The organism is Aquisphaera insulae, assembly GCF_011064615.1.
GTDB lineage: Bacteria > Planctomycetota > Planctomycetia > Isosphaerales > Isosphaeraceae > Aquisphaera > Aquisphaera insulae.
Map to the genome: position 1 here is coordinate 1 of NZ_JAALJH010000041.1, position 57,671 is coordinate 57,671.

Consider the following 57,671-nt stretch of genomic DNA (forward strand, 5'->3'; position numbering starts at 1 on the left):
GGGTGCGGTCGGAGTCGCACTTGGTCCTTGCTCGGAATGGAATTGCTCCTTAGTATGTGCTAAGAAACGTTGAGGAAACGGCCCAGGAAATGATGAAAGGAAGCCCAGGATTCCCAGGGCGCGGGCAACCCGCGTCGAGGCAGCCGGCCTGACGGCCGGCGCCGTGGGCGATGGAAGGTGGCGACCGCGCGGGGCGCGGCGCCGGGCATGCCGACACAGGACGGGACGGGCGAGACCCGGTTGCGGATGATCTCGCGCCAAGTCGCCCCGCACGATCGACCTTTCGGCGCGCCCTCGCGCCGGGCCTTTTAGTAAACAGAGGTTGAAGTGATCGGTCAGACCACGCGTGAGAACCCGCTCAAACTCGGCAAGTTCGACCTGGCGACCTCGGCCCGATGGCTGGAGGCGCGGATGCGGCACCCCGTCCGCCGCGGAGCCCTCAGCCCTCGCGAGAATGCCCTGGCGGAGCGGATCAAGATGCTCAAGCGGGAGGCCGGATCGCACTCGCCGAGCGCCCCCACGATCATCAAGCTGATCCCCGAGCTGCGGCTCCGCGTGGATGCCTGCTTCCTATCCAACCCCTATGCCACGGGCCTCTTCCTGGAGTACCTCCAGCGCGAGGTGATCCGGACCGGGAAGCTCCGCAAGCTGCTGGAGTTCTACCCGTCCCAGAATCGGGTCATCGCCGGCAAGCTCAGCCGGGCCATCGGCGTGCCGACGGACCATCTCTTCATCGGCAACGGTGCCGTCGAGATTATCCAGGCGATCATGCACCGATTCGCGGGCAGCAAGATCCTGGTGAATCTGCCGACCTTCTCCCCCTACCACGAGTTCGCCCGGCCGGACACGCAGGTCGTCTTCAACGTGCTCGACAAGGAGAATGACTTCCGGTTCGACCCGGCCGCCTACATCGAGAGGGTGAAGCGGGAGAAGCCGGACACGATCGTCCTGATCAACCCCAACAATCCCGACGGCGGCTACATCCCCTACGCCACCCTCGTCCGGATGCTGGAGGAGCTGCGGGACGTCCCCAACATCATCCTCGACGAGAGCTTCATCCACTTCGCCTGCGAGGGGGACGACTACGCCTTCCGGAGCCTCGGCGGCGAGGTCGATCGGTTCCCAAACCTGATGGTCGTGAAGAGCATGTCCAAGGACTTCGGCGTCGCCGGCATCCGCGCCGGGTACGCCGTGATGGCCCCCGGCCGCGTCCGCGAGCTGCTCGACAACGGCTTCCTGTGGAACTCGTCCGGGCTGGCCGAGTATTTCTTCGACCTCTATTCCCGCCCCGACTTCCTGGTGGAGTACGAGCGCAAGCGGGTGCACTACATCCGCCACTCGCGGCGGTTCTTCAAGGCCCTCTCCATGCTCCCGGGCCTGTACGCCTACCCGACCAGCGCCAACTTCATCCTGGTCGAGCTCCGCAACGGGATGACCGCCGAGGATCTGGTCTGCCGCCTGCTGGTCCGCCGCGGCATCTACACGCGGACCTGCGACGACAAGAAGGGCCTGGAGCCCGGCAAGTTCCTCCGGGTCGCCTCCCGCACCCGATCCGAGAACCGGTTCGTCCTCCGGGCCTTCAAGGACCTGCTCCGCTGAGCGACTTCGGCCGGGGGCGATCGGATCGAGATCGGGATCGAGGCCGTCGCATCGCCGCCCGCGGGCGGCCCGAGGGGCGCGGACGCCCGCGGAGTGCCGGCCGCGGATTCGGCTCCTTGCGAGGAAGCAGGCGATGGACTCATCAGTCGATCTCTCGCTTTCAACGTCCGCATCGATGGCGACCGTCGCCGCCGGGGTGGCCTGAGTCAACGACCGATTAGTATCGCGACCGACATCGGTCGGCAAGGGTTCCTCTCCTCGCCGTCGCGACGGGGCACGAGGCCGGCGCCTCCCGCTCCGGCCGCAGAACGACGCGATCCGCCCGGTCGAGAGGACCGGGCGGATCGGGAAGGATCTCGATGTCGGGCGGGCCATTCGTCCGTCAGCGGGTCGTCTTCGTCAGCTTGCCGTTGGTCCAGGTGTAGACGGTCGTCACGCCGGTCAGCGTGTCGACCCACGTGTGGGTCTGGTCCTGGATGGCGTCGGTGACGCCGGTCGCCCTGTTGGTGATCGTCAGCGTCGGGGCCGACAGCGAGGTCGCGTCGTAGTTCTGCCAGAGCGAGATGCTGCCGCTGGCCCCGTTCTGCGTGTCGGTCAGGAAGAGGGTCGTCGCGAACTGGTTCGGATAGACGATCGGCCCGTCCGAGTTGTCGCCGTCGAGCGAGCCGAGGCTGACCGGCTGGGTCGCCCTCCCGGTGAGGGTCATCGTGGCCGAGTTGGTGCGGACCGTGTAGCTGTACGAGGCCGTCACGCCGTCGAGGCTCACCTGCTGCGTCATCACCGGGCTGATCCGCGTGGAACCGGTCCCGACGTAGTTCACCGGCTTGGCGCTGTTGTACTTCGGATGGGCAAGGTTGTCGTTCCTGGCGAACGCGTTGTTGTCGGCGATCCCGGTCATCCCGCTGCCGGTGCCGATGACGTTGTTGGAGCTGGCCGGGCCCACCTTGCCCATGATGTCGGGGGCCGTGGTCGCGGTGTTGGCGTAGATGTCGTTGCCCGTCAGGGTCGCGGCGAACGTGCTGTCCAGGGCGTAGCCGCCGCCGTACTGGGCCGTGTTGGCGGTGATGGTCGAGCTGCTGATGGCGGAGGCCACCGTGCTGTTGTCCCAGATCGCCCCGCCGCCGATCGCGGTGTTGTTCCGGAAGGTGCTGCCGGAGATGGTCATCCTCGCATTGTTGTAGACCGCCCCGCCGTACTTCGTCGAGTTGCCCGAGAACGTGCTGTTGACGATGTTCAGCGTGCCGCTGTAGTTGTTCACGCCGCCGCCATAGTTGTAGGCCGCGTTGTTCTTGATGGTGGAGCCGGTGACGGTCATCGTGCCGTAGTTCACCGCGGCGCCATTCGTGCTGCCGGAGACGGTCACGCCGGACAGGGTGAGCGTCCCGTTGTTCTCGAAGGCGCGGCCGGGGGAGTTCTTGAACTCCAGGTTCCGGATGGTCACCGTCGAGAGCGAGTCCACCCGGATGCTGTTGCCGCTGGAGAGCTTCGCCTTCGCCAGGTCGATCGTCACGCCCGACTGGCCGTTGAAGGTGATGCCGTGGACGTTCGAGAGCTCCGGCAGGGCGCTCTGGAGGACGACATTCTTGTTCGAGCCGGTGATGGCGAAGTTGATCGTGGCGGCGTCCGAGGCCGAATCGGCGGCGATGATCGCCGCGCGGAGCGACCCGGCCCCGGCGTCGGCGATGCTGGAGACCGTGAAGCTCGAGAGCACCTGGCGGCCTTCGAGCGACTCCATGCCCAGATGACGGCGGGCGACGTTGCGGCGGGCGGAATCGCGGCGGGCGGTCATCAGCTTGAGCAGGCTCATCGTCATCCCCTTTGTTCCTGGCGTTTCCCTGGTCATCTCGTCTCGTCTCTTCGGGCGGCCCCGGCCGCACCGGACGAGAGGTAGTCAGGCCGTTTCCCGGGAACCTGACAGCACGCCGGGAAATTTCTCCGGGCCGGATCGACGGGCGCCCGACCCGCCGGCCATCCGGGCCGTTGAATACCGCCCCGCCCTCCGATAACCTGGCCCTCTGAACACGAGAGTCATTGCCGCTCGGCAGGGGGCGGAACGAGGTAACCATGACGCGCGACGACATCGATCATCGACCGACCCGGCGGACCTTGCTCCGGAGTGCGACGGCCCTGGCCGGGCTCGCGGCATTGCCGCGCGGCGTGCTCGGGGCGACCCCTCCCAGCCCCAACTCCGTCTTCGGAGGGGTGCACGTCGGCACCAACACCTACAGCTACCGCGGCGAGCGGGAGACGGCCGAGGACACCCTGAAGGCCCTCCTCGAGGACGGCCTGAGCGAGGTCGAGCTCAAGGCCGCCACCATCCGGTCCTATCTCGGCATGCCTCCGGCCGCGAGGTCCGGCGCGAAGCCGAGCCGCCCCTCGGACGCCCGGCGCCAGGCGTATCTCGCCCGCGCCGCCGAGCTCCGCGCGATGTACAACGGCAACGGCGTCAACATCCACATCCACAAGCTCGAGTTCGGGCCGACCGACGAGGACATCGACTTCAACTTCGAGGTCGCGAAGGTCCTCGGCTGCAAGGCCATCACCACCGAGCGGAACGACGCGCTGGCGAAGCGCCTGGCCCCGTTCGCCGAGAAGCACCGGATCTGGGTCGCCTTCCACAACCACACCGAGAACACGCCGGCGATCGACGCGGTCGATCCGCTGACCCGCGCCGGCGACTTCATCGGCTTCAACTTCGACATCGGCCACTACGTCGCCGGCACGAAGGGCAAATCGCCGATCCCGGTCCTCGAGAAATACCACGCGAAGATCGTCAGCCTCCACCTCAAGGACCGCACCGCCGCGGGCGGCAACCTCCCCTGGGGCCGGGGCGAGACCCCGATCAAGGAGGTCCTTCGGCTCCTCAAGCGGGAGAAGTGGCCGATCTACGCCGACATCGAGCTCGAATACCCGATCCCGAAGGGCTCCACCGCCGTGAAGGAAGTCGCGAAGTGCGTCGCCTACTGCAAGGAGGCCCTGGCCTGAAGGAAGGCCGGCGGCTCAATCCGCCAGCAAGACCTCGTAATAGAACGCCCTGTCCTTGCCCGTATCGATCGTGAAGCCATTGCGCGTGGCCGGTGCCCGCCGGCCGGTCGGCTGGCCGTCGTGGTCCAGGACGTTCACCCGCTCGACCCGACGGCGAGCGAACGTGACCTCGGCCCGGACCGGCTCCAGCAGGATTGGCGCCTTGCCGTTGTCCACGATCGTCTTCTGGTCGAGCGTCAGGATCCGGAAGCCCGTGTTGGCGTTGCGGGCCAGCGCCGAGACCAGCACCCGACGGCCGCGGGCGATCGTGCCCGTGGGCTCGGCGGCCGTGAGGAGGATCGACGCATACGGCGTCCTCGGCGCGATGGTCACGTCGCCGAGCTCGAGCGGCTTCCCCCCCGCGAAGCCCACGTAACCCTGCGTCCCCGGCGTCCGGATCGCGATCAGGCCGCCGCCGCCGGTGTCCCACGAGAGCTGGCCGGTCGCGGAGACCAGCGCCGTCCCCCTGCGATACCGCGACAGGTCCGGGATCGTGCTCGATTTCGACTCGGTCGTGAACTCCACCTCCGCCCGCCCCACGGCCAGCGACTCCGCGGGGACCGATCCGGTGAACGTCTTCACGTCGGCCTGCTGGGCGATCGTGTCCGAGAACGAGAACTCGCCCCGGGCCAGGTCCTGCCCGCTCACCCGCCGCACCGAGAGCACCGGGCCGGCCTTCACGTCGCCGCGGTGGACCATCCGGGCCAGGATCGGGTACTGGCCGATCTGCGTCGGGACGTCGGCGTTCCAAACCCCGAAGGGCTGGTTGCCGGCCAGCATGCTCGCCGGGTCGATCCGGTTCGACGTGGACTGGAACTCGTACGACGCGTCCCAGCCCTGCAGCCCCATGCCGTACGCCGCCATGATCACCGGACCCTCGGCGCTATACAGCGAAGGATAGACATGAATCCACTCCGACACGCCGAACGGCTTCCCGGCCACCTGCTGGAGGCCGCTCGAGAAATAGCCGCCCCCGGGCGTGGCGAGCATCGTGTCCCGGAATCCCTCGCCGAAGTAGTTGTGACGATCGATGTACCCGACCAAGTCGTCGGATCGGAGGTTGTAGTAATGGGGCAGCATGCTGGGCGCCTGCCACGGCGAGCCGATCAGCGGCCCGCGGTACCCGGCCTTGCGAATCGCCGCGGCGAACTTGCCGTAGAAGCGGTCCTGCGTCTCGTGGAGTAACGCGGCCGTGTCCAGCAGCCGGGTGCGATCGCCCCCCTTCGCCCGCGGCAGGTGGCCGTCGCCGTAGAACCACGGATTCATCTGGAGGCCGACGCTCGCGTCCTCGAGCCGCTCGTCCGACTTCAGGACGCCGGCCCACGCCTCCGCCAGCTTCTCCTGCTCGCCGTACTTCGCCTTGAGCCACTCGGCGAACCGCCGCTGGAGCTGCTTGCGGTACGTCGGGAAGTCGTTGTAGGCCGATTCGGACGTGTAGAAGAAGATGTCGTCCTCGTTCTGGAGCTCGATGAAGCTGAGCGCGGGGTCCTCCGCGTAGGTCTTCCCCGTGTACGGGTTCCGGTGGCCCAGGAGCCTCACGACCATCTCGATCATCAGGTCCTGCACGTCCTCCGCCCAGTTGATCACGCCGTAGGTGTCGCCCCCCTTCTTCATCAGCTCGTCGAACCCGGAGATCCGCGCCCGATCGCCGGGCCGGACCGTGAAGTGGTACGTATGCGACCAGCCGTAATAGATGCCGCTCCCGGCGAGCCGGCTGGCGAAGTAGTCGAGCCGGTCCAGGCCCTCGGGCTTCATCTCCACCGCGGTGTCCGTGCCGCCGATTCCCGCCCAGTCCGCCCCCGTGAACTTGTGCAGGCGCACCGCGTTGACGCCCAGCCCGACGAACCGCGCGGCCGTGGCATCGGCGTCCTCCTTGCTGGGGGCGCAAAGGGCATACGAGAGGTTCGTCCCCCAGAACCGGATCGGGGTGCCGTCCTCGAGCACGAACGAATCCCCCTTGATCCGGACGCCCCCGCGCCGGCCGGCCGGCTTCTCCAGCCAGTCCGCCAGCCCGATCGCGGAGCGGTCGAACGCGCCGGCCGTCCGGAAGGGGAACCAGTCGGGGCCGGGGACGACGGGCGATAGCTTCTCCAGGTCGCGGGCATTCGTCAGCAGCAGGGCGTCGGCCGGGAAGGTCCACGTCAGGCGGGCCCGCGTCGTGCCGGCCTTGAGCGTCTCCGCGGCCAGCTTGATCCGCAGGTCGCCGTCGCTGCCCACGACCAGCGGCGGATCGGCCGCGACCTTGACCGGGCCCTTCCAGCCCGGGCTCGTGACCTCGATCTCCCGCGCCGTCCCGAGCTCGGCGATCCCCGCCGGCAGCTCCTTCCGGGCCGAGCCGCCGTCGGCCCGGCCCAGGGCGACCGTCGCATGACGGCCCGCGGGCACGCCCAGCGTGGCCACGATCTGGGTGATCGGCACCGATCGGTCCGAGGTCAGCGCGTACTCGAAGACCACCGTCCGGGGTCCGCCCGAGTGGACGTCCAGCCCCACGGTGACCTTCGCCCCGGCGATCTCCAGCGGGACCGACATCCGGAGCCGGTCGCCCCCGGCCCGGGCGTTCGCCGAGATCGGCAGCCAGCCCCAGTTCGGGCCCCATCCGACCACGCCCGTGGTGAGAACGACCTCGTCCCCCGAGACCACCCGGAACCCGAACGAGTTGTCGGGATTGACGACGACCTTCCAGGCCTCGCCTCGAGTGGCCGAGGCCGGGGCCGTCAGGCCCGTCAGGAGGAGAAGTGCCACGACTCGAAGCCGGCGACTCGGTCTCATGCGCTGCGCCCTCGCGGTAGGGCCGGACGCCTCATCGACATCGAGGCCCGGTCCGGATCGTGTTGTCCCCGAACGGCCGCCCCTCCCCCTGGTGGTTTACCGGATCCGCCGGGCCGAGACAACGCGCCGGCGGCGGGATCGTCGCGGATGCCGACAGGATCAGGCAAGACTTCTGGAGGATCGTTGCTTCTCGACACCCGGGGGCGGCCCGATAATGCACATCCGGAGCCGGCCGGCGTGGCGACGGATGACATGGCCTCGCATCGCGATCGAGGTCTCCGCGTCGGCTCGCGAGCGTAGCGGTTGGATCACGGGTCCGCGAGAACCACGACATGTACCGAGCCAGAGCGTATTCCGCCTCCAGTTCGACGTCGCCGCTGGCGTCGGACACCATCGCCCGGCGCGAGCCGACCGGGCGCGACGTCCAGATCGAGATCCTCTATTGCGGGGTCTGCCATTCCGACCTCCACTACGTCCGCGACGAATGGCACGACGCCATGCCCGCGGTCTACCCGTGCGTGCCGGGCCATGAGATCATCGGCCGCGTGACGAGGACGGGCCCGGACGTGGGTGCCCTCCGGGCGGGCGACCTGGTCGGCGTCGGCTGCCTGGTCGACTCCGATCACGACTGCCCGAACTGCCGCGAGGGCCTCGAGCAGTTCTGCCCGAACATGGTCCTGACGTACGGATCGCCGGACTCGCACGGGACGGCGCCCGTCACCTACGGCGGCTACTCCGACAGCGTCGTCGTGGATGAGCGATTCGTCGTGCGGATCCCCTCCAACCTTGACCCGGCCGCCGCCGCGCCGCTGCTCTGCGCCGGGATCACGACCTATTCCCCCATGCGGCACTGGCGGGTGGGCCCGGGGAAGAAGGTGGGCGTCGTCGGGCTCGGCGGCCTCGGCCACATGGGGGTGAAGTTCGCGCATGCCCTCGGCGCCCACACGGTGGTCTTCACCACGTCCGAAAGCAAGCGGGACGATGCGATCCGGCTGGGCGCCGACGAGGTGGTCCTCTCGAAGGATGCCAACCGGATGAAGGCCCACGCCGGGAGCTTCGACTTCATCCTCGACTGCGTCTCCGCCAACCATGACGTGAACTCCTACATCAACCTGCTGACCCGCGACGGCAATCTCACGCTGGTGGGCGCCCCGGAGAAGCCGCTCCCGGTGGCGGCCTTCGCGCTCATCTTCGGCCGCCGGAGCCTCTCCGGCTCCCCCATCGGCGGGATCGCCGAGACGCAGGAGATGTTCGACTTCTGCGGCCAGCACCGCATCACCTCCGACGTCGAGGTCATCCCGATCCAGAAGATCAACGAGGCCTACGACCGGCTGCTCCGGTCCGACGTGAAGTACCGCTTCTGCATCGACATGGCGTCGCTCCGGTCGGAGTGATCCTGGCCCGCCACCCAGGCCGGCGAACATCGGGGCGAAGCCCAGGGGACGGGCCGGCCAAACTTGGTCGAGCCCGGCCCCTTCCCTTTCAACGGCCGGTCGCATTCGGCCGCACGATCTCCGCGTAGACATCCGGGCGCCGCTGCGGCCGATTCCGGCTATTCTGCCGGGCCTTCCGGATCCGTTGCAGGTCGATCGTGGCGGTGATGTAGCTCTCCTTCGGTTCCGTGCAGGCGGCCAGGATCTGGGCGGGCCACTGGCCGATCATGGTGCCCGACCCATACGCCTGGTTGGTGGCGATCATCGCCACCTCGTCCTGGAACATCGCCGACCTGACGAGGAAGTCCTCGACCGGCCCCTTTCGGCCGTTGATCCAGACCAGAACCTCGGCGCCCCGGAGCGAGAGGATGCGGGCCGACTCCGGGAACCAGCCGTCGTAGCAGGTCAGGATGCCGATCCGGCCGAAATCCAGGTCGAAGACCGGGAAGTCGTCGCCCCGCTTCATCATCCATTCGGGGTCGTTCCGCAGGAACCAGTCGAGGTCCTTGCCCTGCGGGGGTTTCGACCAGGGGGGCTGGCCCTCGTGGTGGTCCACGGCGGCGTGCACCTTGCGGTACTTCCCGGCGATCTTCCCCGACCGGTCGAACAGGAGCGCCGTGTTGGCGAACGATCCGTCCTCGAAGACCTCCCAGCAGCCGACGATCACGTGGATCTTGCCCGCCGCCGCCGCCCGCGCGATCCGCCCCGTCTCCGCGCCCGGGACGGCGATCCGGCCCAGGAGGTATTCCGGGAAGACCACGAGCTGCGCCCCGTCCCCGGCCGCCCTGGCGATGAAGCGTGCCACGACCTCGCTCGGGTCGAAGCCGGCGCGTGGCAGGTCGGTCTTGTCGTAGCCGAGCACCTGGACCGCCGCCACCTTCACCTCGGCCGGCCTGGCGGGCTCATCGGCCCGAACCACCGGGGTGGGGAGCAGCAAGGACCAATACAAAGACAGCACCATCATTGAATTCGACTGAATTCTCACCGGCGATTCTCCCTCGTCTCCGTGATGAGTCACCGCGGGCGCACTCCGATCCTCCGAAAGTCCACGACCGCGCGGTCGTTCCCATCTCGTCTCCGCGCCGCGTCTGGGGAATTGTCTCAAATCGCGACGGCGGGTGTTGAGTTTCGGCGAGATTCGCCGGGGATTCCGTGCCGTCGCAGGCTGCCGAACCGCCCGCTTGATCGAGCGGATGCAATGTCCGATCATGTGTTTGTAATTGCCTTTCACCTCTCACCTCGACTCCCGGAGAACGGCCCATGGGAGACATCTTCCGGATTTACTTCAAGGACCTGGTGCGGATCGACCCCGGCGACCCGAACGACCCGCTGACCGCGATCACCTTCAACACCTCGTCGTTCTGGGGTGAGGGGACGGCTTACATCCTCGGGTGCGGGGTGAAGCGATGGTACGACGCCATCTGCGACCCGGAGCGCGAGCCGGAGGCCGTCCGCCCCGAGGGCGATTCGATGAAGACCCTCGCACCCAAGGCGAAGAAGGACGACCCCGACGAGCTGATCTACCCGCCCTCCGCCTTCTCCTCGACGAAGATCATGAAGCCGAAGGCCCCCTACCCCAAGACCCGGTACACGTCGTCCGACTTCTGGTGGAATCCGGACCGGAGCGCGGTCACGGGCGATTCCGTGCTCATCTACTGCCTGCGGCTCCAGTCGGACAGCCTCATCGCCAAGGACGACAAGTCGTTGAGGAGCAAGCTCGGCGGCGGCGGGACGACTCACGCCGGCGCCAACGGCACCATCTCCGAGATCTACGTCCAGGACGTGCTGACCTCCAACGGGATCGGCAACATGCAGGCCCTGATCAACGTGGCGTTCCACGAGACGATGCACAACAAGCTCAAGATCGGCCAGGGCCTGCACGCCGACAAGGGCCTCGCGGCCGACCGCAACATGCCCGACGACACCCTCAACGACACCAATATCCGGAAGATGCGCGGGGCGCTCGAGCAGATGGTCGTCCAGGACACGCGGTTCCTCTGAGCCGGTGGACCGGGCCACCCGGGTATTCCGCCGGCAGTCAACGCGCGGACTCTCCGGGCGGCCGGGCGGCAGGCCGCGGGATTGAGCGCTTATTACCCCGGCAAGGAAGTTGATCAAGCTCACGGATATCGAACGGCCTCCTGAATCCCCCCACGCTCGGGGACGCGAAATCCGGCTCTCCCCCTTACGAAGGGGGAGTTGGAGGGGGTGCTTGGTGCCGGCCAGGGCGATCGAATTCACCCCCCTGAATCCCCCCTTCGTAAGGGGGGAAGTGAATGCGGGCCGGCTTCCCTGTCAGCGGTAAGAGCCCTATCACGGTGATCTTCTTCCTTGCCGAGGTAATATCCATCCTCGCCGACCGACGGCCAGTGATCGGGGAGCTTGGACGGGTGGGTACTGAGGCGCGTTCTGGCCTCGCGGATCGGCACGGGAATCGCCAGCGCGTCGCGTTCGTGGACCAGGAAGTTCCGGTATTCGCGAACCTCGTGGATCAGTTGCATATCGCCAGTAGGACTTCCAGGCCGTCTCGAACACGGCCCAGAGTCGGATCAGGTAGGTGCCTTCGAGCTCATCGACGGCCGCGGTAAGGTGATGGGGCTGCGTCCCCTCCGGAAGGCGGGCGTGCGCCGTCAGGACGTCGACCTGATAACGCGCGAGGGCCGCGGCGACGACGCGATGCTCGAAGACTGTGTCATGCATCTCGTGGAAGACGTCATAGAGTTCAGGCATGAGGAGATCTTGCGAGGTCGTCCAGGAGATCGCGGAGGGCCTCTTCATCCAGCGAGAGTCGTCCCGCCATCGCATCCGCGCCCGCGGTGGACGGGGGCGGGGGCGGCGACGGCACGCGGCGGACGAACCATCGCCCTCCTTCCCGATGGAGGCTGGCCACACTTTCGTAGGCCGGCATCCGGAAGAACTGCACCAACCCCTCGGCGCCTGGTGCTTGGCGGGCGACGGGGACCACGGAGATCTCGGCATCGCCGCGATCGAGGATCAGGACAGGGACCTCGTAGCGGCCGACGGCCTTCTCCACCAGGTGCTTGCGAGCCAACCGGGATCGCCAACCCAGGGAGCCGGCCCAGTCCCGGATGCTCCCGAAGAGCTCGTTCAGGCCATCCCGCCAGCGCGCGACGTCCGCCGCCACGTCGATCGTCGTGGATTCCGAGGTCGCCATCGCGAGGTCACCTCCGGGCTGATTGGTGATCGCCATTCGGGGCGGGTGTCGGCCGGCACCCCCACGTCACGCCGATAGCGGCACCGGAAGGAAGAGCGTTAGGGGCTCGTCCACGACCGGCTCGAATCCGTGCTTACGATAGAAATCGGCGGCGGCATCATCCTTGGCGTGGACAAGAAGCAGCTTCAGGCCGGCGATCTCGGCCGCCTGCATGGTCCGCAGGACGGCGTCCTTGAGCAGGGCCTTACCCAGGCCGCGTCCCTGTTGGCGCCGATCGACCGCCAGTCTCGCCAGCAGCATGAGCGGGATGTCATACCGGCCTGCGCCCTTCACCAACTTCGGTGGCAACAGCTTCGGAGCGATCGAGCCGTAGACCAGGGAGTAATACGCGACGATGACCTTGCTGTCGGCGAGGGTGACGACGTAGTTCCGGACGATCCCCCGCTTCTGATTCTGAAGCGCGTAGTTCCGCAGGTACGAGTCGAGCGCGGGCGTACCGCAATCAAAGGCCGAGCGGTCGTGGCCTCCGTCAAGTGGAGTGACCGGAGCGAATGCGAATTCAGCCATCCAGGATCGACCGCTCGGTGAGCAGCTTGCGGACGGCTGCCACGCTCGCTGACGGCGGCTTGTCGAGCGTGGCGAAGATGTGGGCAACCTGCTTTCGATTGAGCGACACCGGCTCCTCGTCAACGAGCAAGGTAGCCGCCACCTGATAGGCGTTCTCCAGGATGAACTCGCTCAGCGTCTCGCCCTGCCGCTCCGCGGCCCTGGCCAGGATCGCCTTCCGCCGGGCATCGACACGGATACTCAGCCGGCTTTCCCGCCGGCTCGTTTCGATCGGCTTCTCCGCCATCTCCGCCCTCCCTTCTTGTACATCCAGCGTACACCCTCGCATCAACAGGGGCAATGCCTTCGCCTCGTGCGAGGCGAGGCCGATGGCAGGGAGTCGCTCCGCTCACGCCAGCAGCGGCTTGACCACGTGCGCCGGCTCCACGCCCGTGAGGCGCTGGTCCAGGCCTTGATAGCGGAAGGTGAAGCGCTGGTGGTCGAAGCCCAGGAGGTGCAGGATCGTGGCGTGGAAGTCGCGGACGTGGACGGGGTCCTTGACGATGTTGTAGGAGAAGTCGTCGGTCTCGCCGTAAATCGTCCCGCCCTTGATCCCGCCGCCGGCCATCCACATGGTGAAGCAACGCGGGTGATGGTCGCGGCCGTAATTGTCGTGCGAGAGGCCCCCCTGGGAGTAGATCGTCCGGCCGAACTCGCCCCCCCAGATGACCAGGGTCTCGTCCAGCAGGCCGCGGGCCTTCAGGTCCTGGATCAGGCCCCAGCATGCCTGGTCCACGTCCTTGCACTGGAAGGGCATCCGGCCCCCCACGTTGGCGTGATGGTCCCAGTTGTTGTGATAGACCTGCACGAACCGCACCCCGCGCTCGACCATCCGACGCGCCAGCAGCGCGGTATGGGCGAACGAGCCGGGCTTGCGGGCCTGCTCGCCGTAGAGGGCGTAGGTTGAGACCGGCTCGCTGGACATGTCGGTCAGCTCGGGGACCGAGGACTGCATCCGGAAGGCGAGCTCGTACTGCTCGATCCGGGTGTGCGTCTCGGGGTCGCCAACGACCTTGGCGTTCATCTCGTTGAGGGCGCGGAGGCCGTCCAGCGTGCTCCGGCGGACCTCGCCCGGGACGCCCGGGGGGTTGTTGATGAACAGGATCGGATCGCCGCCGCTCCGGAACGAGACCCCGGCGTGCTCGCCCGAGAGGTAGCCCGAGGACCAGAGGCGGCCGGAGATGGCCTGGAGCTGCTCGGTGTTCGTCGGCTTGGCGACCAGGACGACGAACGTCGGCAGGCTGTCGTTCAGCGAGCCGAGCCCGTAGCTGGCCCATGAGCCCAGGCACGGCCGGCCGGTCACCTGGTTGCCCGTCTGCACGAACGTGATCGCCGGCTCGTGATTGATGGCCTCCGTGTGCATGCTCCGAATGAAGCACATATCATCGACCATCCGCGCCGTGTACGGCAGGAGCTCGGTCACCCACATGCCGCACTCGCCGTGGCGGGCGAACTTGTACTTCGACGGGGCGATCGGGAACCGCTTCTGGCCGGAGGTCATCGTCGTCAGCCGCTGCCCCTGGCGGACCGACTCGGGCAGGTCCTTGTCATACCAGCGGTCCATCTGCGGCTTGTAGTCGAACATGTCCATCTGCGACGGGCCGCCGACCATGTGCAGGTAGATGACGTGCTTGGCCTTCGCCGGGAAATGCGTCCGGCCCGCGGCGGCGCGGTCGGGGACCGTCGATGATCCGGGGGCCGGCGCCCCCATCGCGGCCAGGCCCTCGCGGCCGAGCAGCGCGGCCAGTGCCCCCCAGCCGACGGCGTTGACGCCCCGGCCCAGGAGCTGGCGGCGGGTCTCCATCCTCAGGTAGTCGTGGAGCGGGTTCATGGGAGGGCCTCGGGGGATCTCATCGAGGATGGTTCGAATGGCTCACTTGTTGAGCACTTCATCCAGGTTCATCATCTCGTTCGCCAGCATGGTCCAGGCGGCGAGCGTCGGCGGATCCACGCCGGCGGGCGGCTTGAGCTCGCCGACGGCGACGAGCCTCGCGGCGTCGTCGGGGTGGGACCGGTAGAAGGCGGCGAGGCGATCGATCGAGGCCCGGACGACGGCGGCCTCCTCCGGCCGCAGGGGACGCGACAGGAGCCGCTCGGCCAGGACGGCGATCCGAGTCTCGGGGTCGGCCGAGGGCACGGCCAGGGCGAGCTGCGCCAGGCCCCGGGCGGCCTCCACGAACTGGGGGTCGTTGAGGGTGACCAGGGCCTGCAAGGGGGTGTCGGTCCGCTCGCGGCGGACGGTGCAGACCTCGCGGCTGGGGGCGTTGAAGACCTCCATCGAGGCCGGCGGGGCGCTCCGCTTCCAGAACGTGTAGAGGCTGCGGCGGTGGAGGCCCTCGCCGGAGTCCGCCCGGTAGGACCTCGTGTTGCTCTCCGGCATGGCCACGGCCTCCCAGACGCCGTCGGGCTGATAGGGCCGGACGCTCGGGCCGCCGACCCGCGGCGAGAGGATGCCGCCGGCCGCGAGGGCATAGTCGCGGACGACCTCGCCGTCCATCCGGAACCGCGGCCCGCGCGAGACCAGTCGGTTCGACGGGTCCTTCTCGATCTTCTCCGGGGTGGCCACGCTCGCCTGCCGGTAGGCGGCCGAGGTGACCAGCAGCCGGAAGAACCGCTTCACGTCCCAGCCCGATTCGCGGAAGTCCACCGCCAGCCAGTCGAGCAACTCCGGATGCGACGGCAGCTCTCCGCTGACGCCGAGGTCCCCGGCCGTCCGCACCAGCCCCGTCCCGAAGACCTCCTGCCAGAACCGATTCACGGTCACCCGCGCGGTCAGCGGGTGCTCCGGCCGTAGCAGCCATCGCGCCAGGCCCAGCCGGTTCCGCGGCAGGTCCGGGGCCATCGCCGGCAGGACGTCCGGCGTGTCCGCCTTGACGGCGTCCCGCCGCTTGTCGTACTCGCCCCGGAAGAGGACGTGGGCCGTCGCCGGGCCGGGCTTCTCCTCCATCACGTGGGCGACCGTCCCCCGCGCGGCGATCGCCGAGAGCTCGGCATCGACCGCGGCGAGCTCGGCCCGAATCGCCTTCGATCGATCGTCCCTCGCCTCGGTCCACCAGGCGAGCAGGCCGTCGCGGAGGGCCTTCGACCGCGGCCCCGACGGGTCGTCGGCCAGGTCGAACGCCCGGCCGGCGGCCGCGACGTCGGCCACCTCCGCGGCCGTGAGCGCCCGGTCGTGGATCCGGACGTCGCTGATGGCCACGGCCTCGAGGGCCTGGCCGCTGTGGCGGCGGCCGACCTTGAGGGGGACCTCGGTCCGGATCGAGCTCTTCAGCGTGTCCGACGCGACCTCCGCGGCCGCGGGGCGGCCGTCGACGTAGAGCGTCAGGCCGGACGCCTTCGAGGATCCGTCATAGGTGACGAAGACGTGAACCCACGTCTTCATCGGCAGATTTCTGCGGCTGACGACCTTGGCCGCGTCGTCGGGCCACGAGTGGACGAGGTGGGCCGCGACCTTGCCGTCCTCGACCCAGAGATCCCAGCCGCGGTAGCCGCCGCGGTCGTCCATCCGGGCGAGGGCCGAGCCGTACTGCCCGCCGCGGTCGATCCGGATCCAGGCGCCGTAGGCGAACGGCCGGTCGCGCTCGAAGTCGCCGCTGTCGGCCGATTCGAACGCCGGGCGGGCGGCCTTCATCCCCTTCGGATCGCCGCCGCTCCCCTGCCCCGTCCGCGATTCCAGACCGGCCGCCAGCCGGCGGCCCTTCTCGGGCGCGAGGGCCGCCAGGGCGTCGCGATCCTGGGCCTTGAGCCACGCATCCAGCTCCGGCAGGACCTCGGCCGATCGCTTCGCGAGGCGGTCCTTCAGGCCCGCGGCCCGGGGCCTGAGGGCGTCGTACCGGGCGCGGTCGGCGGCGGCGGGGACGGTGACGATCGGGGGCGTGTCCTTGATGTTCTGGTCGTAGGCGTCCTGGGTGGAGTTGTTGAAGAACGCGGAGAGCTCGTAGAACTCGCGCTGGGAGAGGGCGTCGAACTTGTGGTCGTGGCAGACCGCGCAGTTGGCGGTCAGTCCCAGCCAGACCTGGGAGACGGTCTCGGTGCGATCCCTCGTGTAGTTGACGAGGTTCTCCTCCGCGATGGTGCCCCCCTCGTTGGTCGTGGCGTTGCAGCGGTTGAAGCCGGAGGCGATCTGCTGGTCGAGCGTCCGATTCGGCAGCAGGTCGCCGGCGAGCTGCTCGACGGTGAAGCGGTCGAACGGCATGTTGCGGTTGAAGGCGTCGATCACCCAGTCGCGGTAGGAGTACATCTCGCGGTAGTTGTCGAAGTGGTAGCCGTGCGTGTCCGCGTAGCGGGCGGCGTCCAGCCAGTACCGGGCCCGATGCTCGCCCCAGTGGGGGGAGTCGAGGACGTGATCGACGAGCTTCGCGTAGGCGTCCGGCGAGGCGTCGCGGACGAACCGCTCGACCTCGGCCGGGTCGGGCGGCAGCCCGGTGAGGTCCAGGCTGAGCCGGCGGGCGAGCGTGCGGCGATCGGCCTCGGGTGCGGGGCGGAGGCCGGCCTCCTCGAGCTTCGCCAGGATGAATCGGTCGATCGGGTTGCGGACCCAGGACTCGTCCTTGACCTTCGGCGGGGCGGGTCGCGCCGGGGCGATCAGGGACCAGTGGGGCTGATATTCCGCCCCCGCCTTGATCCATCGCGCCAGGAGGTCCTTCTGGGCGGACGTCAGCGTCTTGTGCGACGCCGGCGGCGGCATGGCCATCTTGCGGTCGTCCGTGTGGATCCGATCGATCACGGAGCTGGCGTCGGGGTCGCCGGGCGTGAGGGCGCCGGCCTCGATGGCGGCCTCGCGGCGGTCCAGCCGCAGGTCCCCCTTCCGCGCCGCGCTGTCCGGGCCATGGCAGGCGAAGCAGTTCTCGGCCAGGATCGGCCGGATGTCGCGGTTATACTGAATCGCCGGGGCATCTCCCGCCCGGACGGCGGGCGCGAATCCGGCGAGCAGGAAGGACGCGAGCAAGGCGGGCGGGATCGCGGTGCGGCTCATGGAGTCGTCCCCTCGCCCCGGTTGCGGGCGGGTTCCAGTCCGGTCGGATGAGACAGATCGGGGCGGGCAGGCGCGGCGGGCGGCCTCGCGCACGACGAGGCATGGGATACGTTGCGGATACCCAGGGATCCTAATCCCGGAGATGAGCGGGCCGCAAGAAGAATCGGCCGGAAACGAATACCCTGCCCGACCGGCCGGGCCGAAGATGCGGGCGTGGCGACGCGATGACTCCCGTGGCAAGATCGTCGCGAGCTGGAGTCGAGGACGTACCGCGAGCCTCGGCCAGGCCGATCCGGAGACCCCCGACGATGCGCGTTCCGTTCGCCTGTCCGTCCTGCCATGCCAGCGGCTCCGCGGAGTCCGCGTACATCGGCCGCGAGGTGCGCTGCAAGCACTGCAACACGCGGTTCACGATCCCCGATCCGGAGTCCCCCGCGTCCGACACCTACGACCTGGAGGAACGGGCCGAGCCGGTCCGCCGGGGTGCGGCGGTCGGCGCCGGGGCGGAGGCCGTGTTCGTCCCCTCGCGGAAGGATGATCGCCCGGGCAAGCCCCGCAAGGCGAAGGGTGCCGCGGCCACATCGAAGCGCCGGCCGGGCCGCGATCTGTCGGATTTCCCGTGGACGAGATGGCTGATCCGGCTGGCCGTCGCGTTCGTGGTCGCGGTCGCGGGCATCGCCCTGATCGCCCCGAATGGGCTCTGGCTGGCCGGGTGCATCCTGATGGCCACCGGGGTGATGCTCCTCGTGCTCGGCCACGTCGGCGGCACCTACGTCGCCTTCACGGAGGACTTCGTCCACGGGTTCTTCTACCTGGGGTTCCCGATCTACACCGCCTACTACATCGTCACCAACTGGGACGACATGTGGGTCTTCTTCGCGTGCTCCACCGTGGGCGCGGGGCTCGCCTCGGCGGGGCTGACGCTGGTGGAATGGGCGGGGGCGGCGGCGTGAGGATCCCCTCGAACCCGCCCGGCTCCAGGGCCGGGCGGGCCGATGAACGGGGACCGCGATCGCTCGGCCCTCAGACGGCGAGGACGCCCGTGCGGATCAGGTAGGCGAGACGCTCGCGCTGCTCGGGAGAGAGCAAGGCGTGGATCTGGCCGAGGGACCGCACCAGGACGTCGCGGAGCTGGGTCGCGCTCGAGACCCGGCGGTCGCCGGCGGACGCGGCCCGGGCGGCGTCGAACTCCGCGCCGGCCAGGGCTTCGGCGTAATCGGACAGGGCGCGACGGTCGTCGACCTCGGCCTGGGCCCGTTCGATCTTCAGGTCGTCGAGGAGCTTCGCGAACGCGGCGACCTGCTTCTCATCCAGGCCCAGCTCGTGGGCGAGGAAGCGGAGCGGACGCCGGACGCCGAAATCGCCCCGGCCGCCGTGGTCCCGATCGTGAGGATGCGGATGGCCGTGGCGCCCCATGAAGAAGCCCCTGCGATCCCGAGGATCGCGCTCATGCTCGTGGGGCGGCGGGGGCGGTGGCCCCTGCGCGTATTCTCCCCGATCGTCCTCATGCGGCCGGGGTGGCGGCCCCTGCGCGTACTCTCCCCGATCGTGCTCATGCGGCCGAGGTGGGGGTGGGCCATGTTCCGGTCCGTGCCCGTGCTGGGGACCGAAATGATGGGCATGGCGCGCACGGCGCCGGTGGTCGTGGAACATCGTCGTGATTCCTCCATCTCGCCGGGGCCATTCGCTCCCGGCGGGGACTTCAAACGGCGTGGGCCCATTGCCTCACACCGCGCGAATCATACGCGCGATTCGGGCAAGGTCAAGCCGCGATCCTCGCCTCGTCCTCCGCCTCGATCACCCTCCGCGTCCACTCCGAGCCCCTGCGCCGCCGCGGTGAGTTCCGTCTCAGGGTGCCGTGGCCGGCGCCACCTGGGAGCGCGAGGCGAGGTAGGCGAAGAGGTCGCGGACCTCCTCCGGCGTGAACCGCTCGAGCTGGCCTTCGGGCATCATCGAGATGCCGGTTGTCTTCACGTCCTCGACGTCCTCGCGGGGGAGGACGATCCGCTCGTTGGCGGTCTGGATGGTCAGGGACTTGTCGTCCTGTGAGCGGATGATGCCGGAGACGATCCGTCCGTCGGTGGTGGCGACGTTGGTCAGCGTGTACTCGCGGGCGACCGAGGCGCTCGGGTCGAGCACGTTCTCCAGGATGTAGTCGGGGTTGGCGCGGTCGGAGCCGGTGATGTTCGGGCCGACGTCGCCGCCGGCGTCGAACAGCCGGTGGCACTGGTGGCACGTCCGGCCGAAGACGAGCCGGCCCCGCGCGGGGTCGGCGGCGGGATAGTCCCTGGATGTGAGGATCTCCTTGTACTTGGAGATCAGCGCGGCCTTGTCGCCGGCGGTGGGGCGGATCGTGCCCCAGACGGCGGCCAGGCGGTCCTTGACCTTCGCGTCGTTCATCGCCAGGAGCTGCCGGGCGGTCGTCGTGGTGACGTCCCGACGGGGGACGCGCTTCTGCTCGACGGCATCCAGCAGGGCGAGCGCCCAGGCCGGCCGCGCGGCCAGGGTGGCGACGGCGTCCTCGCGCTCCGCCTCCGCCAGGTTCGCGTACCGGTCGAGGATCGCGCGCGGGGTCGCCGGGGCGCTGTAGGCGGCCAGGCCCCGGATCGCCCTGGCGCGGACGGCCGCGTCGTCGAGCATGGGTAGCAGGTCGGCCTCCAGCCCGGGGGCGCGACGCTCCACCAGCACGCCGAGGGCCCGGGTGCGAAGGTCGGCAGGGCTCGTGGCGTCGGCCGCGATCCTGCGGAGGGTCGAGAGCGCATGCGGGTCGTCCAGGATCATGCCGAGCATCAGCGTCCGCTCCACGACGTCCGGGTCGTGCGAGGACGCGAGCTTCGCGAAGGCCGCCGGCCAGGCTTCGGGCCGGGCGACGTGCTTGCGCCCCCGCAGGGCCTCGATCGCGCCGGCGAGCAGGTCACGCCGGACCTCGTCGGCCGCGACGCCGACCGCGGCCATGACCGCAGGCAGGCCCCTCGCCGGGTCGGCGGAGACGGCCCGCCGCGCCAGGTAATTGCGATGCAGCGGCAGCCCGCACGACGACGCGATCTTCAGGGCACGGTCCGGGTCCAGGGCCGCCAGCGGTTCGAGGCCGTACCAGGCCATGAGCGGGAGCATCGGATCCGCGGCGTCGATCTTCGCCCCGGCGAAGGCCTCGGCCATCGCCCAGCGATCGGCGGCCGGGACCCGCTGCATGGCCGAGGCGAGCGCGAGCAGCACGGACGGCGACCGCTCCGCGGCGACCATCGCGGCGAGCTTCGCCAGGGCCTCGCCCGCGGGGGGCTCGCGATCGACCCGCAGCCGGACGGCCCAGCCGCGGACGTCGTCCGCCGGGTCGTCCAGCAGGGCATTCAGCCCGCGGTCGTCGATGCCCCCGGTCGCGTAGAGGGCCCAGAGCGCGCGGAGACGGCGGGGGACCTCGGGATGGGACCTCAGCAGGTCGCGGAGGATCTCATGGACCCCCGCCAGGTCGGCGCCGGCCGCGGCCCGCTCCTGGAGGATCCGGCGCGCGGTGCGGACGTGCCACTCGTTCCGGTGGAGCACCAGCCGGGCGAGGTCCGGGGACGGCATCGCGGCGAGGTCCACCTTCGATGGCTTGATCTCTCCATAAGTCAGCTTGTAAATCCGGCCGTTCTCGCGGTGGGCGTTGTCGGCGTCGGTGTCGTGACACTCGCCGCGGTCGGTCCAGTCGGTGAAATAGACGGCGCCGTCGGGGCCGGACTTCAGCTCCAGGCCGCGGAACCAGGAGTCGTCGACGAGGAGGAGGTCCTTCTCGTGCCGGGCCACGTAGCCCGAGCCCCGGCGCTCGAGCCGATCGCGGTTGGCGCGATGGCCGTGGAGGTTGAACGTGAGCAGGGCGCCGCGGTAGGCCTCGGGCCAGTTGTCCCCCTGGTAGATCATGGCGCCGACATGGGCGTGGCCCCCCCCGGCCGCGTCGTGGCGCTCGTGGCCCTTCCCGTCGCGCGACTCGGTCCAGTTGCCGCCGGCCCAGTGGATGTGGTCGGCGCAGGTGTCGATCAGCCCGTAGCTGTTGGGGTTGATGTCCTGGCCGTACATCCGCTGGAAGTGGGCGCCGGGGGCGACGTGGTAGACGTGCGGCAGGACGCAGTTGGTGATGAAGGCCTCGCCGCGGTCGTCGAAGTCCAGGCCCCAGGGATTGGTCGTGCCGTGGGCCACGGCCTCGAAGGCCCGCCGCGTGGGGTGATACCGCCAGACGCCGCAGTTCATCTTCGTCCGCTTCTCGTCGGGCGTGCCGGGCCTGCCCACGTTCGAGTTGGACTGGATCCCGTTGCAGCCCCAGAGCCAGCCGTCCGGCCCCCATTTGAGGGCATTGAACATATTATGCTCTGCCTTCACGTCCCAGCCGTCGAGGACGACGACCGGCTCGGAGTCCGGGCGGTCGTCGCCGTCCCTGTCCGGGAAGAAGAGCAGGTTGGGCGTGTCGCAGACCCAGACGCCGCCGAAGCCGACTTCGATCCCCGTGAAGCTGTGCCCGCGGTCGTAGAAGACGGTGCGGCGGTCGAACTTGCCGTCGCCGTCGCCGTCCTCGAGGACGAGGATCCGGTCCTTGCCGTTCGGGCTCCCCCCCTTCCAGATTGGGTAGGACGTGTTCTCCACGACCCAGAGCCGCCCCTTCGCGTCGATCGTGAAGGCGATCGGCTGGACGACGTCCGGCTCGGCGGCGAAGAGCGTGACCTTGAAGCCCGGCGGCACGGTCATCCGCGCGGGGGCCTCGGCCGCGGGGACCGGCCCGCGGGCGTCCTCGGCGGCGAGCCCGCGATGGGGCATCGACAGGGCGATCAGGCCCATGATGAGGGGCGGGAGCGAGCGGCGGACCAGCATGGGCACGGCTCCGGGCGACGAGGGAAGAGCGGCGACCCTGCGAGCATACGGACTGGGCGTCCGTCCCGAAACCCCCGGCCGGCGGTCACGCCAGGGCCGGGGAATGGGGACGGGCACCTCGAAGGCCCGGGGCCCGCCCCCAGTTCCCCATGCGGCCGGCCTATTTGCCCTTCAGCGCCTCGATCTGCTTGCGAAGGTCGCGGAGTCGGGCCTCCAGGTCCTCGGCCTGCTTCTCCAGGTCCTTGACCGATTTCGAGGAGTCCGCCGAGGCCGCGGCCGGGGCCTTCGGCACGGTGCCGCCCAGGGCGGTCACGGCGCGCTCGAGGCCGGCGCGGGGGGAGCTGCCGCCGAAGCCGATGAAGGCGGCGGGACCTCGGGGCTCCTTCGCAAGCCGGGCCTCGAGCGCCGGCAGGGCCTTCTTGAGCTTCAGCTCGGCGAGCAGACTCCAGGCCTGGGAGCGGGTGTTCTTGTCCGGGTCGTCGATCAGGGGGATCAGCCGCTCCTGGAGGGCCTGGTCGTCCTTCGCGACCCGAGAGAAGACGCGGAGGGCCGCCGACCGGAGCTCCGCGGGCTGGCCGTGCGGGATGTAGGTGGCGACGAGCTCGCGGGCCTGCGGGGTGGCCTCCTCGGTCAGCAGGTCGAGGGCCCGAGCGGCCAGCCGGTGCTTGCCGGCGGGATCCTTGAGCGCGGCCTTGAGCAGCGCGTCGATGTCCTTGACCTTCCACCGCGCCAGGGTCTGGAGGGCCGTCGTGCGGGCGCCGTAGGACTCGCCGGGGTTGGCCCAGATCGACCGCAGCAGGGCCTCGGTCGCGGGGTCCTGCTTGAGCCGTGCCAGGCCCTGCACGGCCGCCACGCGGACGCGGGGCTCGGCGTCCTTCGCGGCCTCCACCAGCGAGCCGCGGTAGGTATCCTCGAGCAGCGGCGGCGCCGACGCCGGCCCTCCCGGGCCGCGACGGCGGCGGCGGGCGCCCTCGGTGCCGCCGACGATCTCCACCAGGGCGGTCCGGGCGGATGGGGCCTTCTCGCGCCTCCAGGCCTTCTGGAGCGCCTCCTGCACGCGGGAGTCTTCCTTGTTCTCGGGCTTCGCCAGGGCCCGCGCGGCGTTCAGTCGGCAGACGACGCAGCGGGCGTGCTCGAGCTCGAAGATCGACTCCTCGACCGGCTTGTCGAAGGCGAGCTCCTTGACGAGCCAGCAGTCGGGGTCGACCTGGACCATCGCCGGCTTCGACTCGGCGGGGATCACGAATTCCTGGCTCGCCCCCTCGAGCACGACCGGGACGACCTTCGCCTTGCCGGACGCGTCGGTCAGCTCGACCGTGGTGGGGATCGTGAAGTAGGGCGTCTGGTCGTCCGCCTTCTGGGCCTGCGCCACCTTCAGGCGGACGGTGTGGTCGGCGTCCTCGTACCGCCAGCTCGCCTTCAGCTCGGGGTGGCCGGCCTTGTAGAGCCACTGGTCGAAGAACGGCTTGAGGTCCTTGCCGGTGGCCTCCTCCATGGCCTTGCGGAAGTCCTCCGTCTCCACGACCTGGAATTTATGCTTCGACACATAATGACGGATACCCTTCCACCAGTTCTCCTCGCCGAGCTGGCCGCGGAGCATGTGGAGGGTGCAGCCCCCCTTGGCATAGGTCATGCCGTCGAACATCTGCATGGGGGAGGCGTACCGATTCTCGACGATCGGCCGGCGGTACATCCGGTCGTTGCCGAGGTAGCTCTTGAGCTCGCCGTCCATCACCAGCCGGAACTCGTCCTCGCCGCGGTCGTGCTGGGCGAAGAGCGGGTCGAAGTAGGAGGCGAAGCCCTCGTTGAGCCAGATGTGCGACCAGTCCTTGCAGGTCATCAGGTCGCCGAACCACTGGTGGGCGAGCTCGTGCGCCACCAGGCTGTCCTGGCTGCGTTCCAGGGCCTCGGTCGCGTCGATCAGGGCGTCGTCGGTCATCGAGGTGGCCGAGGTGTTCTCCATGCCGCCGTTGAAGTCTGGCAGGCAGACCTGGGCGTACTTGGGATACGCGTACGGCTGGCCGGTGGCGCCGTTGAAGAACGCGATCATCTTCGGCGTCTTGCCCATGAAGCGGCGGGCCGTGGCCTCGTCGACGTGCTTCTGGACGTAGTAGTCGACCGGGAGGTTGCCGAGGCGATCGTGGAAGGCGGAGAAGTCGGACGCGGCCACGGTGATCAGGTACGAGGAGATCGGCTGGTCCATCTTCCAGTGGAACGTCCGCGTGCCGTCGGGGTTCTCCTTCGTCCCCACGAGCGTCCCGTTCGAGACCACGCTCATCGGCTTGGCCACGGTGATGATCATCTCGCTGGTGATCCGGTCATTCGGGTAGTCGTAGCAAGGGAGCCAGAGGTGGTTGTCCTCCGCCTCGCCCTGGGTCCAGATGGCCGGCGCCCGGTCGGGATAGGCGGGGTCGCCGTCGATGAAGTGGAGCCCCGCCGCCGGATGGCCGCTGTAGGCGATCGCGACGTCGATCGTGTCCTCCGGCCCGTACGGCTTATCGAGCGTGATCGCGAGCTTGCCGTCCTTGACCGCGAACTTGCAGGCCGCCTTCGACGGCCCGGCCGTGACCTTGGTGACGGTGAGGTCCGGGCCGATATCCAGGCTGAGCGTATCCTGGAACGGATGCGTCGGGGAGAGCGTGTGCGTGACCGTGCCGCGCACCTCCTTCTTCCGCGCGTCGAGCGTCAGCTCCGCCTTGACGTGCTTCAGGTCCACCTCCTTGATCCGGCCGAACTGCCGGGGCGTCCCCGGCGGCGCGAACGGCCGGCGCCGGGGCGGGCCGTCCTCCGGCGGCCCCTGGGCGGCCACGATCGCGGGGCAGATCAGCATCAGCAGGACCGGAAAAGAGGAGCACCATCTCGTCAGGTTGCGGGGCATGAAGGCTCCCTCGGGAGTACTGGTGGATTGCCGGAAGGGCGGACATCGACGCCCGTCGCGAGTTCAGGCTGGGAAAGACGGCCTGAGACAGGGCATCATGTATGTTGCGGCCCGAAGTCTCCTGTTCTACTCTCGGGGGTAATCCCCGGTCAACCAGGAGATCTCGGGGCTTTTCGCCGATTACAACAATTGTAGGAATCGGGCTGTCTACCCGGATCATTCCGGGGGGACGGCGATCCCGTTTTCCTGCCGCGGATGACCCCGATGAACCGATTCGGCTTCGTGCGTGTGACCTGTGCGACGTTGCGGACGACGGTCGCCAGCCCGGAGGCCAACTGCCGCGAGATCGTCCGGGTGCTCGATTCGGTGACGGACAGCGACGTCGTGGTCTTCCCGGAGCTTTCGCTGACGGGGTACACGTGCGGGGACCTCTTCGGGCAGGATGTGCTCCTGGACGGCGCGGCGCGGGTCCTGGGCGAGATCGCCGCGACGACGGCCGGGCGGAAGCAGCTCGTGGTGGTGGGGCTGCCGGTCCGGCTGGAGAACGGCCTCTACAACGCGGCCGCGGTGCTCGCCGATGGCGAGATCCTCGGGATCGTCCCCAAGCAGAGCCTGCCGAACTACAAGGAGTTCTACGAGAGCCGCTGGTTCCGGCCGGCCGACGGCACGGAGCCCCTGGAGGTGGAGATCGCCGGCCGGTCGGTCCCGTTCGGCGTGGACCTGCTGTTCGAGTCCGCCGGGGTGCCGGGGCTCCCCGTGGTCGTCGGCGTGGAGATCTGCGAGGACCTCTGGGTGCCGATCCCGCCGAGCTCGTACCAGGCGGCGGCGGGGGCGGCCATCCTGCTCAATCCGTCGGCGAGCAACGAGACGATCGGCAAGAGCGCGTACCGGAAGGACCTGGTCGTCGGGCAATCCGGGCGGTGCGTCGCCGCCTACGCCTATGCGGGCTCGGGGCCGACCGAGTCCACCACGGACATCGTCTTCGCCGGCCACAGCCTGATCGCCGAGAACGGCCGGCTGCTGGAAGAGTCCGCCCGGGTCGGGGACGGCTCGCCGTTGCGCCGGGGCTCGTACTGGATCACGTCGGATGTGGACGTGGGCCGGATCCTGGCGGAGCGGCGGACGACCACGACCTTCGACCAGGGCTCGCGGTTCGTCCGGCCGTACCGCCGGATCGACTTCGCGCTGGCGACGGACATGGCCGGCCTGAGGCGGTTCGTCCCGGGCGCGCCGTTCGTGCCGGCGGAGGGGCCGGAGCTGCATCGCCGCTGCGCCGAGATCTTCGGCATCCAGTGCGCGGGGCTGGCCAAGCGGGTGGAGCAGCTCCCAGCGGGGACGTCGCTGAACATCGGCGTCTCCGGCGGGCTCGACTCGACGCTCTCGCTGCTGGTGACGGTCAAGACCTGCGACCTGCTGGGCCTCGACCGCTCGGTCGTCCGGGGCCTGACCATGCCGGGCTTCGGCACGACCTCGCGGACCCGGCAGAACGCGCTCGACCTGATGGGGCACCTGGGGATCTCGCCGGAGACGATCGACATCTCCGAGCTGGCGCTGCAGACGTTCCGGGAACTCGGCCACCAGCCCTTCGGCATCGACTGCCGCGGCCTGGACGTGCCGGCCTTCCGCGAGGCCCTGGCGCGGCGGCCCGCCGGCGCCCGCAACGACCTGACGTTCGAGAACGTGCAGGCCCGGCTGCGGACGTTCCTGCTGATGTCGCGGGGGTTCGTCGTCGGCACGGGGGACCTCTCGGAGCTGGCCCTCGGCTGGTGCACGTACAATGCCGATCACATGAGCATGTACAATCCGAATTGCTCGATCCCCAAGACGCTGGTGAAGTTCCTGGTCCGCTACGTCGCGGAGCACGAGTTCCCCGCCGGGCCGGTCCGCGACACCCTGATGTCGATCGCGGAGACGCTGATCTCGCCGGAGCTGCTGCCGGCCTCGGCCGCCGGCGAGATCGAGCAGTCGACGGAGGGGACCCTGGGGCCGTACGAGATCCACGACTTCATCCTCTTCCACGCGATCCGCTGCGGCTATTCGCCGGAGAAGGTCCGGTTCCTGTCCGGGTTCGCCGCATTCACGCAGGAGTATCCCCCCGCGCTCTTCGAGCGGACCATGAGGACGTTCTTCACGCGGTTCTTCCGCCAGCAGTACAAGCGGTCGTGCGTGCCCGACGGCCCCAAGGTCGGCACCGTCAGCCTCTCCCCCCGCGGCGACTGGCGGATGCCCAGCGACGCCGACCCGGCGGCGTGGCTGGGGCACGCCGAATAATCCGCACGACCCCGTCGTCTCTTCCCTCCAGTGGCACGCGAGGGCGCAGCCCCATTTCCCACGCGTCACACATTGGGAACCCCTCTCATGAATATCCCTCTCCAGGTCGCCGTGCTCTGCTGCGCGCAGCTTTCCGCCGCCGCACCCGCGGCTGAGCCGAAGCCGGCAACCAGCCGGATCGCCGCGGTGACGGTCTACCAGGGCCAGGCGCTCGTGACCCGCGAGGTCACCGTGCCGGAGGGGCCGGGGACGATGGAGCTGGTCGTCTCCCCCCTGCCGCCGCAGGTCGTGGAGGGCTCGCTCTACACCGAGGGGACCGAAGGCCTCCGCGTCCTCAGCACGCGATACCGGGCGCGGACGGTGAAGGAGGATCTCCGCCAGGAAGTCCGCCAGAAGGAGGAGCAGCTCCGGAAGCTCCAGGACGAGGCCCGCGCCCTCCAGGATCAGGCGGCCATCCACACCCAGGACATCCAGTTCCTCCAGAAGCTCGAGGGCTTCACCGGATCCTCGCTCCAGAACCTGACGAAGGAGGGACGCCTCGATAGCCCGTCGATCCTGGCCCTGAGCAAGTACATCATGGAGACCCGCGGCGAGAAGGCGAAGGCCGACACCGCCCTCCGCGAGCGGCTCCGCACCAACACCGACGCGATCGGGCTCGCCAAGGCCCAGCTCGCCGAGCTCTCGAAGGGGCCGGAACGCACCGAACGAGAGGCGATCATCGTCGTCAGCAAGGCGAAGGCCGACGCCGGGACCGTGCGGCTCGGCTATCTCGCGACGGCCGCGACGTGGGTACCCCAGTATCGCCTCCGAGGCGGGGCCGACAGGGACCCGGTCCGCCTCGAATACCTCGCCGCCGTCACCCAGCAGACCGGCGAGGACTGGAAGGGCGTCCGCGCCACGCTCTCCACCGCGCGGCCGTCGCTGGACGCGAGCCCGCCGGATCTGCTGCCGCTGAACATGGCGATCACCGAGCCGGCCAGGGCGGTCCCTCCGGTCGCCGCGAACGACCAGGATGAACGCTCGAAGCGGGTCGTCGAGGAGCTTGCCAAGCCCATACCCCTCAACTTCCCGAACGAGACACCGTTCGAGGAGGTGATGCAGTACCTCAAACAGGCCACCACGACGAAGGACTTCCCGGACGGCCTGCCTACCTACATCGACCCCGTCGGCCTCCAAGAGGCCGACAAGACCATGACCACGCCGGTGTCGCTCAACCTCACGAACGTGCCCCTCCGCACCGGCCTTGGCCTGATGCTCAAGCAGCTCGGCCTGACCTACCGCGTCAAGGACGGCGTGCTGATGATCGTCTCCCAAGCGTCTGAGGACGAGGTCACCCCCTCCGAAGTCATCGGCGGCATGGGCGGTGGCATGGGTGGCTTCGGCGGCATGTCTCTGGAACTGTCCCAGGCCTCCGGCAAAGCCATGCTCAACCGGGCCGCGGCCGTGGACCAGAGCCGAGAGCTCCGCATCACCGACGACGGCACGAAGGCAACCGCGACCGACCAGCCCGGCCCCGGCGACGGGCCGACCGTCTCGTTCAAGGTCGGGGCCGAGCTCGACATCCCCTCGCGCACCGATCCGCAGTTGCTGGAGGTCGCCCGGATTGAGCTGCCCGCGGACTACTTCGCGCGGGCCACGCCGGTCCTCAGCCCGCGGGTCTATCGGCTGGCGAAGCTGATCAACAAGAGCGAGACCGTGATCCTCCCCGGCGAGGCCACGATCTACGCCGGATCCGACTTCGTCGGCCGGATGCGGCTGCCGCTGGTCGCGGCGGGCGAGCCGTTCCTGGCGGGCTTCGGCGTCGATCCCCAGTTGCAGGTGGCCCGCCGGCTCGTCGCCAAGTCGCGGTCCGTCCAGGGGGGCAATCAGGTCTTCACCTATGAATTCCGCCTCTCCCTCCGCAACTACCGCGACCGGGACGTGAAGCTCGAGCTCTGGGACCGACTCCCACGCCCGCAGGGCGAGGCCGTGGCCGTGAGCCTGGTGAAGACCTCCGCCGAGCTGAGCACCGATCCGCTCTACCTGCGAACCTCGCGGCTCGACAACCTGCTCCGCTGGGACGTCACCATCCCCCCCGCCACCACCGGCGACAAGCCCCTGACCATCAACTACGAGTTCCGCCTCGAATACGCCCGCGACCTGCCCCAGCCGCGGTTCCTCTCCGGCGGCCTCGTCGAGGGACCCGTCGGCGGCGGCGCGATGGGCGGCATGGGAGGCATGGGCGGCATGCGATGACGGTGTCCGGCGGCGAGGACCTGGGGAAATCGGCAACGGATCGGCTCCTCCCTCAAGTTTCGGCCGGCGCCGGTGCGATCTAATTAGGACTCGCATGACCCGCGTTCCGGGCGCGTGCATCTGTCGATACCCAGGCTGGGAGCGCGCGAGGGGATCGACCCGCACGGACCGGCATGGATGACCACGGGGGGCCAGGATGGTGAACATCGTGCGGCGGGTGGGGCAGACGTCCCGGGCGACGATCCGCAGGGTCCTCGAGGGGCGGTTGCCCGGCCGCGGGCCGAGGTTCACGTCGCACATCGGCCAGGACGCGTGGGTCGCGGGGTGCCTCCGATTCCGGCGCGGTGGCTTCTTCCTCGACTTCGGGGCATTCGACGGCAAGACCATCAGCAACACGCATTACCTGGAGCAAGGCCTCGGCTGGCGGGGCATCTGCGTCGAGCCCAATCCCCGGTACTTCCCCAGCGTCTGCCGGAGCCGCGCCAGCATCGCCGTCAACGCGGCCCTCTGGCCCCGGAGCCGCGAGGTCCTCCGGTTCGCGGACGCCCACGGGCTGAGCTCCATCGAGTCGTTCATGGATCTCGACGCCACCGCCGACCTCCGCCGCCGCGCCACCCACGCCATGATCGAGGTGGACACGATCAATCCGACCGAGCTCCTGAGGCGCTTCGAGGCCCCGCAGCTCATCGACTACCTATCCCTCGACGTGGAGGGCGCGGAGTACGAGGTCCTCTCCGCCCTGGACCTGGGTGCCTACTCGATCGCGCTCATGACCATCGAGCACAACCACGTCCTCGCCCGCCAGGAGAAGATCCGGGCCTTCCTCGCGACATACGGATACGAGGTCGTCCAGAATCGTAACGACGACTTCTTCTTCCACCGCGACCACCTCGCCCGCCTGGCAGACGGCCACGGCGCGTTGCCCGATCCCATTGACGTTTTCCGGGACGTCCACGGGAGCTACAGGGAGCCGAGGCTCGATTAGGGCTCGTGCGCCTGAAGCGACTCGCCCCGGTCCCTCGTATTCTCCTCTCCGTGCCTCCGTGCCTCCGTGGTTAGCCTTCCCCTGGGTCGGCTCAGGCCAGCAGCTCCTTCCGGACGTGCCCGTCCCCCTCGACGCCGATGAGGCGTTGCTGGAGGCCCTGGTAGGGGTAGCGGAAGGTCTCCGCGTCGAGGCCGAGCTGGTGCAGGATCGTGGCCTGGAGGTCGTGGACGGTGACGGGGTTCTCCGCGATCTGGTAGCCCAGGTCGTCGGTCGCGCCGAAGGAGAGGCCCGGCTTGAAGCCGCCGCCGGCGACCCAGAGCGTGAAGCAGTGCGGGTGATGGTCGCGGCCCAGGAACGTGGAGCCGCCGCGGGCCTCGTTCATCGACGTCCGGCCGAACTCGCCCCCCCAGACCACGATCGTCTCGTCGAGCAGCCCGCGCCGCTTCAGGTCCTTGATCAGGGCCGCGACGGGGCGGTCGATCTCCTTGCACTTCTGCGGCAGGTGGACCACGATGTCGTCCCCCGCGCCGGTGCCGTGGCAGTCCCAGCCCCAGTCGAAGAGCTGGACGTACCGGACGCCCCGCTCCACCAGGCGGCGGGCCAGCAGGCAGTTGTTGGCGAACGAGGCCGCCCCGGGCTGGGCCCCGTAGAGGGCGATCGTCTCGGCCGATTCCTGGCGGATGTCCATGACGTCCGGCACGGACATCTGCATCCGATAGGCGAGCTCATACTGGCTGATCCGCGTCAGGGTCTCCGGATCGCCGAACTCCTCGAGCTCGTACTCGTTGAGCCGCCGCAGAGCGTCGAGCGTGCGGCGGCGGTCGGCGCGGTCCATGCCCTTCGGGTCGCTGACATACAGGATCGGGTCGCCGACGGTCCGGCACTGGACCCCCTGGTAGACGCTCGGCAGGTAGCCCGTGCTCCAGAGGGCCTTGCCCCCGGTCGGATCGGTCCCGCCGCTGATGAGCACGACGAAGCCGGGGAGGTCCTGGTTCTCCGAGCCGAGCCCGTAGGTGATCCACGAGCCCATCGCCGCGCCGCCGTTGCGGGGCGTACCCGTGAACATGAATAACTCCGCCGGGGCGTGATTGAACTGGTCGGTGTGCATCGACCGGATCACGGCGATGTCGTCCGCCACGTCGCCCACGTGCGGCAAGAGGTCGCTGATCGTCTGCCCGCACTCGCCCCGCTTCCGGAACTTGTACGGCGAGCCCAGCAGCTTGGGATGCCCCTTGATGAAGGCGAACCGCTGCTTCTTGAGCAGCTCGTCCGGGCAGGGTTGCATGTGGTGCTTGACCAGGAGCGGCTTGTTGTCGAACAGCTCCTGCTGCGGCGGCCCACCGGACATATGAAGATAGATGACGCGTTTGGCCTTCGCCGGGAATGCCGGCGGCCTGGGCGCATTCGGGTTGTCGGCGCCCGTCGGCCCACGCCCCGCGCCCAGGGCCTCGCGGCCCCCAAGCATCGCCAGGGCGAGCGCCCCGAGGCCCCCGGACTGGCCGAGGAACCGGCGGCGGCTGACGGCGCGGGCCTTCCGCAGGCCGAGGTCCATTTCATCGAGGAAATCGCGGCTCATGGCATCAGCCCCTGGTGAGGACGCCGTCGAGGTTCAGGAGCACGTTGGCGATGGTCGTCCACGCGGCCAGGTCGGCCGGCTCCATCCCCGACGGGAGCGGGCCGAGCGGGACGGTGGACAGCTCGATCGCCGCGGGGGTGTCGCCGTCGAACCGGGCCCGCTCGCCCCGGTAGAGGGCCGCCAGCGGTTCCACCTGCTCGTCCCGCGGGGGGCGGCCCAGGCAGAGCTTCAGGCCGTAGCGGATGCGGTCCTCCGGGCTCGATCCCCCCTCGCGGACGACCCGCCGGGCGAGCGCCTGGGCCGCCTCGACGTAGACCGGGTCGTTGAGCGTGACGAAGGCCTGGAGCGGCGTATTGGTCCGGACCCGCTTGATCGCGCAGAGCTCCCGGCTGGGGGCGTCGAACGTGGCCATCGAGGGATAGGGGATCGTCCGCCTCCAGAACGTGTAGAGGGCCCGCCGATGCCGGTCCGCCCCGGGGCTGGTCGCCCAGGTCCGCTCGCCGTTGAAGGCCGCCTGCCAGAGCCCCTCCGGCTGCGGCGGGAAGACGCTCGGGCCGCCGACCTTCCGCTCGAGCAGGCCCGAGAGCGCCAGCGCCTGGTCGCGGACCATCTCCGCCTCCAGCCGGATCCGCGGTGCCCTCGCCAGCAGGCGGTCCTTCGGGTCGCGGGCGAGCAGCTCCGGCGTGGCCCGCGACGACTGGCGATAGGTGGAGGACACGACGATCAGGCGGATCATCGCCTTCGTGTCCCAGCCGAGCTCCCGGTAGCGGACCGCCAGCCAGTCCAGTAGCTCCGGGTGCGACGGGAGGTCGCCCTGGGTGCCGAAGTCCTCCTCGGTCGCGACGATCCCCGCGCCGAAGAGCTGGGCCCAGTACCGGTTCACGGCCACCCGGGCGGTCAGCGGGTTCTTCGCGTCCGTCAGCCAGCGGGCCAGGTCCAGGCGGTTGATCGGTCCTTCATGGTTCGATGCCAGCGGATGAAGGGCCTTCGGCAGCCCCGGCTGGACGACCTGGCCCGGGTCCAGGAAGTTCCCCTTCAGGAGCAGCTTCGTGACCCGCCGCTTCTCCTTCGGCAGCTCGACCATCACCGGGAGCGTGGGGACCGCCGGGCGGGCCTTCTCGACCGCCGCGAGCTCGTCGCGGATCGCCTTCAGGTCCTTCTCCGGTGCCTTCGCGGCCTCGGCCTTCGCGAGCCGTGCCTTGACCGGCGCGACCTTCGCCTCGAAGGCCCGCGCCGCCGCCAGGGACTCGGGCGTGGGGACCTGGATCACCGGCGACTCGTCGGGGAGGTCGGTGTCGGCCGTCTGATCGAGGATGGCGTAGAACTTGTAGTATTCTTCCTGCGTCAGGGGATCATACTTGTGCGAATGACACTTGGCGCAGCCCATCGTCAGGCCCATCCAGACCTGCATCGTGGTGTCGACGCGGTCCTTCACCGCGGCGACGCGGAACTCCTCGTCGTCGGTCCCCCCCTCGGTGTTGGTCATCGTGTTGCGATGGAAGGCCGTGGCCATCTTCTGCTCGACGGTCGACCCCGGCAGCAGGTCGCCGGCGATCTGCTCGGTCGTGAACCGATCGTAGGGGAGGTTGCGGTTGAAGGCGTCGATGACCCAGTCGCGGTAGCGCCAGATGGTGCGGAGCGGATCCGAGCCATAGCCGGCTGAGTCGGCGTAGCGGGCCAGGTCCAGCCACATCCGCGCCCATTTCTCGCCGTAGGCCGGGTCGTCGAGGAACCGGTCCACGGCCCGCTCATAGGCCCCGGGGGCCTTGTCGCTCAGGAAGACGTCCAGCTCCGCGGGCGTCGGCGGCAGGCCGCGGAGGTCCAAGCTGGCGCGTCGGAGCAGGGTGTACGGGTCGGCCTCGGGCGACGGGCGGAGGCCCTCCGCCTCGAGCCTGGCGAGGACCCACGCGTCGATCCCGTTCCGCGCCCAGGCGCCGTCCTTGACCTTCGGCAGCGGGAGTGCCTTCGGCGGCACGAGTGCCCAGTGTTCGTTGTACTCGGCCCCGCCGGCGATCCACCGCTTCAGGACGTCCACTTCAGCGGCGGTCAGCCGCGGGCCGGCCTTCTTCGGGGGCATGCGGAGGGTCTCGTCCTCCTCGCCGATCCGGGCCACCAGGTCGCTGGCGTCCGGGTCGCCCGGGACGATCGCGGCGTCGCCGTCCTTCGGCGGCTTCACGGCTGCCTCGCGGACGTCCAGCCTCAGGCCCTTGGCGCGCTTGGCCTCGTCGGCGCCGTGGCAGGCGAAGCAGCTCCGGGAGAGGATCGGCCGGACCTCGCGGTTGTAGTCCACCGGCGTCGGCTTCGCCGCGGTTGTCGTCCCCAGGTCCTCCGCCGCGGCGGGCGTGGCGGCCAGCAGCAAGATCCCGGCCGTGCGGAGCCACCACGACCGTGTCGATGCGTCCCTCGCGAGGCGCGGCGGCCCGTTGCTTCTCATCGTCTCGGCTCTCCGTGGGGTCGACCGGCGTGGCAGGAAGGATCCGGCGGGCGGTCCGACCCGAGGTCGGACCGGATACTCGTCATTCTGTCGTCCAGGACGAGGATTCCTCAAGGCCTAACCGTTGCCGTTGCGATCGTCGCGGCGGATCCGGATCGGCGGCAGGCCGACGATGTCGTAGGTGGCGGAGGCGATCTCGATGCCCGCGTCGTCGAGCGCGGCGACGATGTCCCGGCTCATGGCATCCTTCAGGTCGCGGATGCCACGGTCCTCGGCGATGAAGCGGACGGTCAGCTCCAGCCAGTTGTCGGTCAGGCGATAGAAGACCTTGGGGCTCATGTCGGCCGGCCGCATGAAATAGCGGCGCTGCAGCTCGTGCAGGGCCGCTTCGCTCATCTCCTCGATGCGTACGGTATGCCGCCGGGCGGCGTCCAGCAGGATCTGTTCGGCCCGCGCGCGGTCGGCGGCGTACGAGATCGGCAGCGACATCTCGTCCCAGATGTAGGGGAAGTCCTTCGTGTAGTTGTAGACCGGCTCCTCGAAAATCCTGGCGTTGGTGACGGTGACGATCCGCCCGGAGTACTGCCGGCCGCGGATCCACATCGCCGGATCCGCCGCCTGGACGGCCGGCGGCTGGCCCATTTCCATGATGGTCGTCTGGAGGAACCCCAGGTCGATCACGTCGCCCCGGACGCCCCCCATCGTGATCCGATCGCCGACGTTGAAGACCCGGCCGCGGAGGATCACGAAATACCCCGCCAGGGCCGTGATCACCTTCTGGAGCGCGAACGCCAGGCCGGCCGTGACGAGCCCCAGCGCCGTGGCCAGCCGCGTCGGGTCGTCGAACCAGATGGAGACCAGCCCCAGGCACAGGACCACGGCGGTCGTCAGGCGCACCGCCTGGCGGGCCCAGAAGAGCCGCCGTTCGTCCACCCGCCCGCGGAGGAGGCGGAGCAGGAGGGCCCAGGCCCCGCGGCCCAGCAGCAGGGTGATGGTGATGAAGGCGAGCGTGAACACCAGCTTCAGCCCGTTGCCGGCGTTCACGCCCACGAGCTTGACCCCGAAGATCTCCACCGCCCGGTTCGGGCCGACGAGCCTGAAGACTTCATTCATCTTCCTTCACCTTCCTCCAAGCACCGAGTGTCTCTACGCCGAGCGGGGCGTCCGGCCCCGGCCGATGCGCCCCGAGGGCCTCCATCGCCTCGCAGTGGCGGCGGTCCACCTCCCGGCGGTCGAGCACGTCGGCGAGCCCCTGGCGGCTCCCGCGTCGGATCGCGTCGGCCTGGCGGCGGAGCGCGGCGCGGAACTCGACGGACCGGGTGGCCCGCGCGACCTCCGCGATCATCTCCAGGAGCCGGATCGTCACCGCCGCGTCGCCGCGAGCCGCCTGGCGGACCTGGTCGCACGTGGCATCCACGATCCCCTGGATCGTGGAGACGTCGGTGACGACCCGCAGCCGGCCTTCCTCGTCGAGGCGGTACGGCGAGGGGAGGTGCCGCCTGGCCAGGGCGCAGAGCGCCTCGCCCAGGCGGTCGACGCAGTTCATCGCCGTGAACGGGTCGTTGACGCCCGGCGAGAGGGCCCGCACGGCGACCTCCACGAGCTGGTCGATGGCGAATTCCACGTCCTGCGTCAGGGTCCTGCGGCTGCCGACGTAGAAGGCGCGGCCGATCGCGCCGGCGAACTCCTCGTCCACGCGGTCGGCGGGCCAGGCCCGGACCAGCTCGCAGCCCTCGACCAGGAACTTCCCCGGGCGGCGGGTGATCCCCAGGATCACGTCGCGGTCCCGCGCCAGGTCCATGAGCCGATCCAGGTCGATCGCCTGGACGTAGCCTCCGGCCGGCGCGGGGATCGGCCGGGCATCGCGGTCGAAGCCCTCCGGGAGCCTCGGGCCGCCCGATCGTCGAGACTCCTCGTCCGCCTCCCGGCCAAGCTCCTCGGGATAGAGACGGTCGATCGCCCGGCGGAGGTCCCGGCTCACCGAGTCGATGACGTTCTCGGCCTGGATCGACTCCGCGATGTGGTGGATGAAGTAGATGAGCACCCCCAGGCTCGCCAGCGAGAGCAGGAGGCCGACCGTCACCGCGATGTGCGGCACGAACCGCTCGGTCTCGGTGCCGTTGACGGCCCGCAAGACGAGCAGGCAATACGTGAACGTTGCGATGAACGTGCCCAGGGCGACCTGGCTGCCGCGATCCCTCATGAAGTTCCTCAGCAGCCGCGGCCCGAACTGCGACGAGGCGAGCTGGAGCGCCACGACCGTGATCGAGAAGGTCACGCTCGAGATCGTCATCATCGAGCCCGACACCGCGGACAGGACCGCCCGCGACCCCTCCGGCCCGCGCGTGAACGTCCAGCCCAGCGTCGCCATCCAGTTGTGATTCGGGAACGTCCGGTCCAGGCGGATCATCGCCAGCGAGAGCGCCGCCGCCGCCGTCACCATGAGCGTCGGGACGAACCAGAAGCTCGTCCGCAGGACCTCCCACTTGTTCTCCAGCCACAACCTCATCGCAGCATCCCCGGCGCATGGGCCGGCCACTCGCCCTTCGGCAGCCCGCCACGACGATATGCAGGGATCGTGCCGGCGCGATCGGGCCGCACCGACCGACCGACACCGGCGGCAGCCCCTGCTTCGCGATCGGCCGGACCTCCTCGACGTCGGGACGCGCGCCCCGGACGTGTCGGTCCCCGCGGATCCGGCGGGTGGCCTCCAGGCCGTTGAGCCGAGGCCTGCCGACCTCCATGAGGATCTCATCGGGCCGGAAGGCCGCCGGGACGTCCACCGCTTCCAGGCCATCGTGGCCGGTGGCGACCTCGTGGCCCAGCAGCCGGAGCATCCCGTGCCTGCCGCCCCCCGTCCGATGCCGGCGCGTGACCCACTCCACCCTCCGCCGGCCCGCATGACGATGAGGGGACCACATTCCGCATGCCGGCTCCGAACGCTCGCCAGCACGGCCACCCACCCGGCCTCCGACCGGCCCCCGCCGACCGTCGCGAAATTGGCTCCGTTCGTCGCGCGGCGATTTCTGCGATATCAACGCAAATTCTTTATCCAAAAACACTTGACGTCTGTTTTCGCGCAGCTTCGCCCCTGAAAAAACTCCGCATCGCGGCGTCACAGCTTCCCCCGCTTTCGCCCGACGTCGCGTCCATCGCGGGGCGTTCCGTCCGTTCGCCAGGATTCGGGTCTCGGTCGTCATCGTCGGCTGCCTTGGCGTCAGAGCGTCGGGCGATGAGCGCGCGGAATCGCGCCGCTCCTATCCAGTACAATCCCGAAAAGGTGGCCGCCAGTTTCACAAATCCGGGGAAAATCGAGGCCGATCTCCGCCTCCCTGCCTCGAGCCGGGAGCGGACAGCGGGCTGACAGGAATGTCCGCCCCCCGGAATGTCCCCCCGAGCGGGGGGAGAGAGAGAATCTGGGAGGACAGGCGTTCTTGCCTGTCCAACAGTCCGCCTGTCCATCGGCCTGAAATTCGAGCCGCGACGGAGCACTCGGTCCCGCCGCGGCCTCCTCGCATTCCTCCGGGACGACGAGTAAGATCGCGAGGTCCCTTCCGGAGTGCATGAATGGCGACCGTCGCACCGATCGCGAATCCGATCCTGAATTCACCCTACAAGGAGCCGACCCGGCATTTCCGGTTCGACGCGAACAACCAGATCACGGACCAGGTTGACCCGGGGCGCCGGGCCAGCAGCTACTTCCTGCCGGTCCCCACGCCCAAGAAGAAGGGCGCACCGGGGCTCTTCGACGCGGTCGAGGAGACGAAGGCGGAGAGCGGTCACGTCAACCGCATCCGACAGCTCGTGGGGAACTGGCGGGACCTCGGCCGGCCCGACATCACGCCGACAACCCGCTCGCTCCTGGAGCACTGGCACGCGGAGGACCGGTTCCGCGCCCTCTTCTTCTGCCAGCTCGAGGCGCTCGAAACCCTCATTTACATCACCGAGGTCGCCAAGCAGACGAAGTACGGCGACGTCTGGATCGAGAAGTACCTCCGCCAGGCCGCCGAGGAGGCCGGGACGGACCTCCTCCGGATCGCCTGCAAGATGGCCACCGGCAGCGGCAAGACCGTCGTCATGGCGATGCTGATCGCCTGGCAGGTCCTGAACCGGCGTCGATATCCCCGCGACAGCCGGTTCACCGACGCCTTCCTCGTGGTCGCCCCCGGCATCACCATCCGCGACCGCCTCCGGGTCCTGCTCCCCTCGGATCCGAACAATTACTATCGCGAGCTCGACATCGTCCCGGCCGAGCACCGCGACGACCTCGGAACCGCCCGGATCGTGATCACCAACTTCCACGCGTTCAAGCTCCGCGAGAAGGGAGACGCAGGGGGCCTGACCAAGCGCATCCTCACCGCGGGCAATCCGAGCGCCTTCACCGAGTCGCCCGACGAGATGGTCCATCGCGTCTGCAACGACCTGGGCCGGCGCACCGGGATCATCGTCCTCAACGACGAGGCGCACCATTGCTACCGCGGCAAGGTCGCCGCGGCGAAGGAGAAGATGACCCGGGAGGAGGCCAGCGAGGCCAAGGAACGCGCCGAGGAGGCCCGGCTCTGGATCACCGGGCTCGAGGCCGTTCACCGTAAGCTCACCGTGAAGGCCGCGTATGACCTCTCCGCGACGCCGTTCTACCTGAAGGGCTCGGGCTATCCGGAGGGGACGCTCTTCCCCTGGGTCGTCTCCGATTTCTCCCTGATGGACGCCATCGAGTCCGGCATCGTCAAGATCCCCCGGGTGCCGATCGCCGACAACGCGATGACCGGCGACTACCCCAAGTACCGCGACCTCTGGGTCCACATCCGCGACGGCCTCAAGGACCTCCGCCGCGGACCGGACGACTCGCGCACGCCGCCGATGCTCCCCGGCCTGCTCGAGGGGGCGCTCAAGAGCCTGTACGGCCACTACGCCCGGACGTTCGCGGACTGGGAGGCCGATGAGGAGGCCCGGGCCAACGGCAGCACGCCGCCGGTCTTCATCGTCGTTTGCAACAACACGAACGTCAGCAAGGCGGTCTTCGATTCCATCGCCGGGTACGAGACCCCGCACGTGCACCCGGACGGCGAGCCGGTGGTGGCCGGGGGGGAGGCCCTGCCTCTCTTCCGCAACGTCAAGGACGATCGCTGGCGGCACCGGCCCCGGACGATCCTGGTGGACAGCCGCCAGCTCGAATCCGGCCAGGGGCTCTCCGACGAGTTCAAGCGGTTCGCGAAGCATCAGATCGAGGACTTCAAGGCCGAATACCGCCGCCGGTTCCCGGGCCGCGACGCCGAGGGGCTGACCGACGAGGACCTGATGCGCGAGGTGCTCAACACCGTCGGCAAGGCCGGCAAGCTCGGCGAGCACGTCCGCTGCGTCGTCTCGGTCTCGATGCTCACCGAGGGCTGGGACTGCAACACGGTGACCCACATCCTGGGCGTCCGGGCCTTCGGCACGCGGCTCCTCTGCGAGCAGGTCATGGGCCGCGGCCTGCGGCGGCGGAGCTACGCCGTCGACGACGACGGGATGCTGACCCCGGAATACGCCGACATCTTCGGCGTCCCGTTCAGCGGGTTCCCGGTCGCCGGCCTCTCCGAGGAACGGGCCCCCGCCACCTCGAAGCCCGGCAAGGCCGTTCGCGCCCTCCCCGAACGGCTGGCCGTCGCCCCCTGGCTCGAGATCCGCTTCCCTCGCGTCGTAGGCTATCGGTTCGAACTCCCCTCCGACCGCCTGGCGGCGAGGTTCGACCCCTCGCACCGCGTGGTGCTGACCACCCAGGACATCCCGACCACGACCCTGAATGCCCCCATCGTCGGCCAGGACGCCCGCCTGACCCTGGAGGCGGCCCGCGACCTCCGGCCCCAGGCGGTGGCCTTCCACCTGGCCTCGCACCTGCTCCAGCAATACCACACCGCCAGCCCCTGGCTCTTCCCGCAACTGCTCGGCGTCGCCCGCGACTGGCTGGGCGACCCTGGCGGCGACACCCCGAACGTCGACTACGGCGACGACACCTTCCCCGGCCTCCTCCTCCTCGGCGAGACGAAGCACGCCGCCTGCGAGAAGATCCATCGCGCCATCCTCGCCGCCTCCGGCGGCGCCCAGAGCGTCCGCGCCGACGTCCGGTCCGGCGACGTCGGCACCACGGCCGGAATCGCGTTCGACACCGTCAAGACCTGCTGGACGACCGCCCCGGACAAATGCCACGTCAACCTCGTCCCCCAGGACAGCGACTGGGAGACCATCGTCTGCCAGAAGCTCGAGGAGCTCGACGAGGTCCTCGCCTACGTCAAGAACCAGGGCATCGGCTTCCGGATCCCCTACACCCACGAGGGCCGCCCCGGCAGCTACTTCCCCGACCTGATCGTCAAGCTGGACGACGGCCGCGGCCCCGACGACCCCCTGAACCTCGTCCTCGAGGTCTCCGGTCAGAAGAAGAAGGAAAAGGAGTCCAAGGTCCAGACCGCGCGAACCCTGTGGGTCCCCGCCGTCAACAACCTGGGCACCTTCGGCCGCTGGGCCTTCCACGAGATCGACGGGTCCAACCTTCATAAGGCGAAGCAGGAGATACGCCGTCTACTTCATGATTGAGGGCATGATTCCTATTCCTTTGTCCATGCCACTAGAATCGCGATTAAAGTTTAGAGCCCTTGACTATAATTAGAGGCTGCTGGTTTCAAGTTTGGTATAACTAGCACGAACAACAAAGGGGATAACACCTTGCGTCGGGATGACTTTGCCTCGGATGCACCTGGTGAGCTCATTCCTTCTCTCGCGGGTTATTTGACCTTTGAGCCTCGCCCCTTGCCTCCGCCAGAAGAGGCCCTCTCGCTTGATTTCCGGTTGGCGAAGGAACTGGAGGACGCCCGAGGAGCAATCGGGGAATTGGCGGGGATTGGGCGGATGCTCCATAATCCCCACCTGCTGATCCGGCCGTTCGTCCAGCGCGAGGCTGTTTCGTCGAGCCGGATCGAAGGGACGATCACCCGGCTCGATCAGCTTTTCCTTTTCGAAGCTGAGCCGGACCAGATCACGCACCCGGCCGACGTGGAGGAGGTACGGAACTACGTCCTCGCATCCGAGCACGGTCATGATCTGATCCGACAGGGGAATCCTCTCAGCCTCCGAGTCATCCGGGAGATTCATGAGATCCTGATGCAAGGAGTCCGCGGAGGCAACAAGCGGCCGGGAGAATTCCGCCCGTGCGACGTGCGGATCGGACGCGGCGGAGAGTCGTGGGACGACAGCCGGTTCATCCCTCCATCCCATCTCAGGCTCAATCCCCTGCTCCGGGACCTTGAGCGTTTCCTGAACACACCGAGCGAGCGGCCGGTCGTCGTTGATCTGGCCCTCGTTCACTACCAGTTCGAGGCGATTCACCCCTTCATGGACGGCAACGGGAGAATCGGTCGATTGCTCCTGCCCCTGATGCTATGCGAGCGGGGGTATCTCCCTCAGCCGCTGCTCTACCTCTCCGCCTACCTGGAGCAGCACGATGAGGAGTACCGCGACCACCTGCTCGGCGTCAGCCGGCGAGGAGCCTGGGCGGGTTGGATTCGCTTTCTCGCCCGGGGCGTGACCGAGCAGGCGCGCGACGCGGCAACCCGCGCGGGCAGGCTGCTGGATCTATGGCGACAGTATCAGAGAATTGTCGGCTCGCTCAGCCGCAGCGCAGCGGCCGTTCGTTTGCTGGATCTCCTCTTCACCCGGCCATTTATCACGATCCCGAATGCTGCGAACTTCCTGGAGCTGACCTACCCCGCGGCATTGAACAACGTGGAACGCCTCGTCGAGGCCCAGGTCCTCAAGGAAATGGCCGGGACTTCGAACCCGAGGATCTATGTCGCCACCGAGATCCTCCGACTGCTCGATGAGCCGCTCAACCAGAGCGAAACCCAACAAACCCCCTGAAGGAACTCCGATGGCCAGGAAGAAGCCCACCGCGTCGTCCGGCTCCGCGTCGTCATCAGTCCCGGTGGACTCGCTCAAGCATGTGGCGGACCGGCGGACGAACATCCCGACGCGGGAGACGGCGGCGTTCGCGGAGGACGACGGGATCGGCAAGGCGATCTACCAGCGGGACCGGTCGCTCGACCCTCAGCTCGTCTGGAAGGGGAAGGACGAGCAGGACGCCAAGCCGCTGGAGGTCCCCGCGGTCCCGCTCCACGTCCAGGAGAAGATCCACCCCCAGGCCATCGTCGAGGACCTCAAGCGCCGGGCGTCGGCCGCGAAGCCCGGCGCGGTCACCCAGCTCGACCTCTTCGCCGACTTCAACGGCCTCGACGACTTCGCGAAGAAGCTGGAGTTCTACCAGCACGACCAGCACTGGACCAACCGCCTCATCCTGGGCGACAGCCTCCTCGTCATGACCAGCCTCGCCGAGAAGGAACGCCTCCGCGGCCAGGTCCAGTGCATCTACTTCGACCCCCCCTACGGCATCAAGTTCGGCTCCAACTGGCAGGTCTCCACCCGCAAACGCGACGTCAAGGACGCCAAGGCCGAGGACCTCACCAGGCAGCCCGAGCAGATCAGGGCGTTCCGGGATACGTGGGAGCTGGGGATTCATAGCTATCTGAGCTATCTGCGAGATCGGTTGACGGTGGCGAGGGAGTTGTTGACGGAGAGCGGGAGTGTCTTCGTGCAGATTGGGGAGGATAACGTACATCTCATAAGATTAATGATGGACGAGGTGTTCGGCCCTCAGAACTTCGTCGTGACCATTAAGTACATTAAGACAACAAGCTCTACTGCCTTAGCAATCCCGCCAACCACCGACTACATCGTCTGGTTTTCGAAGGATGTCGAGCAACTTAAGTTTCGTCAGTTATTCCTTGAGAAGCTTCCGGATGGTGCAGGTGGGAGGTTCTATGATCGAGTTGAGCTAGAAAACGGGAGCAAACGTGTCATGAGTGCTAGCGAGCGTTCAGGGGAAAAATCGCTGCCGCCTGGTGGAAGGCTGTATCGCTTGAGCGACCTATGCAGTCAGAGTATGGGGCGAGATAAGGGCGAAGGCGCGGCCTGCTGGTATCCTGTCGAGTATGGCGGCAGAAAATACCTTCCCAATGACAAATTGAGATGGAAAACAAACGAAGCTGGAATGCAACGACTGTTGGACGGAGGGCGAATCGAAGCCAGATTGAATTCTCTAGCATATGTGCGATATATCGATGATTTTCCGGTGATATATCTCGACGATGTGTGGAACGACACTCGCTGGGGCTATGATGCAGGAGACAAAATGTATGTGGTACAAACGCACTCCAAGGTCGCCCAGCGTTGCCTCCTCATGACCACCGACCCCGGCGACCTCGTCCTGGACCCGACGTGCGGGAGCGGGACGACGGCGTACGTGGCGGAGCAATGGGGGCGGCGGTGGATCACGATCGACACGTCGCGGGTGGCGCTGGCCCTGGCCCGGACGCGGCTGATGGCGGCGCGGTTCCCGTATTACCTGCTGGCCGATTCGCCCGAGGGGCGGAAGAAGCAGGCCGAGCTGACGGCGACGCCCATCGAGGCGTCCGCTCCCGCGGCCGGGCGGGATTTGCACCGAGGGTTCGTCTATCGGACGGTCCCGCACGTCACGCTCAAGAGCATCGCCAACAACCCCGACATCAAGGAGGGGATGACCCGCGAGCAGATCGACCAGGCCATCGCCCGCCACGCCGAGACCGAGACCCTTTACGACCAGCCGTATGAGGACAAGGGGATCGTCCGCCTGACCGGCCCGTTCACGGTGGAGAGCCTCTCGCCGCATCGCAGCCTGCCGCTGCCCACGCCCGACGGCCCGGTCGTCCCGCGCGACCCGGCGAAGGCGGGCAACCCGGGCTTCTCCCAGATGATCCTGGAGAACCTCCTCAAGGCCGGCGTGAAGGGGACGGACAAATCCCAGCGGATCGAGCTGATTCGCCTCGACCCGTTCCCCGGCCTCTACGTCCACGCCGAGGGCGAGACCACCAAAGGCAAGATCGTCCGGGTCTGCATCGGCCCCGAGTTCGGCACCATCGGCGACGAGGCCATCCGCAAGGCCGCCCTCGAATCGATCAAGGGGAGCTCGTGCGACATCCTTTTGATCTGTGCCTTCGCCTTCGAGCCGAGCATCCACGAGCAGACCGCCGACCTGACCAGGGAGATCAAGTTCGGCAAGGTCTCGATCCTCCCCGTGCGGATGAACCCGGACCTCGCCATGGGCGACGAGCTCCTCAAGAAGACCGGCGCCGGGAACCTGTTCACCATCTTCGGCGAGCCCGACGTGAAGCTATCTCGCCCCGGCGGCAAGGTCGTCGTCACGATCCGCGGCGTGGACGTCTTCGACCCCACCACCGGCGCCGTCCGGACCGGCGACACCGACGACATCGCCTGCTGGTTCATCGACACCGATTACGACGGCCAGAGCTTCTTCGTCCGCCACGCCTATTTCCTCCACGGCGGCAAGGATGCGACGGAGGGCCCGTATGACAAGCTGAAGAAATCGCTCCGCGCCGAGATCGACGAGTCCGAATGGTCGAAGCTCTACCGCGCCGTCAGCCAGCCCTTCGACCCGCCAGCCTCCGGCAAGATCGCCGTCAAGGTCATCAACCACTTCGGGGACGAGGTGCTGAAGGTGTATGAGGTGGGGGCGGTCAAGTGAACGTGTTGCGATCCGTATCATCATCCGGTAGAAGGTAGGGCAAGAACCGAGGCATCATGTCGGATCGCGGAATGGCAGCACGGCGCTAATCCCTTGCAGGAACCGCCTCTGACCGGCGACCGATCGAGCGTCGGAGGGGCGATCGACCGACGGGACCGGCTTCTGCAGGCATCCTCTCGCGAGCGCGGTTCGACCTTCCTCGTTCCAGTCAAAGCGCTGATGTTGCCTGCCGGTCACTCGTCGATTGAAATCACCATGATCGTCGCGACATTTCACGCGGGGGAGGGGCACCATGATGGAGGACTCGGACCGATTCAAGCTCCTCAACGGCCCATACAGCCCGCCGGCATGCCGGGTCGGAGGCAGACTTCATTGTGAGTATCGGGGCCGAGAGGAGGTCGTGGGGGGAATGACCAACGCACCGATCCAATGGCCCATTCGAAAGGGGCTCGGACGCCATTCCTGCATCCTCTGCGGTGACCTGATCCGGGCCCTCCGGACCGAATCCGACATCGCAGTTTCCCACCATTGGGGCGTCTCTATCACCACGGTCAATCGCTGGCGTCAGGCCCTGGAGGCCGCAAGGATTCTCGAGGTGAGCCCGCGACCCTCTGCGGTTCGTCGACCCAGATCCGCGGAGTTCAAGAAGGCGATATCGGAACGGGCGAAACGGATGTGGGAACACCCCGAACAGCACGGGCTACCCCCGTGCCACCGCTGGACCGATGAGGAAATCGCCCTGCTGGGTACGGCTCCCGATCCGATCATCGCCAAGCGGCTGGGGATCCCCAGGCACAACGTAGAGAGCAAACGGCGTCGGCTCGGGATCCCGGGAATCCTGAATCGTTGGACCGATGAGGAGATCGCCTTGCTGGGGACAGACTCGGATGCGGTCATCGCGAGAAGACTGGGCCGTCCGGCGGTTGGCGTTCGAGACAAGAGGGAGAAGCTGGGTATCCCACCCATGATGACTCGGTGGACGAACGGAGAGATTGTCCTGCTTGGAACGGACACGGATCAGGCCATCGCCGAGAAACTCGGCAAAAGCCGGATGGGGGTGAAATCCAAGAGATTGGCCCTTGGAATTCCCGCCTTCACCCGTGCGGGAAGCGGTAATCGGCAAGGATTGCACGGGGACCGCGAATCCTCGGCCGACCCAGAAGACATCCATGAGTGAATTCGCGCGAACTCAGAGCGTCGGAACCAGATGGCCGGGCCATCCCCGGACCAGATGAAGCCGGTCCCGGCATTCTGCCCCGCCGTCAGGTCCGATCTCGACGCGCTTTGGACTGGCCGGCGATGCCCGACTGCTCGGAAGAGCGCATTAACTTGGTTCAACCAAGAGGGCCAATGCGACCTCCTCATCGATAACGGACCGCATCCGCTTAAGCTTCAGCTCACGTCGATACATCCTCTCCTCGATCGCCTCCCGGAGAAAGCCTTCCAGCGGTCTTCTCAATGCCTTGCGATCCACGAACAGGCGGTGGATCAGACAATTGGTGATGACTGAGAGGACTCGCTTCCGGTCCATGAGGCACCGCAAGCCTCTTCTCTTCTCCTCGACCGCCGCGGCAAGGCTGCTGGTATTCATCACATCAAACCGGGGCTCCACGTACCCTGGCGGAGTCGGAATGTCCTTGCTCATGCTCGAGGTACCGTCGAGGACACTCGCGACGAATTCTTGCGGGAAGCCGATCTCCGTCTTCCGGATCCACTTCTGGACCTTCTCATCGGTCCAGCGGCCAGGGACAAGAGTCCTGTCCTGTGCCAACCGGCGGATCGCCCGGATCAGCACCTCGTTCACCACCAGATAATACCGGTGTTGTTGCTCGAACCAATTCGCTTCCGTCAACAGGTCTTCCCTGTTGTCGCTCTTCCAGATGCGCTCGACGTTCGCTCTCACGTCGGGCCGTTTGGGCGTCCAGATGACGTGCGTGACCTTCGCCGTCATGGAGTCGTCCCTGCGCTCGACATGAAACCGGATCCGCGGCAGATCTTGACCAAGGATGCGCTCAGCGAATCGCGGAGCCTCGAAGCGAGTTATCTCCTGGATGATGTTCCTCGCCTCGAACAGCGAGTCATAAGAGATGCCGCTTAGCCAGCCGGAAAAGAGGTCGCTCGAACTCGCCACTTCCGGGTCGACATGGCTGGCGGCGAGCTGCTCCATCTTCTCCGCGGGATTTGCGACGTAACGCTTTTCGATCTGATCGCGAACGATCGCGATGAACTTATCGAACAACGGATGATCGTCGGGAGCGACGACCAGCGCGTCGATGTCGTTGGGGGACTCCTTGCCTCGGAAGAAGCTGCCGTAGCCGATGACCTGAGAAACCCGGACCGGAAGATCGATCGAACCGCATCGCTCGCAAAACATGACGAGCCGGCCGAGGAGGACGGACTGACGCTTTGAAATATGCGAACTCTTATCGATCATATCACCGCTCCCGCGGGAAAACCGAGCAAACTGCATGCAAACAAATGAACACGACTGTCTCACGATCGCTGTTTGTCCGAGTTCGATGACGCCTTCCCCGCAGCCCGGAGGAATCGGCGCACATCCTCGATTGAGTACGGGGGATCGCTCCGAAGATGGATCACGGCATGGCAGTTGGGACAGATCGGCCGCAAGTCCTTGATCGGATCCACCTCATAGCCCTCACGGATCTTGCTAATGAGCTTGAGATGATGGACGTGGATTAGCCCTTCGGCGACCTCGCCGTACTTCTCTCCGAAGTCGAGCTCGCAGGCAGCGCAGACGGCTCCGTGGTGCTCAATGCACCTTCGTCTTGCCTCCGGATTGCGCTCGTAGGCATTCACCGTGATGAGGGAAACGGCCCCCTCGTAGAGAGACTGCCTTCCTGAAACTTCTTCGGGCAGAAGAGGAGGACCGTGTCGATACGGTTCGAGCCAGGCTGGGATACGTTCCGTGACGTGCGAGAGGATCTCGACGAGTCCCCGCAGGTCGAAGGGGAAAAAGTACCCCTGACAGACGGAACCTCGCTTATTGATGGGGTAGTACTTTACTCGGAAGGCTATCAGGGCCGCACCGAATGTCTTCTGAAGCACCGGATTCTCAAGATCGAAATACTCGGTGCGAAACCGCCACCCTGCCCCGTAGTCTTCGCCTTCAAGACGCGGCAATCGATCGTGATAAATGCCATCTTCCAGAGCTCGGCTGAAGGCGACTACGTACGGCTTCCTGTAGTGGACGACCAGATCACCTGCCTTTGACTTTCCGACGGTCTTCCTAAACGTAGCTCCTCCGGCCGATGTCCGATCGGAACTGCAAACGACCTCGCTGGGTCGCTCCGCTTCCCACTGTCTCGATTGGTTGCACCACCAGACTTGCATGGCATCCTCCGAGGATTGGACCTACTCTCCGATTCTACCAAATCATCGCATTTGAGCCAAATCGGTCCTCTTTAGCGGAGAGATTCCTCGGCCGCCACATTTACCCCCGAGGACACCAGAGTTTCCGATGGGTTCGCCTCGGCCGGTGTGCCGGGCGACCGGGAACCGACAAACCCCGTGGGAGCCGGCTCCGTTTGGCTACCGGTATGCGGTGGTGACCGCCGGATTGCCCGGTCATTCGATCATGGGAGTTCGCCGATGGGCGACGGCCTTCTCACCAGCCAGGCCTCACTCCGTCGCCGGCCGGAGCCGGCTCCCACAAATCGGACGCGGGCCACGGCTCACCCCGTCGCCTCCTGCAAAATCCAATCCCATCCGTCCCGAGGTCTCCTCCGCATTCTCTTCTCGGTGCCCTCCGCGCCTCTGTGGTTGGTCCACCCCCTCCTCCCGGGCCGCCGTCGTCACTTCAGGTGGTCCCTGAGGAAATTGACCGCGCGGATGATGGCGGCGTCCTGGTCCTCCTTCCGGCCGCCGCCGCCGTGGCCGCCGCCGGGGATCGTGATCAGCTCGGACGAGAGGCCGGCTCGCTTGCAGGCCTCGTGCAGGAGGACGGACTGCTCGTAGGGGACGATCTCGTCCCTGTCCCCGTGGATGAGCAGGAGCGGGGCGACGTGGGGGCCCAGGCGGTCGATCGGGTCGATGGACCTGCGGAACGCGACGGGGTCGGCCGGCGGGGGGCCGATCAGGTCCCTGACGAGCCGGGCGGCGAACTCGGGGAACGGGCGGGACAGGTCGGTCGGGCCGGCGGCCGAGACGGCGGCCCTGAGCCTGACCTCGGGATCCGTCGCCAGCAGGAGCGCCAGGTGCCCCCCCGCGGAGCCGCCGAACGCCGCCACGCGGCCGGCGTCGAGGTTCCATTCCTTCGCCCGGTCGCGGAGGAACCGGACGGCCTCCTTCACGTCGTCGTACTGGGCCGGGAACCTGTGCCTGGGGGCGAACCGGTACTCGAGCGACGCCGCGGCGAAGCCCTGCTCCGCCAGCGAGAAAATCGCCTGGCGAAACTCGGCCTTGTTCCCCGCCTGCCAGCCGCCGCCGTGGATGCAGACGATGAGCGGGAACGGGCCGGCCCCACGCTTCGGCCGGGCGAGGTCCAGATGCAGGGTCTCGCCCCCCACCGTCCCATACACGATGTCGGGCGCGAAGTCGACCGACTCCGGCGGCGGAGGCTGCCTGGCCTGGACGATCGCCGCCAGTCCGATCACGCCCGCCACGACGCCCACCGCCAGCCATCGCCGTCGACTCATCGCGAGCTCTCCCGTCGTGCCCCCAGGTCGGCCTGCCCCGATCCCCACGACGATTCTACCCGCCCCGACTCGTGGATGTTTCCCCGGGGGAGGGAAATCCCGTCGCGGGCCCGCGCGATCGCCCGCCTCATCGCCCCGCGGCGACGAGCCCCTGGGCCTCGAGGGCCCGCCAGAAGACGCGCAGGTGCTCGAGCGCCTCGGGCTTCATGACGCGGCTGCCGTAGACGATCCGGACGTAGCCGGCCGCCAGGCGATTGGCCTCGGCGCTCAGGTCGCCGCGGACGGCGCCAAGCCGGCGGGCGAACTCGACGGGCGTCTCGTGCGGGAGCCGGCCGGCGCCCGCCTCATAAGCCCAGGCTTCCAGGGCCTGGAAGCTGTAGACGAACAGGTCGTTGGGCGCGAACTGGCGATCCATGCCGACGTCGAACGGGTTGGCGAACGACGAGAACGGCCGCGGCGGCTCGGCCGGCCGGGCCGCCTCCTCGACGGCCTCGCGGCCGCGATCGTCCCTCGGGCGGCCGAACCAGAGGCCGCCGAAGAGCGCGGAGAGGAACGCGAGGAAGCCCTTGAGCAGCTCCGGGCCGTAGCGGAAGGCCCCATAGAGCAGGAAGCAACCGCCGACGATCAGGACGGGGATTCGGAGCCAGGCCGGGGCCTGGAACGAGAGCGACGGCGGGTTCGGCGTGGACGCGGAATTCGACCCCTGCTCCTGGCCCTTCGTTTCCGACGAGTCCTTCTCCTTCGCCGAATCCTGATCGCCGCCCGGGGTCTCGTCCTTCCGCGACGAATCGTCGGCCTTGCCCTGCGGCTTGCCGGCGTCCTTCGCGTTCTCGGCCTGCTTCCCCTGCTTGCCCGAGGCGTTCCCCTTGCCGGAGGCCGATTTCCCCTTCGCCGCGCCCGACTTCGCGTTGCCGGGCTGGGACTTGCCCCCCGCGCGGCCCTTGCCGGCGGTCTGCTTCGCCGCGTTCGGGTCGTTGGTCTTGCCCGAGCCCTGCTCCTCGCCGGAGGGTTCCTGGGGCTCGTCCGCCTTCGACGCGGCCCGGCCCTCGCTCTCCGCCCCGTCGCCCTGGACGCCGCCGTCCTTGAGCACGGCCCAGCGCGAGGCCCTGCGATCGCTCGACGAGACCGCGGAGCCGGTGATCGACCGCACGCCGCCGATCGCCGGCAGGAGCGCGGCCGAGAGGACGGTCAGGCCGGCGATCACGAACCCGCCGGTGGTCAGCCAGGTGGCGGTCATCGCCCGCGGCATCGGGATCTTCCGCTTGCGGAGGTAGCGCCTCAGGTTCAGGAAGCTCGTCGCCAGCAGCAGGCCCATCGCGGCGGCGATGTACGCGATCGCGTAGACGAGCAGCCCGGCCCGCCGCTCCTCCTCGACGGCCGGCACCAGCCACTGGCCGACGCCGAAGACCGGCAACGAGGCCAGCGCGAAGTAGATCAGCCAGACTCCCGGCGCGTGCGGCCGGTTCGAGTTCGCGCTCGAGCCCTCGCCCCCCCAGGCCTTCCACCAGGGCCGAGGGGGGCCCAGCAACGACGCGTCCATCCGATGGGGGTCGGGATCAACCCCGTCCGGCCCCGCCGCGACCTGCTCCCGCGCCAGGCCGCTCTCCTCCATCAGGCCGACGCCCGCGTCCTGGTTCTCGTCCATCAGGGTGCAGTCGTAGGTCAGATGGTGGGTCGCCCACCAGACCAGGGCCATCACCCCGAGGAGGAACGGCTGGAACCCCGCCAGCGAGGTCGCCACCAGGGCCACGGCCCCGCCCAGGGCCAGGCCGTAGCCTTTGGCGACGTCGCCGATCTGCATCCCGACCCGGGTGATCAGGACGATCCCGAAGACGAACCAGAAGAGGATCCAGCGGAGCCGCTCCAGGAACGGCCCGTCGTACCAGATGTCGAGCATGAAGAAGGTCAGGCTGCCGACCATGACCATGATCAGCACCGGGACGATCGCGTTCACCAGATGATCGACGAGCGTCCCCTGCAACCTGCCCCTGGCCATCGGAAAAGCTCCCTCGAGACGCTGCCATCGACGGACTACAACGGGGCCACGAACTGGAGCTCGCAGAAGCCGTGGAGCTCGTTTTCGTCGGAGATCGCCCGCACCGGGATGTTCTGGGCGATCAGGTACGAGGCGCTGTCGATCCGCTCGACCTCGTCGAAGGCGAGCAGGACGACGGTCACGGCGTAGCCCTGCCGCCGGAGCCTCCCCAGCGTCAGGGCCGACTCGGGGGTCACCAGCGCCAGGATGGCGACGACCGTGGCGTCGCGGGGCATCCGGTGCTCGGCCTCGATCACCAGCCGGTCGAAGGTCAGGCCGTCGGACAGCTCGACGCGCGCCATGGCCTCGCGGATCCGGGCGAAGGCCTCCGGGCCCCTCGCGTGCGGGACCACCTGGGGCCTCAGCCGGTGGTCCTCGTCGCGCATGGCGGCCTCGCGATGGATCGCCTCGCGGTTCGCCCCCGGGCGTGCGGTCCTTCGTGCAATCTCGTCCCGATGGCGGGCCCGCTCGGCGGCGTCGCGGCCGCTCGTGATCAGGCCCACCGGCTGGCCCATCAGGCAGACCGCGTTGGCCAGGGCCACGGCCGCGGTCACCGCCAGCTCGGAGCGCCCCGGCTCGTTCCGCGCGGGGTAGGAGTCGCGGTGGAAGTCCAGCAGGATCGTCGCGCCGGCCACGGTCGAGGCGTCGTAGATCTTGCTCTGGAGCGTCCCGGTCCGCGCGGTGGCCGCCCAGTGGATGCGATTGAACGGGTCGCCCGGCTGGTAGGCGCGGACCCCGGCGATCCGCGTGGGGTCCTCAAAGAGGCGATGCGTCAGCTTGATCTCGCCGATCGGCCGCCGCGACGCCAGGTCATAGCCCGGCAGCGGGACGACCCGGGGATAGACCGTGATGTAGAGGGGCTCGGTCGCCACCCGGTAGCGACGGTGGAGCCCGAAGAGGTCGCCCGTTTCCAGGATCAGCGGGCCCACCTGGTAATAGCCCCGCATGGCGCAGCGGAGCTGATAGGTGATGGTCCTCGTCGCACCGCCGCCGAGCATGGCGATCGCCAGCCGCCGCCCCTTCACCTCGAGCCGGGGGGGCCGCGCCGTGATCGCGGCGCGGGGGAGCATCTCCTCCACGAGCACCCAGGCGATCGGCAGGGCGCCGCGGTTCCGGAGCGTGAGCACGAAGGCGATCGTCTCGCCGATCTCCACCTCGGTCCGGTTGCACTCGCGGGTCGCGTCGAGATTGCCGATCCAGGTCCGGGCCAGGAACCGGCTGATCCCCATCAGGCCCAGGAGCGCGAGCATCCCGCCGACGAGGAGGCCCAGGTCGAGCACGGCCGCGACGACCAGGACCAGGACGATGACGAAGAGCGCGCGCATCAGGCCATCACCCGGGATCCGCTCGTCGGCACGGGGGCGGAGTCCAGGACCTCCGAGATCACCGAGGACGCGGTCACCTTCCGCAGGCGGCTCTCCGGCCTGAGGATGATCCGATGCCCTAGCACGGCGGGGGCCATCCGCTTGATGTCGTCGGGCGAGACGAAATCCTGGCCCCGGATCGCCGCCACGGCCTGCGCGGCCCGATGCAGGGCCAGCGAGGCCCGGGGGCTGCCGCCGAGCAGGACGTCGGCGTGCTCCCGCGTGCCCCGGATCAGGCTCACGATGTAGCGGCAGACCTTCTCATCCACGCGGACCGCACGGACGGCCTGCTGGCACTCGACGATCTCGTCCGCCGTGGCCACCGTTTCCAGGTCGTCGATCGGGTGCTTCAACTGGAGGCGACCGAGCATCGCCGCCTCCTCCTCGGGCGCGGGATAGCCCAGGCTGAGGCGGACCAGGAACCGATCGAGCTGCGCCTCGGGGAGCGGGAAGGTCCCCTCGTGATCGACCGGATTCTGGGTGGCGATCACGAGGAAAGGGGGCTTGAGGTCGTAGGTCGTGCCGTCGACGGAGACCTTCCGCTCGGCCATGGCCTCGAGCAGCGCCGCCTGGGTCCGGGGCGTCGCCCGGTTGATCTCGTCGGCCAGCAGGGTCTGGGCGAAGATCGGCCCCGGGCGGAACTCGAACTGGGTGGTCGCCGGGTTGAAGATCGACGCCCCGGTCACGTCCGTCGGCAGCAGGTCGGGCGTGCACTGCACCCGCTTGAAGCGGGCGCCGACGCTCAGCGCGAGGGCTCGCGCCAGCATCGTCTTGGCGACGCCCGGTACGTCCTCCAGCAGGATGTGCCCCTCGGCCAGGTACGCCACCAGCGCCAGCACGATCTCCTGCCGCTTGCCGACGACCACCTTCTCGATGTTCGCCAGGATCCGCTTCCCGGTCGTCGCCACGTCCGCCATGCCCACCCCCGCCCGCCTTCGGGCACGAACCAGGGAGCCTCGACAAGCCCGATCCCCAACTCTATGGGAGTTACTACGACAAATGCAAGAGGTTTGTCGGACAGGTGTGAGACCGTCGCGATCGGCCGTCGGCCCTCGCCCTCCGGGGATGGCTTCATCGAAAGTTCATTGGACAGTCCGGCGGGGGCGGACCATCATCGTGCCCATCATCGGGTCAGCGGCCATTCCCGCGACCCAGAGCCGGGCGGGAAGCGATCCAGTTATGACTCCTCATGTTTCCGCTTGCTAATTTTCTCGATGGTTGATGATGAGCCTCGCGCCCGGCTGGCCCGATGTGCCGGGAATCGCGCACAACGATGTCCATGTCAACGTTGGCAGAACATGGATCCCCCGCGCCCCGCGGATCCGCCGGAAAAGGGAAGAGGCCGGGGTGGACGTCCCCGGCCTCTCGAATCCGGATCAGAGCTCGTTTCGGCTCACGCCGGCTGCCATTCGCCCTGGACCCGGAGGTGGTCGCGATCCAGGTGGACGCCGCCGTCCACCGACTTCACCCACGAGAGCGGGATGCGGTGGTGCTGGCCGTCGGGGCTGCCGCTCCTGGTGAGCTTGATCGTGTCGCCCTCGACGTGATCGACGGTGCCGACCTTCGTCCCGCACGAGGCGTAGACGTCCGCGTGCTCGCGGATGTCCCCGGAGCCGCTCGAGGAGCCGCTCGGCCCATATTTCTCCTTCATCTCCTCGACCTTGTGGCCGGCCTTGTGCGCGGCCTCCTCGATGCGATGGCCGGCCTCGTGGGCCTTTTCCTTGGCCCAGTCGGCGGCCTTCTCCACACCTTCACCGACCCTGTGGCCGACCTTCGATGCCGTGTCGGCGATCTTGTGGCCCACGTCCTCCAGCGTTCCCTTGATGGTCTCGGCCATGACGGCCTCCTCGTTCCATTCAGCCCACGGAGAGTCTTCTTCGCCGCCCCGCCAAGGGGCAGCTCACCGAAGTGGTGGAAATCGCAAAGCCCGCGCCAATCTCGCGCCGGTCATATGCCGAGTTTCCTCCGCACTTCCGGCACATCGTTTGCGATCTTGGTCCTCCCGCTCAGCCGTCGCGGTGGATTCGCGGCGGCCATGAACTTCTGATGAAGGGAGAACGACGATGGCCGATATCAAGCACACGATCGAGGAAGCCGGTCACAAGGTCGCCGAGAAGGCCAGCGAGGCGGGGCACGCCGTCGCCGACAAGGCGCGCGAGCTCGGCCACAAGGCGGGCGAGGCCGCGGCCCAGACCCGCGATTGGGCCAAGGAGAAGGCCCACGAGGCCGGCAACAAGATCGAGGAGGCGGGAGACGCCGCCAAGCGGAAGATCGACCGGGCCTCCGACGAGTGACCCGGTCTCGAGTCCATTTCAACGAGGGCCCCGCCGTGCCCCGAGCCGGCGGGGCCTTCGGCGTTTCCGGCCCCGCAAGCCGCGAATTTCGGGAGATCGATCGCTTGACAGAGCAAGACTCAAGCCGGAGCATGGTGGGCATCGCTCGTCGGATCCTCACCTTGCCGGATGCGTCATGCTCGCCAGCACCGGGCGACACCTCGATCGGATCGCTCTCCCTCGCGGGATGAGGCCGGTGGTCGTTGCGCTCGCCCTGGCCGCGGCCGTCACGATCGGCCCGGCGCCCTGGTCATTCTCGTCGATCGCCAGGGCCGGGGCCGTCGGCGGCCATTCCTGCAAGTGCGGCATGGACTGCCGCGGCGAATCCTGCTGTTGCGGCCCGAAGGCCGCGGGGCGTCCCTCGACGGCGGCCGGTCCCCGGCCCGATGAGAAGCTCGCTTCCTCGTCCCTCCACGACGAACTCCCGATCGGCCCATGCTTCGCGGCGGGCCGTTGCGGCGATCCGGCGTCCCCTTCGAGGGCCGTCTCGAGCCCCGGCGGCAAGGTCGCCACGCTCGCCCGGCGGGCCATGCCCGCGGAGGTCGACCCTCGCCGGCTCGTCGGTCGCGACGAGCCCACCCCCCTGCCCCTCGATTCGACCTCCCGCCTGGATCGCCCCCCCAGGCCCCGCGCCGCGGCCTGATCGATCCATCCGGCCCGTCCACGCGCTCCCGTCCGCTCGGATCTCGAGCCCGCCGGGTCGCGCCCCACGGCCGGACGTACTACATTGATTTATCCAGCTCTCGGCTGCGCCGGGCCATCCAAGGTCGCGGCCCCCTCCGACCGTTCGCGTCGGGGTGGGCCGCCGTCTCCGGTCATCGTGCGCGCCGCGTCTCCCATCCTTCCAACCGGAGTCCGTCCCGATGCCGCTTCCTGCCCGATCCTCGCGCGGCTTCACGCTCATCGAATTGCTGGTGGTGATCGCGATCATCGCCGTGCTGATCGCCCTCTTACTCCCGGCCGTGCAGTCGGCCCGCGAGGCCGCCCGTCGCGCCCAGTGCACGAACAACCTGAAGCAGATCGGCCTGGCCCTGCACAACTACCATTCGGCGCTCAACACCTTCCCGGTGGGGTTCCTCTACCCGCAGGCCAACCAGGCTTATCCGGGGATCCCGGCGCTCCACTATCGGTGGTCGGTCCTCTCTCAGCTCTCGCCCTACATGGAGCAATCGAACGTCTACAATGCCCTCAACATGAACTGGCCGATCGGCGCGGGGCCCACCTCGATCTTCGGGACGCCGCCCTGGACGCCGTTCCCGTCCAACTACACGGTGATGACGGCGAAGGTGAATTTCTTCCTCTGCCCGAGCGACGCCGCGGAGCCGCCCACGACCCTGCCGGGGGGCGTGACCTCCGGCCCGAGCAATTACCAGTTCTGCACGGGGGACGGGTCGCCGAACAGCACCAATCCGGGGGACGCCGGAGTGACCGTGGCCGCCGGCGGCCCCTTCGTCCTGGGCCGCGCCGTCTCGATGGCGGCCATCATCGACGGGTCGAGCGGCACGGCCGCGGCCAGCGAGCAGCTCATCGGCCCGGCCGGCGGCGGCGCCTCCACGCAGGGCACGCCGACGCCGCGCCCCCCCGATGTCCGCCGCGCGGCCGCGATCGGCTCGACGCCGCTCACCGATGCCGCCTGCGCCAGCCCGACCGGGTGGCGGCTCGACAAGGGCTACGGCTGGTGGGACGGCGACTATCGGACGACGCTCTATAACCACTACCTGACGCCGAATTCGAAGTCCTTCGACTGCTGGCAATCCAGCCCACCGCACAACCCGGCCTGGAAGGCGGCGCGGAGCAATCACCCCGGCGGCGTGAACGTGCTCTGCTGCGACGGCCACGTCCAGTTCGTCAAGGACGCGATCAGCCTACCGGCCTGGCG

Annotated in this window: 37 protein-coding genes (1 of these 37 running past the window's edge); 15 read left to right on the forward strand and 22 right to left on the reverse strand. The window is 68.4% G+C overall.

From position 1 onward, the window contains the following. Positions 1 to 327: 327 nt before the first annotated feature. Positions 328 to 1,599, forward strand: coding sequence for a pyridoxal phosphate-dependent aminotransferase (locus G6O54_RS20405; RefSeq protein ID WP_205678948.1), 1,272 nt, complete (start codon positions 328 to 330; stop codon positions 1,597 to 1,599). Between the two features lie 382 nt (positions 1,600 to 1,981). Here G6O54_RS20405 and G6O54_RS20410 read toward each other — a convergent pair whose 3' ends face one another. Continuing rightward, a complete protein-coding gene (locus G6O54_RS20410; RefSeq protein ID WP_165227515.1) occupies positions 1,982 to 3,412 on the reverse strand; it encodes a right-handed parallel beta-helix repeat-containing protein in 1,431 nt (476 codons plus the stop codon). A gap of 251 nt (positions 3,413 to 3,663) precedes the next feature. Between G6O54_RS20410 and G6O54_RS20415 the strand changes: the two genes are divergently transcribed. Next, a complete protein-coding gene (locus G6O54_RS20415) occupies positions 3,664 to 4,584 on the forward strand; it encodes a sugar phosphate isomerase/epimerase family protein (RefSeq protein ID WP_165227516.1) in 921 nt (306 codons plus the stop codon). A gap of 15 nt (positions 4,585 to 4,599) precedes the next feature. On the opposite strand, the gene G6O54_RS20420 is transcribed toward G6O54_RS20415, so the two are convergent. Further along, on the reverse strand, positions 4,600 to 7,392 hold the full coding sequence (locus G6O54_RS20420; RefSeq protein ID WP_165227517.1) for a hypothetical protein: 2,793 nt from the start codon (positions 7,390 to 7,392) through the stop codon (positions 4,600 to 4,602). Positions 7,393 to 7,724: 332 nt separating this feature from the next. Here G6O54_RS20420 and G6O54_RS20425 point away from each other — a divergent pair, with 332 nt between their 5' ends. Further along, a complete protein-coding gene (locus G6O54_RS20425; RefSeq protein WP_165227518.1) occupies positions 7,725 to 8,786 on the forward strand; it encodes an NAD(P)-dependent alcohol dehydrogenase in 1,062 nt (353 codons plus the stop codon). Positions 8,787 to 8,874: 88 nt separating this feature from the next. Here G6O54_RS20425 and G6O54_RS20430 read toward each other — a convergent pair whose 3' ends face one another. Then, positions 8,875 to 9,810 (reverse strand): carbon-nitrogen hydrolase family protein, encoded by a 936-nt coding sequence (locus tag G6O54_RS20430; protein ID WP_165227519.1) that lies wholly within the window; start codon positions 9,808 to 9,810, stop codon positions 8,875 to 8,877. Between the two features lie 275 nt (positions 9,811 to 10,085). On the opposite strand from G6O54_RS20430, the gene G6O54_RS20435 reads away from it, so the two are divergent. Next, positions 10,086 to 10,826, forward strand: a complete 741-nt coding sequence (locus tag G6O54_RS20435) for a hypothetical protein (protein ID WP_165227520.1) — start codon at positions 10,086 to 10,088, stop codon at positions 10,824 to 10,826. Between the two features lie 721 nt (positions 10,827 to 11,547). Here G6O54_RS20435 and G6O54_RS20440 read toward each other — a convergent pair. The 5 genes from G6O54_RS20440 to G6O54_RS20460 form a co-directional block, all read right to left on the reverse strand. After that, entirely contained in the window at positions 11,548 to 12,000 is a 453-nt protein-coding gene (locus G6O54_RS20440) for a hypothetical protein (protein WP_165227521.1), read from the reverse strand. A gap of 66 nt (positions 12,001 to 12,066) precedes the next feature. Beyond that, positions 12,067 to 12,567, reverse strand: coding sequence for a GNAT family N-acetyltransferase (locus tag G6O54_RS20445; protein WP_165227522.1), 501 nt, complete (start codon positions 12,565 to 12,567; stop codon positions 12,067 to 12,069). After that, on the reverse strand, positions 12,560 to 12,853 hold the full coding sequence (locus G6O54_RS20450; RefSeq protein WP_165227523.1) for a type II toxin-antitoxin system TacA family antitoxin: 294 nt from the start codon (positions 12,851 to 12,853) through the stop codon (positions 12,560 to 12,562). Before G6O54_RS20450 ends, G6O54_RS20445 begins: the two co-directional genes overlap by 8 nt. A gap of 102 nt (positions 12,854 to 12,955) precedes the next feature. After that, a complete protein-coding gene (locus G6O54_RS20455; protein WP_165227524.1) occupies positions 12,956 to 14,437 on the reverse strand; it encodes a DUF1501 domain-containing protein in 1,482 nt (493 codons plus the stop codon). Positions 14,438 to 14,479: 42 nt separating this feature from the next. After that, a complete protein-coding gene (locus G6O54_RS20460; protein ID WP_165227525.1) occupies positions 14,480 to 17,581 on the reverse strand; it encodes a DUF1553 domain-containing protein in 3,102 nt (1,033 codons plus the stop codon). A 308-nt stretch (positions 17,582 to 17,889) separates the two neighbouring features. Between G6O54_RS20460 and G6O54_RS20465 the strand changes: the two genes are divergently transcribed. Then, positions 17,890 to 18,534, forward strand: coding sequence for a zinc ribbon domain-containing protein (locus G6O54_RS20465; protein WP_165227526.1), 645 nt, complete (start codon positions 17,890 to 17,892; stop codon positions 18,532 to 18,534). A 70-nt stretch (positions 18,535 to 18,604) separates the two neighbouring features. Here the strand turns inward: G6O54_RS20465 and G6O54_RS20470 are convergent, their stop codons facing one another. The 3 genes from G6O54_RS20470 to G6O54_RS20480 form a co-directional block, all read right to left on the reverse strand. Continuing rightward, the gene (locus G6O54_RS20470; protein WP_165227527.1) at positions 18,605 to 18,997 is read right to left on the reverse strand and encodes a Spy/CpxP family protein refolding chaperone; all 393 of its coding nucleotides are present in this window, start codon (positions 18,995 to 18,997) and stop codon (positions 18,605 to 18,607) included. Positions 18,998 to 19,429: 432 nt separating this feature from the next. After that, positions 19,430 to 22,420 (reverse strand): PVC-type heme-binding CxxCH protein, encoded by a 2,991-nt coding sequence (locus tag G6O54_RS20475; RefSeq protein WP_165227528.1) that lies wholly within the window; start codon positions 22,418 to 22,420, stop codon positions 19,430 to 19,432. A gap of 160 nt (positions 22,421 to 22,580) precedes the next feature. After that, positions 22,581 to 25,298 carry a M1 family aminopeptidase gene (locus G6O54_RS20480; protein WP_165227529.1) on the reverse strand — a complete coding sequence of 906 codons (2,718 nt, stop codon included), beginning with the start codon at positions 25,296 to 25,298 and terminating at the stop codon, positions 22,581 to 22,583. 264 nt (positions 25,299 to 25,562) lie between these two features. On the opposite strand from G6O54_RS20480, the gene G6O54_RS20485 reads away from it, so the two are divergent. The 3 genes from G6O54_RS20485 to G6O54_RS20495 all read left to right on the forward strand — a co-directional run bounded on the left by G6O54_RS20485 (position 25,563) and on the right by G6O54_RS20495 (position 30,789). Further along, positions 25,563 to 27,569, forward strand: coding sequence for an NAD(+) synthase (locus G6O54_RS20485; RefSeq protein WP_165227530.1), 2,007 nt, complete (start codon positions 25,563 to 25,565; stop codon positions 27,567 to 27,569). An 87-nt stretch (positions 27,570 to 27,656) separates the two neighbouring features. Further along, positions 27,657 to 29,804, forward strand: coding sequence for a mucoidy inhibitor MuiA family protein (locus tag G6O54_RS20490; protein ID WP_165227531.1), 2,148 nt, complete (start codon positions 27,657 to 27,659; stop codon positions 29,802 to 29,804). Positions 29,805 to 30,000: 196 nt separating this feature from the next. Then, the gene (locus G6O54_RS20495; protein WP_165227532.1) at positions 30,001 to 30,789 is read left to right on the forward strand and encodes an FkbM family methyltransferase; all 789 of its coding nucleotides are present in this window, start codon (positions 30,001 to 30,003) and stop codon (positions 30,787 to 30,789) included. Positions 30,790 to 30,880: 91 nt separating this feature from the next. On the opposite strand, the gene G6O54_RS20500 is transcribed toward G6O54_RS20495, so the two are convergent. From G6O54_RS20500 to G6O54_RS20515, 4 genes are all read right to left on the reverse strand, one after another. Then, entirely contained in the window at positions 30,881 to 32,365 is a 1,485-nt protein-coding gene (locus G6O54_RS20500; protein ID WP_250846999.1) for a DUF1501 domain-containing protein, read from the reverse strand. Positions 32,366 to 32,369: 4 nt separating this feature from the next. Continuing rightward, positions 32,370 to 34,799 (reverse strand): PSD1 and planctomycete cytochrome C domain-containing protein, encoded by a 2,430-nt coding sequence (locus tag G6O54_RS20505; RefSeq protein WP_165227533.1) that lies wholly within the window; start codon positions 34,797 to 34,799, stop codon positions 32,370 to 32,372. Positions 34,800 to 34,916: 117 nt separating this feature from the next. After that, complete coding sequence (locus tag G6O54_RS20510) at positions 34,917 to 35,912, reverse strand: mechanosensitive ion channel family protein (protein WP_165227534.1); 996 nt, start codon at positions 35,910 to 35,912, stop codon at positions 34,917 to 34,919. Beyond that, positions 35,905 to 37,308, reverse strand: a complete 1,404-nt coding sequence (locus G6O54_RS20515; protein ID WP_165227535.1) for a DUF2254 domain-containing protein — start codon at positions 37,306 to 37,308, stop codon at positions 35,905 to 35,907. Before G6O54_RS20515 ends, G6O54_RS20510 begins: the two co-directional genes overlap by 8 nt. A gap of 1,058 nt (positions 37,309 to 38,366) precedes the next feature. Here G6O54_RS20515 and G6O54_RS20520 point away from each other — a divergent pair. The 4 genes from G6O54_RS20520 (at position 38,367) to G6O54_RS20535 (ending at position 46,582) form a co-directional block, all read left to right on the forward strand. Next, on the forward strand, positions 38,367 to 41,369 hold the full coding sequence (locus G6O54_RS20520; RefSeq protein WP_165227536.1) for a BPTD_3080 family restriction endonuclease: 3,003 nt from the start codon (positions 38,367 to 38,369) through the stop codon (positions 41,367 to 41,369). 252 nt (positions 41,370 to 41,621) lie between these two features. After that, positions 41,622 to 42,689, forward strand: coding sequence for a Fic family protein (locus tag G6O54_RS20525; RefSeq protein ID WP_256368999.1), 1,068 nt, complete (start codon positions 41,622 to 41,624; stop codon positions 42,687 to 42,689). 10 nt (positions 42,690 to 42,699) lie between these two features. Then, positions 42,700 to 45,405, forward strand: a complete 2,706-nt coding sequence (locus tag G6O54_RS20530) for a site-specific DNA-methyltransferase (RefSeq protein ID WP_165227538.1) — start codon at positions 42,700 to 42,702, stop codon at positions 45,403 to 45,405. Between the two features lie 409 nt (positions 45,406 to 45,814). Further along, positions 45,815 to 46,582, forward strand: a complete 768-nt coding sequence (locus G6O54_RS20535; protein ID WP_165227539.1) for a hypothetical protein — start codon at positions 45,815 to 45,817, stop codon at positions 46,580 to 46,582. A gap of 147 nt (positions 46,583 to 46,729) precedes the next feature. Here G6O54_RS20535 and G6O54_RS20540 read toward each other — a convergent pair whose 3' ends face one another. The 7 genes from G6O54_RS20540 to G6O54_RS20570 all read right to left on the reverse strand — a co-directional run bounded on the left by G6O54_RS20540 (position 46,730) and on the right by G6O54_RS20570 (position 55,296). Next, the gene (locus G6O54_RS20540; protein WP_165227540.1) at positions 46,730 to 47,839 is read right to left on the reverse strand and encodes a hypothetical protein; all 1,110 of its coding nucleotides are present in this window, start codon (positions 47,837 to 47,839) and stop codon (positions 46,730 to 46,732) included. A gap of 59 nt (positions 47,840 to 47,898) precedes the next feature. Further along, complete coding sequence (locus tag G6O54_RS20545) at positions 47,899 to 48,756, reverse strand: HNH endonuclease (RefSeq protein ID WP_165227541.1); 858 nt, start codon at positions 48,754 to 48,756, stop codon at positions 47,899 to 47,901. Positions 48,757 to 49,217: 461 nt separating this feature from the next. Then, a complete protein-coding gene (locus tag G6O54_RS20550) occupies positions 49,218 to 50,060 on the reverse strand; it encodes an alpha/beta hydrolase (RefSeq protein WP_165227542.1) in 843 nt (280 codons plus the stop codon). A gap of 127 nt (positions 50,061 to 50,187) precedes the next feature. After that, entirely contained in the window at positions 50,188 to 52,056 is a 1,869-nt protein-coding gene (locus G6O54_RS20555; RefSeq protein ID WP_165227543.1) for a DUF4129 domain-containing protein, read from the reverse strand. A gap of 35 nt (positions 52,057 to 52,091) precedes the next feature. After that, positions 52,092 to 53,420, reverse strand: a complete 1,329-nt coding sequence (locus tag G6O54_RS20560) for a DUF58 domain-containing protein (protein WP_165227544.1) — start codon at positions 53,418 to 53,420, stop codon at positions 52,092 to 52,094. Next, positions 53,420 to 54,376 (reverse strand): AAA family ATPase, encoded by a 957-nt coding sequence (locus tag G6O54_RS20565; RefSeq protein WP_165227545.1) that lies wholly within the window; start codon positions 54,374 to 54,376, stop codon positions 53,420 to 53,422. The genes G6O54_RS20560 and G6O54_RS20565 overlap by 1 nt, the downstream gene beginning before the upstream one ends. Positions 54,377 to 54,852: 476 nt before the next feature. After that, the gene (locus G6O54_RS20570) at positions 54,853 to 55,296 is read right to left on the reverse strand and encodes a DUF2171 domain-containing protein (RefSeq protein WP_165227546.1); all 444 of its coding nucleotides are present in this window, start codon (positions 55,294 to 55,296) and stop codon (positions 54,853 to 54,855) included. 226 nt (positions 55,297 to 55,522) lie between these two features. Here G6O54_RS20570 and G6O54_RS20575 point away from each other — a divergent pair, with 226 nt between their 5' ends. From G6O54_RS20575 to G6O54_RS20585, 3 genes are all read left to right on the forward strand, one after another. Beyond that, on the forward strand, positions 55,523 to 55,753 hold the full coding sequence (locus G6O54_RS20575) for a hypothetical protein (RefSeq protein ID WP_165227547.1): 231 nt from the start codon (positions 55,523 to 55,525) through the stop codon (positions 55,751 to 55,753). A gap of 175 nt (positions 55,754 to 55,928) precedes the next feature. Continuing rightward, the gene (locus G6O54_RS20580; protein WP_165227548.1) at positions 55,929 to 56,435 is read left to right on the forward strand and encodes a hypothetical protein; all 507 of its coding nucleotides are present in this window, start codon (positions 55,929 to 55,931) and stop codon (positions 56,433 to 56,435) included. Between the two features lie 220 nt (positions 56,436 to 56,655). After that, a protein-coding gene (locus tag G6O54_RS20585; protein ID WP_165227549.1) for a DUF1559 domain-containing protein crosses the window boundary here: on the forward strand, positions 56,656 to 57,671 show its 5' portion. The gene runs 52 nt beyond the window's last position; only the first 1,016 of its 1,068 coding nucleotides appear in the window; it begins with the start codon at positions 56,656 to 56,658; its stop codon lies off the right edge, out of view.

Excerpts from the sequence above, each read along its gene's own strand:
- G6O54_RS20570 (WP_165227546.1), bottom strand. The coding sequence starts at position 55,296 with ATGGCCGAGACCATCAAGGGAACGCTGGAGGACGTGGGCCACAAGATC.
- G6O54_RS20460 (WP_165227525.1), bottom strand. The coding sequence starts at position 17,581 with ATGAGCCGCACCGCGATCCCGCCCGCCTTGCTCGCGTCCTTCCTGCTC.
- G6O54_RS20495 (WP_165227532.1), top strand. The coding sequence starts at position 30,001 with ATGGTGAACATCGTGCGGCGGGTGGGGCAGACGTCCCGGGCGACGATC.
- G6O54_RS20465 (WP_165227526.1), top strand. The coding sequence starts at position 17,890 with ATGCGCGTTCCGTTCGCCTGTCCGTCCTGCCATGCCAGCGGCTCCGCG.
- G6O54_RS20450 (WP_165227523.1), bottom strand. The coding sequence starts at position 12,853 with ATGGCGGAGAAGCCGATCGAAACGAGCCGGCGGGAAAGCCGGCTGAGT.
- G6O54_RS20545 (WP_165227541.1), bottom strand. The coding sequence starts at position 48,756 with ATGCAAGTCTGGTGGTGCAACCAATCGAGACAGTGGGAAGCGGAGCGA.
- G6O54_RS20510 (WP_165227534.1), bottom strand. The coding sequence starts at position 35,912 with ATGAATGAAGTCTTCAGGCTCGTCGGCCCGAACCGGGCGGTGGAGATC.
- G6O54_RS20410 (WP_165227515.1), bottom strand. The coding sequence starts at position 3,412 with ATGACGATGAGCCTGCTCAAGCTGATGACCGCCCGCCGCGATTCCGCC.
- G6O54_RS20470 (WP_165227527.1), bottom strand. The coding sequence starts at position 18,997 with ATGGGGCGCCACGGCCATCCGCATCCTCACGATCGGGACCACGGCGGC.
- G6O54_RS20540 (WP_165227540.1), bottom strand. The coding sequence starts at position 47,839 with ATGATCGATAAGAGTTCGCATATTTCAAAGCGTCAGTCCGTCCTCCTC.
- G6O54_RS20575 (WP_165227547.1), top strand. The coding sequence starts at position 55,523 with ATGGCCGATATCAAGCACACGATCGAGGAAGCCGGTCACAAGGTCGCC.
- G6O54_RS20415 (WP_165227516.1), top strand. The coding sequence starts at position 3,664 with ATGACGCGCGACGACATCGATCATCGACCGACCCGGCGGACCTTGCTC.
- G6O54_RS20500 (WP_250846999.1), bottom strand. The coding sequence starts at position 32,365 with ATGAGCCGCGATTTCCTCGATGAAATGGACCTCGGCCTGCGGAAGGCC.
- G6O54_RS20475 (WP_165227528.1), bottom strand. The coding sequence starts at position 22,420 with ATGCTGGTCCGCCGCTCGCTCCCGCCCCTCATCATGGGCCTGATCGCC.
- G6O54_RS20520 (WP_165227536.1), top strand. The coding sequence starts at position 38,367 with ATGGCGACCGTCGCACCGATCGCGAATCCGATCCTGAATTCACCCTAC.
- G6O54_RS20515 (WP_165227535.1), bottom strand. The coding sequence starts at position 37,308 with ATGAGGTTGTGGCTGGAGAACAAGTGGGAGGTCCTGCGGACGAGCTTC.
- G6O54_RS20445 (WP_165227522.1), bottom strand. The coding sequence starts at position 12,567 with ATGGCTGAATTCGCATTCGCTCCGGTCACTCCACTTGACGGAGGCCAC.
- G6O54_RS20425 (WP_165227518.1), top strand. The coding sequence starts at position 7,725 with ATGTACCGAGCCAGAGCGTATTCCGCCTCCAGTTCGACGTCGCCGCTG.
- G6O54_RS20565 (WP_165227545.1), bottom strand. The coding sequence starts at position 54,376 with ATGGCGGACGTGGCGACGACCGGGAAGCGGATCCTGGCGAACATCGAG.
- G6O54_RS20485 (WP_165227530.1), top strand. The coding sequence starts at position 25,563 with ATGAACCGATTCGGCTTCGTGCGTGTGACCTGTGCGACGTTGCGGACG.
- G6O54_RS20420 (WP_165227517.1), bottom strand. The coding sequence starts at position 7,392 with ATGAGACCGAGTCGCCGGCTTCGAGTCGTGGCACTTCTCCTCCTGACG.
- G6O54_RS20505 (WP_165227533.1), bottom strand. The coding sequence starts at position 34,799 with ATGAGAAGCAACGGGCCGCCGCGCCTCGCGAGGGACGCATCGACACGG.
- G6O54_RS20530 (WP_165227538.1), top strand. The coding sequence starts at position 42,700 with ATGGCCAGGAAGAAGCCCACCGCGTCGTCCGGCTCCGCGTCGTCATCA.
- G6O54_RS20490 (WP_165227531.1), top strand. The coding sequence starts at position 27,657 with ATGAATATCCCTCTCCAGGTCGCCGTGCTCTGCTGCGCGCAGCTTTCC.
- G6O54_RS20440 (WP_165227521.1), bottom strand. The coding sequence starts at position 12,000 with ATGGCGACCTCGGAATCCACGACGATCGACGTGGCGGCGGACGTCGCG.
- G6O54_RS20560 (WP_165227544.1), bottom strand. The coding sequence starts at position 53,420 with ATGCGCGCGCTCTTCGTCATCGTCCTGGTCCTGGTCGTCGCGGCCGTG.
- G6O54_RS20580 (WP_165227548.1), top strand. The coding sequence starts at position 55,929 with ATGCTCGCCAGCACCGGGCGACACCTCGATCGGATCGCTCTCCCTCGC.
- G6O54_RS20435 (WP_165227520.1), top strand. The coding sequence starts at position 10,086 with ATGGGAGACATCTTCCGGATTTACTTCAAGGACCTGGTGCGGATCGAC.
- G6O54_RS20480 (WP_165227529.1), bottom strand. The coding sequence starts at position 25,298 with ATGCCCCGCAACCTGACGAGATGGTGCTCCTCTTTTCCGGTCCTGCTG.
- G6O54_RS20555 (WP_165227543.1), bottom strand. The coding sequence starts at position 52,056 with ATGGCCAGGGGCAGGTTGCAGGGGACGCTCGTCGATCATCTGGTGAAC.
- G6O54_RS20535 (WP_165227539.1), top strand. The coding sequence starts at position 45,815 with ATGACCAACGCACCGATCCAATGGCCCATTCGAAAGGGGCTCGGACGC.
- G6O54_RS20455 (WP_165227524.1), bottom strand. The coding sequence starts at position 14,437 with ATGAACCCGCTCCACGACTACCTGAGGATGGAGACCCGCCGCCAGCTC.
- G6O54_RS20550 (WP_165227542.1), bottom strand. The coding sequence starts at position 50,060 with ATGAGTCGACGGCGATGGCTGGCGGTGGGCGTCGTGGCGGGCGTGATC.